We start from the raw sequence: 52,158 nt of genomic DNA, 5'->3' as shown, positions 1-52,158 counted from the left end.
AAGTGAGAATGCTGACATGAGTAGCGACAAACAGTGTGAGAAACACTGTCGCCGGAAGTCCAAGGGTTCCTGCGCAAGGTTAATCCGCGCAGGGTTAGTCGGCCCCTAAGGCGAGGGCGAAAGCCGTAGTTGATGGGAATCAGGTGAATAGTCCTGAACCTGCCAGAAGTGACGAATGTGAGATGTTGTTAGGCCTTATTGGATTGGTCTAGCTTTTTGAGCATTCCGGGAAATAGCTCTGGCGTATAGACCGTACCCGAAACCGACACAGGTGGACTGGTAGAGTATACCAAGGCGCTTGAGAGAACGATGCTGAAGGAACTAGGCAAATTGCTCGTGTAACTTCGGGATAAGCGAGACCTGTGAGTGGGCAACCATTTGCGGGTGGCACAGACCAGGGGGTAGCGACTGTTTATTAAAAACACAGGGCTCTGCGAAGTCGAAAGACGACGTATAGGGCCTGACGCCTGCCCGGTGCCGGAAGGTTAAGAGGAGGTGTGAGAGCACTGAATTGAAGCCCCGGTAAACGGCGGCCGTAACTATAACGGTCCTAAGGTAGCGAAATTCCTTGTCGGGTAAGTTCCGACCTGCACGAATGGCGTAACGACTTCCCCGCTGTCTCCAGCATCGGCTCAGCGAAATTGAATTCCCCGTGAAGATGCGGGGTACCCGCGGTCAGACGGAAAGACCCTATGAACCTTTACTGTAGCTTTGCAGTGGCATCAGGAGAAAGCTGTGTAGGATAGGTGGGAGGCTTTGAAGCGGAGGCGCCAGTTTCTGTGGAGCCAGCCTTGAAATACCACCCTGAATTTTTCTGATGTCTAACCGCATCCAGTTATCCTGGATCGGGACCCTGCATGGTGGGCAGTTTGACTGGGGCGGTCGCCTCCCAAAAAGTAACGGAGGCGCGCGATGGTGGGCTCAAGCCGGTCGGACATCGGCTGTTGAGTGCAATGGCATAAGCCCGCCTGACTGCGAGAGTGACAGCTCGAGCAGAGACGAAAGTCGGCCATAGTGATCCGGTGGTTCCACGTGGAAGGGCCATCGCTCAACGGATAAAAGGTACTCTAGGGATAACAGGCTGATCTCCCCCAAGAGTCCACATCGACGGGGAGGTTTGGCACCTCGATGTCGGCTCATCACATCCTGGGGCTGGAGCAGGTCCCAAGGGTTCGGCTGTTCGCCGATTAAAGTGGTACGTGAGCTGGGTTTAGAACGTCGTGAGACAGTTCGGTCCCTATCTGCCGTGGGTGTTGGAGATTTGAGAGGATTTGTCCTTAGTACGAGAGGACCGGGATGAACGCACCTCTGGTGCACCGGTTGTCGCGCCAGCGGCATGGCCGGGTAGCTAAGTGCGGACGGGATAATCGCTGAAAGCATCTAAGCGAGAAACCCACCTCAAAACAAGATCTCCCCATTAGGGCCGTGGTAGACCACCACGTTGATAGGCCGGGTGTGAAAGCGCAGTAATGTGTGAAGCTAACCGGTACTAATTGCCCAATTGGCTTACCCTTTATGGCCTGCTTGCAGGCCCATAATGTGCACAGAGACCATCTACACACAACCTTCTCATAATTTTATGGCCTTTCTGGCTCTCGCTTTGCTCTATCCTTAAACACCTCCATCCACCCGCACACAGTTTATCGGGTGGGCTTGATGACTTGGTGGCTATGGCGGGGAATGATCCACCCGATCCCATCCCGAACTCGGCCGTGAAATGCCCCAGCGCCTATGATACTGCGTCTTAAGACGTGGGAAAGTCGGTCGCCGCCAGGTCTTTAAGCCCACTCGACCCCCTAAGAGCTCATCAATACACCTAACGCGGGGTGGAGCAGCCCGGTAGCTCGTCAGGCTCATAACCTGAAGGTCACAGGTTCAAATCCTGTCCCCGCAACCAAATTCCATACACCACCCCCGACATCTCCCCATATCCATCATACATGACACCCCCAAGGCACCCTTACAGGGGAGTGTCTGCAGAACTGTGTTCTCACTAACCCTGAAGGTTGGCGCAGATAATAGAACACGTTGCTCCAAAGACCATATAGCAGTATAGTAAAGAGGAGAATAAAAGCTCCTAATCATCATATAAATACTAAGCCAGTCATCAGTCATCAGTCATCAGTTATCCTGGCATTCCCATCAAGGTCATCCGTAAGAAAACCGGTTCGGGTAAAATCCGTCTCTCGATCCTCGAAAAAGGGCTGGGTGTTCTCGCGCATCTACGCAACGTCATGGCCCCCTCTCTCTAAGAGGCTCGTCCTCTCTAAGAGAGAAAAAGAGCCCCAAGATAAGGGGGAGCCATGTATAGGTTTGGGTTGCTCTCCTACGTTTAAGAAAAGCGCCATTCCTTCAAAGGTCAGGCTATATTCCGCAACCCGTTCAAGGCTTCAGGTGCTTAGTTCTGTCCTCTCTCAATAGCTCTTCCATACACTCCTCCTAAGCTCTCAGACTTCGCGCATCATCTCATCAGGAAAATGGACAGTGCACAAAATAAAAAATAGTGATACCGTAATAAAAAACTCAAAAATCACTAAGACTAAATGCCCCAGGCCCTGAATTTTGTTTCAGAAAAGATCCAACCCCTCTTGAGGGAGAAAGAATCGATCAATGCAAGGCTTTTGACCATAAGCTTGACAATGATCCAAGGAAGAAAATGCTGACTAACGCTTGGTGGGAAAGAGGCTGGAATAGCCGCTCAAACACCATGCCACAGCCTTCAGCGCATAAAAAATACGCCCAAAAAATATTCACAATAAAAAACTAATTAAAAATCATAAAAAAAAGAAAAGAAAAACATCTCTCAGAAACAGAGAGAATGCTTGTCTTGTAGACAACCTTATTCTAATAAATCAAATAATAATGTTGTATAATAGTTTGGCTAGGGGGGAGAGGTCTCTCCTAAAAATGTTGGGATAGGCCTGCGAGAATAGTCCGCCTGAGCCCATATTGGGGAGCACCTACGCCTACGCCTGTTCCGTCACGGAGTTTATAGGTGTGATCAAGGATATTAATAACATCCAGGCGAATTTGTGTGTTCTTTAGGAAAGATGTGGCCAATAGGTCTTTAAAGGTCTGAACTGCTGAAAAATTAAAGCTCACATAAGCAGGTAAAGAGGAGCCATTAGGAGTGGCACCGTCTTTTCTGAGACCACTCCCATAAAGCATACTAAGAGATAAACGAGTAGGATGCCAGGTGTCGTCGAAAAGAGTATAGGCAGCTCCAGCTGAGGCCGTCCATCTCTGATCATGATCAAGATGAACCCATCGATTCTTAATATAAGAAAGGTCATCAGGGTCAAAGTTGAATTGAGCTGAGGTAATGTCCTTACCAATAGCTCGTGACCATGCTGCGTTCCCGTAAAGGGAAAGGGGACCTTTATCATAAGAAAAACTCAGTTCATAGCCATGGACTTGCCCTTTTCTGTAATTAAATCCTGAGAGAATGATAGGAGAGCCAAATTGGCCTTCATCAATGAGGTTATGAGCCAGTTTTAGATACGAGTCGAAAGCAGCACGAAGGCCAGGAAGGAAAACATGCTCAACACCAATATCAAAGTAATGATCTCTTTCGGCCTTAACCGTGGAGTTCCCACTACCAGGAGCCTGTCCGCTTGTATTTTGGTAAGTGCTCAGAGATTGATTACTGACGACCTCAAAGGGAGGGGGGGTAAAGTAACGGGAATAACCTGCATGAAAGGTCGTATTATGAATAGGTTGCCAGATCAGGTTAATACGGGGGCTGAGTTGTTTTTCATGGGTGTATTCATCAACAATATCAAATCTTGCACCGTAGTTCAGGGTAATTTGTTGGAGGGGTTTCCATTCATCCTGTAAGTAAAACCCATAAATTGCACCGGTTCTTCCGCTTCCTTCTTGCAGGGCAAGGGGAGAGTTACTATAGAGAGGCTCTTCATCGTCTCCACCAATAATAGGATAAACGTTGGAATTGGCTTTTGAAACATTCCGTTCAATATAGAAAAGATAACCCCCTCGAAGGGTATGCTCATCGTTAATGAGCCAGGATAAATCCATTTGGCTGCCAGTAGACCAAACTGAACGAGCAGATTGTTGGGCAATACCTAGGTAGGGAAGGTCCCGGAGTGGATCAGGAGAATAGCGGAGGCTACTGTAGCGTGTAAAAACAGAGGTTTGAAAATCAATATCGCCGATTTCTTTTTGCAAGGACAGAATGGCAAAGTCGGTAATCTGCTTTTGGTGTTCAGTCATATCCAAGCTGCTGAGCGGGATATCGTTCAGAAAGGGGAAGTCGGCTGTGCGGTCTCCTCTATTGGGGATTTGATACTCCGCATTAGAAATTCCCCCAATGAGGCTGAGGCTTGTTGTATTATCCACTGCATAACGCAGATGGGCTAGGCCGTCATAGCGGTTGCTTAAATCGTGAATAGCATTGAAATCGGGTAAAGGATTTTCAATACCCACCCGGTCATGAGTGAAACTTCCTGTTATAAAATAGTCCCATTTCCCGCTTTCTCCACCATATTGAAAGGATGGGAAAAAATAATCGCGTGCCCCGCCATACAGAGAGGCCTCAGCTCCCCCGTTTCGGTGGCCAGTTTTGGTTTTAATATCAATAACGCCAGCTTGAAGGAAACCATATTGGGAGGGTAAGGCCCCCGTGGTGAGAGAAACGCTATCGGCAAAGCGGGTCATGAGGCTTTGGCCGAAAACAGCAATACCTTCCGGAAGTTGAACACCATCAATTCGGTATTGGACTTCATTATGATCACCGCGGATATGGATTTGGCCAAAACTATCTTGTGCAACGCCGGGGGCTTGAAGCAGAAGTTGGTTAAAGGGGACGTTGTCACCACCGGGAATAGTTTCAATAGCTTTACGGTTAAATATATAAGTGGTGGCGCCTGTTTTTGTGTCTATTTTCGCCCGTTTTTGATCGACATGGCCAAAAACAGTAATGGATTCTGTTGGGGAGGGGGAGTCTTGCGTTTGCGTGGTGTCTTGCGTTTGTGTCGTAAAGGATGTTTGCCCATAAGTGCAGGTAGGGATGCTGTATAAAGTAAAGCTGCCAGCAATGGAAAGAAGGTATTTTTTCATAGACTTTAAGAGAGAAGAATTTTTAGACATACCATGCGTTCAGAAATTATGAGATTACATTAATAGTATGTTATATTATAACTGTTATTGTCTAGTGTTTTATTGTAAATTTGTATTTGGAATTGCTTATTGTAAATTTAAGAGGACAAGCATAAGGTATGAAAGAGCTGATTTCGAAAAGAGATTTTATTTAAGCCGTTTATTGCTGAAACCAGTAAAATACGATAAAATATCGAGAAATAAAGTGAATAAAGCGTTTAAAAAAATAGTATTGTAAATACTCTTTTAAAGATTTTATGCCTATTCAAAGAGTATTTTGTTTTTCAACTGCGGGAACATCAGCTCTGGGTTGCATAATTGAGAGGGAAATAAAAATTTTTCTTTGTTATAGAAGGCATGGAATGGCAAATTGTTTTGGTCAAGATTTGGGCTCAAAAAAGATTGCCCCTTTGCCGATTATAACTTTTGCGGTCGATCTGTCCTGAAAATTAAGGGGCAGTATTGTTTCGTTGTTGAGAGAAAAGTATTTTTATATCCGAAATACGCTCATTGTTAGAATATTTAATTTTTGGAGAAAATAATGCAGTATACTGTAGGCCGTTATTTGGCTGAACGTTTTGCCCAGATTGGTATTGAGCATCACTTTGCCGTAGCTGGAGATTATAACCTTATCCTGCTGGATGAACTGCTGGAAGGAGGTCGAACAAAACAGGTCTATTGCAGTAACGAACTAAATTGTGGCTTTGCTGCCGAAGGATATGCGCGCGCACGAGGCATTGCTGCTGCCATTGTCACTTTTAATGTGGGGGCTTTTTCAGCGTTAAATGCTATTGGCGGTGCGAATGCCGAGAATTTGCCAGTTATCCTTGTATCAGGAGCCCCTAATACCAATGATTTAGGGAGTGGTCGCATATTGCACCATACTATTGGTACGCCCGATTATTCCTATCAATTGGAAATTGCCAAATATCTAACCTGCGCAGCAGAGTCGATTATCGATCCTCAACAGGCTCCCGCTCAGATTGACCGCGTAATTCGTATGGCTGTTCTGCATAAAAAGCCGGTTTATTTGGAAATTGCCTGTAATTTATCGAATGCGCCTTGTGCAGCCCCTGGCCCAATTGAAGGGGTCATAGAAGAAGTTCCCACTAATCATAAGGCTTTGTCTGATGCTGTTGATGCTGCTGTGGCATTTCTAAAAAACAAGAAGAAGCCAACCCTTCTCATAGGAACAAGAATCCGGTCGGTTAAAGGGGAAGAAGCAGCTGTTAAACTTTCGGATTCTCTTGGATGTGCCGTAGCGACCATGGCGTCTTCAAAAAGCTACTTCCCTGAGAGTAATCCGCATTATATTGGTACCTATTGGGGTGAAGTGAGCGATCCAGGTGTACAGAAAGTTTTTGATACTTCTGATGCCATGATATGTCTGGGGACCGTTTTTAACGACTATTCTACTTCAGGCTGGACTTCAGAGCCTTATAAAAAAGAGATTATCCAGGTTCATCCTTGGCATGTTGAAGTTGGTGGAAAATCCTTTTCTGGTGTTCACTTACGGGATTTTGTATTGGCTTTGGCTGAAAAAGTTACAAAAAATAGTAAGGCCCTTGAGGAATTCAAGGCTTCGGGTGCAAAACGTCCTGAAATTAAAGCAGCCAATCCTTCTGATGCCTTAACTTGTGCAGAATTAAGTCGCCAGATTCAGGGTATGCTGAATCCACATTCAACCCTGTTTCTTGAAACGGGAGATTCCTGGTTCCATGGTGTTGCTATGACTCTACCGAAAGGGGCACGTGTTGAATCTGAAATGCAGTGGGGGCATATCGGCTGGTCTGTTCCTTCGGTGTTTGGTTATGCTGTTGGGGCAGCGCCACAAAGGCAAGTGATTGCCATGATTGGTGATGGATCCTTTCAGTTAACGGCGCAAGAAGTTGCGCAAATGATTCGTAACAACCTGCCTGTTATTATCTTCCTGTTGAATAATAATGGCTATACGATTGAAGTTAAAATTCATGATGGTCCTTATAACCGTATTAAAAACTGGGATTATGCCGGAATTATTGCGGCTTTTAATGCCCAGGATGGTGAAGGTAAGGGATTAAAGGCCGGTACGGGAAAAGAGTTGGAAGAAGCAATAAAAATTGCCGTAGCAAATAAAAAGGGCCCAACTCTTATTGAGTGCGCTCTTGATAGCGAGGATTGTGCCACTACCCTTGTTAAATGGGGTAAGTTGGTGGCCAAGGCGAATTCGCGACCAAGAAAAGCGGACTAAGTTCACTTTACTCTTTTGACGTAAAAAGCCCCCATGAGGGGGCTTTTTTATTAAAGGATCTTAGTTTTTTGTTACTGCTAATTGGTAAGCTTGTTTTATATCTTCAACGAATTTGAAATAGGCTTCTCTCTTACGGTCTTTGTTATCCTCCATTCGGAGGAGATAAGAAGGATGAACAGTAATAAGCCCTATTATTTCTGGGGAAAGGGTAAAGGGATTAGAGCGTTCTTTGAGAACGGAAACAGGCCGTTTGAGAAGGGCTTTCGCTGCTGAGCCACCCAACATCAGCACGACTTTTGGTTGGATCAAGGCTTTTTCTGCTTCTAGCCATAGCGAACAGGCATGGATTTCTTCGTCATTCGGCGTAACATGTAATCGCCGATTGGGGATTTGCTTAAACTTAAAATGTTTAACGGCATTGGTGAGATAAATATTCTCTCTTTCAAATCCAGCATGTTTAATAGCTTGTGTAAGCACTTTTCCTGCCGGTCCCACAAAGGGCCGGCCTTCTATATCCTCCTGATCACCAGGCTGTTCACCAACGAGCATTAATGGGGCTTGGGTGTTACCTTCCCCAAAGACTGTTTTCTGGGTATTGTAACATAACTGGCATCGTTGGCAGGAAAGGGCTTGTTCTTTCAGCTTTTCCCAAGTGGGATAAGGGGTGGTTACAAGCGGTTCTATTGTTTTTTTTGTTAGCGATGAACTGTGCAGTTGGGATACCGGCATAGGGAAGGGTGGATTCGCTTTGGAGAAGCTGTAAAGATTAATCGGTTGGTCGGAAACCTCTTTTTGCGTGGTGGGCAAGGAGCAAACATACGCCCACATATCAGCCAGCTCTTTGGTGGTTGGTGGTTTATTTATAAAAGTTAACGGTGGTTTAAGAACAAAAATTTCATCGTTAGTAGTATAACAGGCTGCCGAAGGTGAAAAAATTGCCCATGATGCCTGATTAAGTTGGCTGGAGAAATAGGCATGATTGGGTGGTATGATATACGAAGAAAAAGGTGACCAGCCCAGATATACTTCTTTGCTGCGATAAGCTACAGTATGAAATAATAAAGAACGACGAAGAGTAAAAGTCTCATTTTCTACGGTATTAGCTAGTTCTAAAGCCTTTTTGATAAAAGGATCATCCAGTTTTATATCAAAGAGGGTAATATGCTGGGTATGTCGCCATAATAATTCATAAAGTAACGACAGCCGACAATCCTCTGCAGATTGCATGACTGCCTGGAGAGTGTCATACAGCGAACGTGGGACTGTAAATCCTTGAGAAGGGTTTACAGAAAAGTTCGTAACATCTTCATTGGTTGGACCGATTCTCCATGTGACTTCTTCCGGAGGGATACGTCTTTCAATGAGGTTTTTTGCAAGGCTCTTCCAATACGTCCATGCGTAGGGATGGGGAATTGTAAAAACATAGGTCATATAAAGAGGGGGAACCCATTAAAAATACGTTAAAAATAAACTAATGCATTTATTGAGTTCGACAAAGCCAATTTTTTAGGGGCTTTTATTGGTAGTCATAATGGGCATCTCTATAATTCATAATTTTGTTAGGAATAGCCCTGTTTGATTAAAAAAAACTATTGATTTTTAATTAAATTGTTGGTAATTCAATAACTAGCTGATTAATAATAACTAAATATTAATCAGTATTTAAAATTTAATAGGAAAAAATAAAAAATGCGTGTACTTGCTTCTAATGAAATTGAAATGGTATCTGGTGGTATTGCCACTGGTTTTTTTGATGCTATTTGGGGTGGTGTGACTAGTACTCTTATTGGTGCAGCTGTTGGCCTTTTTGGTGGTGCTCAGAAAGGGGCTCAATACGCAGCTGCTGGTAATGGCGGTCAAGACTTCTTGTCAAATGGTCTTTCTGTTGTTGCTTCTGTTTTAGGTACAGCAGCTGGTGGTGTTTTCGGCGCCGTAGCTGGTGCTGTTGGTGGTCTTGGTATGGGCCTTCTGAACGGAACAGCTGAATCAACACTTCTTGCTAACAACCTGAACAACTACCTAAATCAGGCTACAGGTTTTGCCTGATACAATAAAGTAGCTTTTTCTTACTAAGCTATAAAAAAGCCAAGCCTGACTATATTATATTCTATGGTCATAGCTTGGCTTTTTACTATTATAATTAAGAATTCTAATGGGGGGATATTAATGGCGGATTATACAATAGATGGTACAAACATTACAATTACAAGTCACGATGGGTTAAGTGACTATCTTAATTCGGGCGGTAGCCTTTCTGGGATGACAATTGTACTGACAGCATCATCTTCTGATACAGGGAATAATGTTTATACTCTTGACGACTTGCTACCAGGGGGTACAGCTTTCACTTCGGGCACTTCAATTGTTGTTGGATCCGGTGTTGTATTAAGTGATAAGTGGGATGCCTACAATACTCTTTATAATACTACTACTGGTACTCAACCGAGTACTTATTCAGCAAATATAACATCTATTGTTTTACAGGGCAATTCATATCTCCGTTTTGGTTATCCTGTATTGTCAAGTGTGAATACTCCGAGTAATGCAGGGGAATCAGCGGCGAGAAATCACTTTGCTTTAACGGGGGGTACGACCGCTAATATTACTTATGATTCTACTGTTAACGAATCAAGTCCTGTATATTATGAATCGGTATATTACAGTAGTCCAACAGCAAATCCAGCCACAGCCAGAAATCAATTAACAGGTATTCCTGCTGTAAATTACTTTACTACGGATGGTAATGGTGATTATACTTCTGATGGTAGTAGCATTCAATTTAGAATAGTGAGTACGGCTGGTAATTTGCTCACGGAAACCTCCAACCCTACTTATACTAATGTTGTAAATAATGCTAACTTAAGGGTGCAAGCGACATCTAATTCTGGTTCTTCTGTTGTTGCTTTACAACCGTCTGGTAGACCTAATTATTCTTTTAGGCTTCCTACTGTAGGTTTTGATACGATACTGTTTGCTGCAGCTGGTTCAACGCTTAGTGACGGTCAAACTACAGCTTTTTATGGAGATAATGCTGCTGAACTAAAATGTTTTCTATCAGGGACTTTGATTGAAACAACATCGGGTTGGCGAGCTGTTGACGAGATTGAAGTTGGTGATCAAGTTATTACTTATGTTGATGGCAACACAGTTTCTCGTTCTGTAGTATGGGTTGGTTCATCTAATGTAAAAGCGTCTGCAGATAATTTTCTTATCAGAATAGTCCGTAATGCCTTAGCTGATAATGTTCCTTCATCAGATCTCTATGTAACAGAAGAGCATTGTTTATTCTTTGATGGAAATTTTGTTCCAGCCAGAATGCTGGTTAACGGAAGCAGTATCTCACGAGTTTATGATATGGATACTTTCCGGGTCTATCATATTGAGCTTGAAGAACATGCTGTTATTAATGCTCAAGGTGTGATGACAGAAAGCTATCTTCATACAGATAACCTTTATAATCTTAAATCTGTGGGGAAAGTAACAAAACTTCATGCTTCTAGACAGGTGTGGGGCGTTGATTCAGCAGCTCCTTTAAACACAGAGCGTGGTTTTGTAGAACCAATTTATAGATTCCTCGAACAACGTGCCGTTTCTCTTGGAATGGAGCAAAAAGTTGTTTCTGTGGAAACAACGTATGATCCTAGCCTGAGCTTTATTACATCATCTGGTAAAGATCTTTATTTCAGCAGAAAGAATAACTGGGTATTTGTAACTATTCCTCAGGGAGTAAATGAAGTATATGTTAAATCAAATTCAGTGAAGCTTTCAGAAATGGAAGGTCCTTTTGTTGATGATAGAAGAAATCTAGGAGTTCTTGTTGGTAAAGTATTACAAGTTACCAACGAAGAGATCGCTGATATAAATATTTTTGAATCAGGACAGGGTAATGGCTGGTATATTTGTTCTAAATCCGCTAATTGGACGAATGGTTATTCAAAAATTAGTTTAGAACTACAGGACCAATCTGTACTGGCTTTAGAGATCATTGAAACTCCTCGTTATTTTGCTAAAAATGAGCAAAATCAGACAACTATTTGCCGTAATGTAGCCTAATTTTTAGGTATATATTAAAAACAATTAAAGGACTCATGCTGTTAGCTGAGTCCTTTAATTTTGTTTCGTTGCCATATCCTTTGTTGCCATATCACACTTCTCTATCGTGACAAATTATGGATATACGAATAGCTATGCCGTTCCATTAAAGTGAATGGCATCATTTCTATGGTACATTTGCAAATAAAAGAGGTTAGGTTAGTAGCCATTATATAGATAATAATTTTTGCATTTAATGTGTTATTACGCTCAATCATATCAAAAACAAGGTTTTTCTCTTTATAACTTTGACCTCGTAAAGTTTTAATTGCTTATTTCGCTATCTGTTTTTGTTTTTCTTCTATAGATAGTTTTGTTTACTGCAAGATTATTCAAATATATTGTTACCAGTCCGATAAAAGTAGTTTCTAATTCTATAAAATCAAAACCTTTGTAGAAGGTTTTTATGGCCTTTTCCCATGAGAACTTAAGCCTGTTTAGGTCATACTGTTATTGCCGATAATTCCAATGATGGGTTTGATACGAATATTGGGATGATTATTTGAAGGCTATGTTATGGCCATAAAAATCAGCATTTCTATAGTCTTGGTGGGCATGGGGAAAGCTATTATCGTTTAGAGTCATTGAATAAGGATTTTGCAAATATTCTAATCCGTTTGGGTGGGTTTTGTTCAGTCGGGATATGACAGATGGTAAGCAGGACGATTATGGCGAGCAAATTCATCATGATATCGCCAGGGAGCATGGGCCTAATGGCGATGTCTTGAAATGCCACAGGTGGGGTGGGTAGTAGGCAGGGATATGGTTTCTCTCATATGGGAAGACCGTGAGGTGAATATAACAATTATTGCCAACCTAGCAAGGATTACAAATAAAGCTATTTTTCGGGATATTTTTGGCCGTAATCCTAAAGATGACGAAATGGACAAACTTGTGTGATTATGACTGTAAGAGATAAGTAACAGGTCTGCGTGAAGGAAGAGGGTTGGTTTTCTACACTAGAGAGGTGTGGTTATTGTGATTAAACCAAGCTCTATCATAATTTATGGAAATGAGGGGGAAAATGGTGCCGGGTGAGAGAGAGTTTTAGCTTAGTGAAATCAAGAAAGTCCTTATTTTACAGTCTTTTTTTATGTCTGCTTATCTCTTCTTACCCATGTTTTTTACCCCTATCTACACCATTTTTACACCATCCTATAAGCTAAGTTTATTACTTGAATTCTAGAAATAGGTGTAATTTTGGCATCATTTATTAAAAGAGGGTCGTCATGGAGAGCCATGATAGTAAAAAAGGGTCAGCGAGTAAATGCAACGTTTGACACTTTGCAAGAAGCTAAAGAGTGGGCCTTGTATGCAGAGTCGTCTATTTTGGCAGGGGAGAAACTTGCTCAAGAGGTAAAGCCTGTTTCTAAGAGCGAGACGCTCGCAAATTTATGCGCAAGATATGCTGTAGAAGTATCACCTCAAAAAAGAGGGCAAAGATGGGAAACGCTTAGGTTAAATGCCTATAAGAAATATATAGCATTCAATAAGCCCATTCAGGAACTACAACCTTTGGATTTAGCTCTCTGGAGAGATGAGAGATTAAAATCTGTTAGTCCTGCAACAGTGAACAGAGATTTGAATTTAATTTCTGCCGTGATTACGCATTCAATGAAAGAATGGCGTGTTCCAGTTTTAGTTAATCCTGTGAGCCTTATTCGTCGGCCTAAAGACCCGCCTGCCCGTAAGAGAAGAATCTCTCATGAAGAAAGGAGCGTTCTAGTCTCTGCTTTGGGATGGGACATGAATACCCCTCCTGTTACACAAAGGGATTATGTCGCTTTTGCTTTTCTATTGGCACTGGAAACGGCGATGAGGCGAAGTGAAATATTATCTTTAACGTGGGAAGATGTGTTTATTGAACAGCGATATGTTCATTTGAAAATGACAAAAAATGGAGAAGAAAGGGACGTACCCTTATCCTCAAATGCTTTAAAACTAATAAATATATTGTCTATCGGTAGACCATCTGAAAGGTTAGTTCCTATAGAACCTGGGTATTTAACAACAACATTTAGAAAAGTTAAAATAGAAGTTGGGTTAAAAGATTTAAGATTTCACGACTCCAGAAGAGAAGCCGCGACTGAATTATCAAAGCGGCTCTCTAATGTTTTGGAGTTGGCAGCTGTCACGGGGCATAAATCTTTGAAAATTCTTCAGGGATATTACAGACCTGATCCAACTTTTCTGGCTAAAAAGTTGGAATAGACCTGGGCCTACCCATTTTAATGGCTTTGTCGTTAGTTGTGTTTCTGTAGAATTCTTTTACAGTTTTTTCATCCCAACGAAGAAACTGTATGTTTGGGACACAGGGTGGAAGTTTTTCAGGCGTTTTGCATCTATATTTATAGATAGTTTTTTGACTGCATTTTAAAAAATCCGCTAGTTCTTTAATAGTCCACAGTGACTCACTCATTTGTTTTCTACCTTGAGTTGGTTTTGCCCCCAGAAAGCATCATCGTCCATGACTTCACCTTTGAAGACAACAATGCCTTTAACCATATGTGAGAAATCGTGTGCGCTTATAGTTTGAGAGTTAAACCGTGAGCGACGGCTAGTAATGTGAGAAACACCGATCAACTTGTTTGAGATGTTTACGGTTTTTCCGCCAATATCGTAGCATTCGTAAATTTCAGTTTTCTTATTAACTTCCATTAAATAGAAGCCGTTGTGTGAGAAGCTATTTGTGGGTAACCAGCCGATAAGATCGTCTTTATTAAGACATGGCCCATAGTTGGTATTGCCAACGCGCATATACTGGATTTTTGGGTTTTTAAAGAAGAGGTTGGGCCTTGTTTCGTTTTCTAAAGCAGAGCTGGATGTTCTTACTTTAAAATAGCCATTCACCAGTTGGCGTTGAATTTGCCATGCTTTTTCGTCAGTAAAAGATTTGACAAGCATAAGATAGCCTGTTTCTGTGAGAAGAATGCCTTTTGGAGTTCGGGGTGAGAATATACCCGTTAATGACTGACGACGAAATTCGTCGGCAGTCAGTTCAAAGTAGTCCTCGTCCATAATGAGACGGCTTCTATTCTCTCTGAAATTTCTGCCGGCAGTTCCTTTTGGCCTTTCATGAATTTGGTCGATCATCTCTAATGTGAGAACAGGTCTTTGCTTGTACTCTACAATGTTGAGTTCTTTATCTTCAACAGTAATAATGTCTTGATGTGTCATGGTTTAGTGACTCCATTTCTGGTTATCAAGAAAAGAGCTTAGGAACCGAATGTGGTAGTCCAACTCCTCATGGAGTTTTTCTGAAAAGCCAATTTGCATGAAAAATGCTACCGTATCTTTACGGTAATGCCAGTAGAAATTGCTCTGTTCGTTTTCATCACAGATTACTATTAGATCATTCCATTTTTGAAGTTTTTCGAAAATAGTCTGAATATAGAGGAAGTCTTCCCTTTGGCAGGAAAGGTACCCATTATGGTTTTTCTTAAATAAAATTCTGGATACGGCGACCAATTGTGGGTTCAGGCTTTGTATGCCCATACCCTCTACGTAAATGTCCATAGTTACTACCTTCCTATTAAATTATAAGGATATAGTAACTTGTAGTTACATAATATACAATATTAAAATGTAATCAGTAATAGCTTTTATGCTTCTATTCTGAAACCACCGATAACTAACCCTTGGATTTTTAAGTCTGGGAAAGATGTGTTCTTGTCTTGTTTTGTAAGGGTATATTCTAAAGAAAAATGTGAAAGTATGATTGGCTTTTCAAAATTGGGGTCATCGCTGCAAGAATATAAAACAATTTTACCATCTTTTTTTAATTTTAGTTTTTTTATAGAGACTTCAAATTTTCCAGTTAGGTGATCTCTTCTTATTATCGAAACATAATTGCCATTACTGGGAGCACTACTAAGATCAGCAAAGTCTACTAATACTATGATTGAGTTAATTGGATAAATTTTATTTACTGATTCATCCATTACTAATAAAGCATATCTGTTAATATTTTCGTATTTTTTAAAAAAAGGCACTGAGAATACTGTCTGTTTAGAGTCTTCATAGACATAATCTGTTTTCCAGAAACCTTCCTGAACTTCACCAATAATATGGATTTTGGATGTGTTTGTTGTTGTGGGAAGTCCAGCCAGCAACCAATCAACGCTAACTTGAAAATATTCTGCTATGGCTGAGAGAGTAGCCCGCCCAGGCGAGTTGTTCCCGTTCTCTATGGCTGTAAGAAACGGTCGCGATATGCCTAATGCTACGGCCACTTCAACTTGTGTTAGATTTCTCTCTTTTCTGAGTTGGCGGATACGGAAGCCTATGTCGTTCATTCTATTCATTTGGCAAGTTTGCAAAAAAAACAACACTAGAGGGATGTTCGTAGTAACAAAATATGATTGACTAATTATGTAATCTAAAGTTACATAAAGGTATTATGATCAGTGTTTCAGAACTTATAGAAAAAGCCGGTGGTGTCGTTACGGTTGCTCGTGCGGTAAACAGAACGCATCCGGCCATTATCAAGTGGAAAAAGGGGAAAGTCCCCAGTATCCATGTGCTGACACTCGCTAAAATGGCGGGTGTTAATCCAGAAGAAGTAAGGCCCGATGTTTTCGGGAATACGGATACGGAAGAAGAATTTAAAAAATAGGGCGTGAAGTGACTTCGAAACACCTTCACGCCCAGACTGTTAGGACAGCCAATGTATCTTGTAATACTAAACGGTTCTGCTGTCGATTGCAACTTTTTCTGTGAGGAAGGGGCATTAAATTGAGACGGGCAGATCGACAGAAAATACTCGATTTTTTTATAACCAACCGTGAATTTAAAGCGCTTTCGCCAGAGGCGGTTCTATTATGGTTCGATCTGGCTCTTTACCTGCATGAGCGTGACTTAACCGCGCTTTCAGCGCAGTTTGCCAGTGACAATGTGCTGGATACGCTGTTTTCAAGGAACAGAACATCCTCTTGTGCAAAATTTGTTGAAGAGCTGTGTTTTTTTTCTCTCATCAAGAGGGAAGAAAACGGTAGTCTGGTTTGCTGTTTTCTTGAAAGATTGCAGCAGGTTAGAGAAGCCAGGAACCAGAAGCGGAAGAACCCTATTATTGCCAGAGAAGATCAGCAATTTACCGTATCTGCGCAGGTGCATGGAGACCGACGCTCCCTAACCAGCCGTGAGAATGGCAGGAAAGGCGGAAGACCCTCCAAACAGAGAGGTGGTAATCAACCTTCTCTTTTGTTGCCGATTGCTGGCGGAAATTTACCGTCCAATAACCTAAAAAACCTAACGCATCAGGAAAATAGGTTTTTAGGTTTTGAAAAATCCCATAAGACACAGGATTTTTCACCAAAAGTAGGTTATTTAGGTTTTTCTAAAGAAAAAGAGAAAGAAAATAATATAAATTCCTCTTTTTCTTCCTCTGGCTTGGTTGATGAAAAACCTAACACAAAACCTAAACCTGTTTCTGATGAAGTAATTGCTTTTGCTAGTAGCTGTATGGAGCGGGCAGGGATACCCCAAACTCCGGCTTCTGTCAGAAAGCAGCTCTGGCAGGTGCAGCAATGGCTAGCGAGTGGCGTAAATCAGTTAACCACACTTGAAGCCATTGGCTATTTAACCGCTAAAATGCAGAAAAATAGGCAGAAGCCGGATCATTTAGGGGTGTTTGCCAAGATAGTAGAAACCTTCAGCAGGCAGGAAAACGCTGTTGAGGCTGTTATGCCAGTTATAGAGCAGGCCAAAGAGGAAGATCTTCAAGCTGAAGAAGCCTTCAGAAAGGATTTTCAGGCATGGCAGAAGCGGTATGAGTCCTCCCATGACTTTGCCGAACTTGCCAAAATGCCCCATCTTGAAAACTATCTCCCCAGAAAATCAGCCTGACTTCAGTAAAGGAACAAAACCATGGAAGAAAATTTAAAAGACGAGATTAAAGTTAAAAATATACGGGCATGTATGGAGAATTTAGGATGATGGTTTTAAAACAGATACACGTAGATTGGATTAATAATTATATTAATAAAATATTAATAAAGAAGAAAAAGTTAAGTGTTTATAGAGATGTAGTTGATTCTGATTCTTTTGTTGAATTTTATTTTTCTTCCATAGAAGACTCTTTTTTTAAGAAATGGGGAGCCCTTCCGTCAGATGAGCAGATGTATGCAATATCCTGTGTAGTTCGTTCAGCTTTTAATATAGATTTTCCTGAACCTATTATTGAGTTCAAAGGGATTTCCTTGGAGGACGTTCAATGACAACCCTCTACATTGCTGAAAAGCCCTCTGTGGCCCGTGTCCTGGCTGATGAGTTAGGTAAGGAAGTCCAGAAAGAAGGCTATATCCAATGTAAGAATAACGTGTTGATTACGTGGTGTTTTGGCCATCTTTTAGAGCAGGAAGAACCCGATGCCTATCTCCCAGAAACCGTACCGGTAGGAAGGAATGGCCGTAAGCTTTGGCGGAAAATTGACCTGCCAATTATTCCTACAACATGGAAGCTCAAACCCCGTAAGGATGCCTTCAAGCAGTTCAAGATCATTCGTGACCTGTTAAAACAGGTTAAAATTGTTGTTCATGCCGGTGATCCTGATAGGGAAGGGCAGTTGCTTGTTGATGAGGTTTTGGAGTATTGCCGTTTTAAAGGGGTAATCAAGCGCTACTGGGCCAGTGCACAGGATAAGGCATCAGTGCGTAAAGCCCTTTCTCATCTGGAAGATAACCAAGATTTTATAGGGTGGGGCCATGCCGCACTGGCGCGTTCCCGTGCTGATTGGCTCATTGGGATGAACTGCACCCGTGCTTACACTCTTTCTGCCCGTGATCAGGGGGTAAACCAGCTGTTGGTAGCAGGGCGGGTGCAAACCCCAACATTAAGCCTCGTCGTGAACAGGGACAAAGAGCGCGAGTATTTCAGGGCAAAGGCTTATTATACTCTTGCTGGTCTGTTTTATTGCCCTGATGAAGCAGGGCAGGTGACAGCCCGATGGAAGCCTCGTGATGGGCAGGAGGGATGCGATGAAGAAGGTCGTCTCATTGACAAGGCTTTAGCAGATAGGCTGTGCAAGGCGCTTTCCGGTCAGTCTGGTTGCTTAACCAGCCTTACCGAAGAGGACAAGAAGCAGGCATGTCCTAAAGGCCTTTCTGGGGCTGATATTGCCATATTGGCTTCTAAAAGATGGGGCTATACAGCCCAACAAACATTGGATGCCACTCAATCACTCTATGAGAAAAAACTGATCACTTACCCACGGACGGACTCTTCCTTTTTGCCCCAAAGCCAGTTTGGCGAGGCAGGTGAGGTGTTAGAGTGTGTCGGAAAGAATAACCCTGATGAAGTTTTGTGGAAGGAGGCAAACCCTGCTTTAAAGTCCCGTATCTGGAATGACCAGAAGGTCACAGCTCATCATGCCATTATTCCCACGCGACATAAAGGGAGTATGCCAGCATTAAAGCCAGAGGAGAGAAACATTTACCGGGCCATTTGCCAGAACTATGTGGCGCAGTTCTTTCCTGATCATCTCTACAAGCTGAAGACAGCTTTGTTTGACGTTGAGGGAGAGCAGTTTGTGGCCACTGGCCGCACTGTAACACAAATGGGTTGGAAAGTGCTCTATCAGGGTCAGCAGAACGGTGATGAGGAAGAACAGGGCAAGCCAGAAGGTAAAGATAAGGGCAGTGAAGGCAGTGAGAACGAAGGTGCTGTCTTCCCAGTCTCTCTTAGGGAAGGTATGGTGGTATTATGTTATAAGGTTACCAGTGAGGCAAAGCAGACCAATCCCCCAGAAGCCTTTACGGAAGGCAGCCTGATACAGGCAATGATCAACATCCAGAAATATGTTTCTGATATCAAGCAGAAAGCCATGCTTAAGGAAACAGATGGGATTGGCACAGCGGCTACTCGCGCAGCCATTATTGAGGAATTGGTCAGGAAGGGTTATCTGGAGCGTAAGAAGAAAACCCTGATCAGCACAGGTGTAGGCCGATTGGTTATTGCGTGTTTGGAAGGTGTGCTCACTGAACCGGCTATAACGGCCCTGTTTGAGCGCCGTCTCAAGGAGATACAGGATGGAAAAGAAGGGGAAGCCCGCTTCCTGACCAGCATTTATGATTTGATCAATAAGGAAATGGAAAAAGCTTTTAGTAAATCATTTACAGAGTCTCAAGCTTCTGTTTCAGATCGTAAGAAGGCAGGTCAGAGTCAGACTGGAAAAAATTTATCAGCTGCCACCAATGAGGTGTCTTACTCCTGCCCAGATTGTAATAAACCACTCGTGAAACGAGAAGCCAAAAGCAGCACAAAGAAAAACCCCCGTTACTGGTGGGGGTGTAGTGGCTTTCCATCCTGTAAGGCCATGTATTTTGATAAGGATAACAAGCCAGAGTTTGTTTCAAAATAGGCTGAAATCTTGAGTCAATCCACTCTTGTGAAGGGTGGATTTAAAATCCTCCAGATCGATTTTTACAAGATAGAGCATAAGCTTGATTGTGTTTATCACTTCCGTATGGTAATAAGCTTCAGGCGTTTGGTCTTCCAAGGGGTGAAGTTTTTCCACATACTCTTGAATGACATCCACGAGTAAAGGGATTTTATAGGCAATACAGCCACTTTGATAGTCAAGGTCTTCTTTTTGCATCAACGTTGAATTCTGCATGGGTCACCTATTTATAAAATGACATAATATGATATAAATATATCGTATTTAGTTAATTAATAATTAAATATTACCCATTAAAGTTGAATAATGTCCCGTAATCCCCAATTCCTGCTCCGTCTTAATGAAGACTTGAAAAAACAGCTGCATCAACAGGCGGTTGGTCGTGGAATTTCTCTCAATGCACACATAACGGAAATTCTGAAAGAGTATTTGGAAAAGGAAAAAAAGCAGAAACTCATTGCAAGAGAGCAAAAGAGTGGTTTTTCCAGAGAGCGAAATGAAGAAGATAGTGAGAATGGGATTGCTGATTATTTGAGTCTTGGGCAGGATGTTGTTAAAATATTGGAGGAACTACAAGAGCTCCATCGGCTACCAAATATAGAGGCTGCCATTGCTAGAGCTTTAGAAAGTTTTGCTACTTTGACTCACTGGGAAAAGAGTAAATTACCAGAGATTAAAGACATTCTACAAGAGCTACAACTGGAGATGAAATCAGGAAGGACTCTCTTGGATTTAATTCCCTTTCTACAGGCCAAATCTTTTGTAAAGGGAGTTAGCTATAATGGCCGCTCTCGTGAAATTACGTTCAATATGCAAGATGATTATGTTTTTGGCATCATTAATGAGAAAGGGGAAGCGAGAATAATAAAAATGTAAAATATTGAACAGTATTTATTTTATTTAAAAAAAATATTATAATTTCGCAGAATAGTTGTATTAATATTTTTTTTAAATGGAGTTTCCTTATGGCGCGTCCTTCCAAGAATCCCCCTTTGACAGAATTACTCGAAGGGATGGATCGGGTTGAGCGCAAGATGCGAGAAGCGGAAGAGGAAAAAGAGCAGCTTCGCAAGAAGCTTCTTTTGAGTGAAATTCGTAACTATGCCTTTATCGGTCGGTTATTATGGGATCATGTGAAGGATGACCTGCACCTTACTAACCTTGTCAAAACGGTTATTAAGGAAACTAAGGAGCATCGTGTTTTCAGTGGCTGGAACCCGACAGATAAACCCATGTTTTCTCTTGATGATATCATAGACTTTAGCGTTGCTGACGTGCAGTTTGGTAGCGATGAGACTGAAGAAGACGACGAAGCACCTAAAATAGATCGTAGACGCAAAGAGCATAGGTCTATTAAATAGTAAAACTAATTCCGTAATATTGAAAATATTAAATACCATTATATGGCCAATACTTGCGTATTGGCCGTTTTTATAAGCAAGCAAACAAGCCAGGGGCTGCGCCCCCCTCGCTGTCAATATCCAAGCCTACGGTGGAACAGACAAACCGTGGCTCACTGCGTTGCGCCCGCACCACTTTGTCTGTTCCAGATCGTGACAGCTTCCCCCTGCTCATTGCCGCATGGCTAGTTCCGAAAAGCATGGCGCTTTTCAGAAATACTCATCAAAGAAAGCAAGCCAAAGAACATGAAAACAGGAGAACAACAAATGAACCAGTTTGCCCTAAAGTTAGAAAGTAAAAAAAATTATTATAGGTCATTAGCAGAAAAAGCTACGAAAAAGGCTGAAGAGATAGGCTCTTTAGCGGTTCAAACTGTTACCGATGTGCTACCAGCAGGTCAACCAATTTTAGTAGGCCATCACAGTGAGAAGAAGCATCGTGCGTTGATCGAGGGTGTTAATAAAAAAATGGATCAGGCTGAACAGCTGCTAGATAAGGCCGACTATTACAATCAGAAAGCTGACAGCGTAGGTAAATATGGGGGGATTTCTTCAGATGACCCGCTTGCAATAGAGAAATTAAAAATAGAGTTGTCTAAAGCGCGTTTCTCATCAGATCGAAGCAGAATAAAAAAAGAATTTCCGACTTGGAGGCAAGAAAAACCTTTAAAAATCAAGAAGTGGAATTTGAAACATTCATCTTTAAACAGGACTGGACTATAAACCGCCTCATGTTTATTTTTAAGGGAAAACCAGATGAACAGACTAGAACCCTTTTAAAGAAAAATGCCTTTAAATGGTCCCCCTCTAAAGGGGCGTGGATCAGACAGATTACCGGCAATGCTCAAAGTGCTGCTCGTAGGATTATTAAAGAGCTAAAGGTATTATAGTTTGATCGCTATAAAGGGTCTCTCATCTGGGGCCCTTTTTTAAAAGGGGTAAATTTGTCATACCCTGCCGGAGCAGGCTATGAAATATCATGGCACGGCCAATACTTGCGTATTGGCCATTTTCATAAGTAAACAAGCCAGGGGCTGCGCCCCCCTCGCTGTCAATATCCAAGCCTACGGTGGAACAGACAAACCGTGGCTCACTACGTTGCGCCCGCACCACTTTATCTGTTCCAGATAGTGACAGCTTCCCCCGCTCATCGCCGCATGGCTAGTTCCGAAAAGCATGGCGCTTTTCAGAGATATTAATCAAAGAAAGCAAGCCAAAATAGTAACCAGCTTTTTTAAAGGAACTAAATCATGAGTTTAAATTGTGTTCAGATTATTGGCCGTATGGGTAAGGAGCCTGTTATTCGTCAGGCTTCAAACGGGAAGAGATTTGCAACATTTTCTTTAGCAACCGGCAGTAAATACGAAAAAGACGGGAAAGAACATGACACTACCCAATGGCACGAAGTTGTCGTCTGGAATGAGTTTTTCGTAAACCAGACTGAAGAGAGGGGAAAGAAAGGGGTTCTGGTTTCTCTTGAAGGGGAGCTTTCCTATTCGGATTACACAGATGAGAAGGGTGTTTCTCATAAAACCGTATCAATTGCTGTCAGACGTTTTCCGCACAGTATTTCTTTTCTTCAGGCTACTGGAAAGAAAAGCGAGAACGATAGCTCAGAAAATCCATGGTAAGGCAGAGAGTTTTTGAGAAGATAGCTATTAGATAGCTACTTAATAGCTATCAATAATGGATGAGAAGAAAGCCCGTCATGCGGGGACGGGCTTTCAGCCACTATCAGTTACGGAAGGACTGAAAATGACACTACAGGAATTTATCACACTGGACGCAGAGTTAAAACAGTTTTCCACTATGGGCCCGAGAAGCCGTTATCTGTTTGATATGACTATTTCAGAAGGAGTGAAGTATTTTGCTGATGAAACGGGCTGTTTCTGGCTGCTGGATGAAGTCACTCTCAATCAGCACAGGAATGGCATTTACAGCAAGTCCTATCAGCTCTGGAACCTGACCATAAGCCCACTAGACAGGACAAAAGCCTCATTATGCTGTTTTAACCGCAATAACCAGCTTCTTTTCAGGAAAGTCATAGAGCGGGAACTGTTCCCTTTAGAGACTATGGAACTCATTGTGCTGTCTAACACTATTATGCTGCCCACTGAATATCACTAGCCAAACGGGAAGGGTAGGGGAGGGAGAATGTTCCCTTCTTCCCCAGAAAGGAGAAAAACCATGTTCAAGGTATTTTGGGTTTTACTGTTTTTAAACATAAGGATGATTGTCTTTACACTGAAAATACTATGGATAGTGGCATTCTGTGTGTGCGTGTTTATTTCTGTGTTTATCAAGATCTTTATACGGGAAATAAGGAAAGGCAGGGATGGCGTTTCCCTGCCTTCTGATACAGCGCACTTGTAAGTGTAGTCTGATGGGGGTTAGAACCCTACAGAGAAGCCTGCTCCTACTCCTGCACCGCCGTGGCTGTCAACGGAAGCCGAGGCGCGGATGATGACGTTATCGGCCAGATGGGTTTGCAGGCCGGCAGCTCCGGCGAATTGTCCACGATAAGAGCCAAATCCCATAGCGAATGAAGAGTCATACAGTGGATTGAATGGCAAGCCCGCCATGGCCATGGCACCGGCAATACCAGCATTAAGCCTGCGGGAAGCAGAACGAACCTGTTGGTCTGTATAGGCACGGTCTGCTTGCGAATAGCTATCCATGCGGTTAGAAAGGTCACTGAACCTGTTATCTGTATAGCGGTTCGCAGAAGAGAGGGTTTTTGCATCACCATCGGCCCTCTCTTTTGCTTCATTACCCACAGAAACGTCAGTGTAGGTATTGGCGGTTTTTAAAGTCTGTTCGTCTCCTGCAATTCGTGCGGCGGCCTCTTTGGCTACAGAGACGTTAGTATAGGTATTAGAATTGCTTTCTGCCGTATTGGCATAGTTCTGGGCATTACTATTGGCTTCCTGAAGAGTTTTCTGGTCTCCAGAGATTCTGGCTTCTGCCTCCTTTCCAAGATTGACATCTGTATATTTATTGGCTGTATCAAGTGTTTTTTGATCGCCAATGATCCGGTCGGCTGTCTCTTTACCCAGATTGACATCTGAATAATGCTGGGCATTTTGCTGTGCCTGATCAGCATAACCCTGGGCATTGGTATTGGCAGTATTCAGGGTTTTTGCATCGCCAGTATCACTATACTGGTTAGCGGAAGCGAGAGTGTCCTTGTCACCCTGTTGACGTGCAGTGGCCTCTTTGGCCAGTCCGTCATCTGTATACTGATTGGCGTTCTTTTCTGCCGTGTTAGCATAATTTTGAGCATTGGTGTTTGCTGTGTTCAGGGTCTGCTGGTCTCCAGCTTCACGGGTCGCAGCCTCTTTAGCCAGTCCATCATCTGTATACTGATTGGCGTTTTTTTCTGCTGTGTTAGCATAATTTTGAGCATTGGTGTTTGCTGTGTTCAGGGTTTGCTGGTCTCCAGCTTCACGGGCCGCAGCTTCTTTGGCCAATCCGCTATCTGTATAGTCATTAGCGTTTTTCAGAGTATCAGAAGCACTGGATTTCATTTGTCCAACATTGACGGCATCGTTAGTGTCCACACCGTCTTTTACTGAAGTGATCTGTCTGTTTCCCACATCAACCTGATCAGCACGTGTTGCTGTAGAACCAGAACCGAGAGCTACCCCACCATTAGAGGCACTTGCCCCACCAATGGCTACGCTGTTAGTTCCTGTAGCGGTGTTGTTGGCCCCAAGAGCTGTCGCATTTTCTCCATTGACCTTATTATTATAACCCAGTGTCGAGGCATTATCTCCACTAAGGGTATTGGCATTACCGGCTACGAACGAGTTGTTGGCAGAACTGACTACGTTCCCATTGCCTGCCACACCAGCATTCTCTGATTTATTGTCAATGGTATTGGCTGATCCTGAAACGTTGTTTCCGAAACTCTCCACCGAGTTGGAATAGCCTGCTACAGTGGAGAGGGCAGTGTTGGTGGCACTGTTAAAACTGCCATTAATGGTCACAGTCGAATTGGTAACAGTATTTTTAGTCCCGTTAATTGTAGCAATGCCACCGTCAATCGTATTGCCATTGCCCGTAACATTGGGGGCATAGGCATTGTGCAGGATGTTGTCGTTCCCGTTGATGGTTCCATGGTCACCCACATGGGCTTTGTTTTCTGGTTTATCATACGGTGAATAGTCGGGGCTGGCCTCTGTTCCATCAAAAGTGGTTGTGTTGTTATCCCCTGTTACAGAGATATTGGGTTGGGCCGTCGAGATGGAATTTTCTGCATGAGCACCGCTGCCCAATGCAAGGAAGCCGAGAAAGGCGGCTCCCATGAGAAGGGTATTTTTTTAGTCATTTTATACCTATAAATAAAAAATATTAATAACAAAAATAAATTACTAAATAAAATTTATTATTACAACATATTTTTTATATGAGGATAAAAAAACCGCATCTCCTGTGACGAAAAAGGCGGCAGGTTTATGCGATTAAACTAACTGGATGTAAGAAAGAAAGTCAGTAACCACGGTGGTGATTACAGAGTTGAGGATAAATCTCCATAGAATAACTGTCAATAATTATTTTATATAAAATAGAAAAAATATCAAAGTTATCTAAACAATAAAAATGAAAATATAATTGAAAAAACAATATTCATAAATAGGATAAACCATACGGTGAGTTTGATGTTCAGTAAATCCTTGTTCTGGGCAGAGAATTGCTGATGGATACCAAAAAGAGAGGCGGCGATTTCCCTGTCTATTTTCCTTTTCTCTTCATTGTTATGAATAGTGGTGGCATTCAGATTGCGACTGGCCTGTCGTATGGTCTCGGTAAGGCTCTTTGCACTGGCAACAGCTTCTATGGCTTTATCTGTAACTTCTTCACTCTTGCTGATAATTTCCCTACCCTGATCAAAGAGAAGGAACCAGTCTATTTTCCGGTCAAATGAAGGTTGGTTCATAATCTTTCCTCCAGAACGGAATAGGCGGCATCAAGTTTTCTGTTGAACGCTTTAGCCATACTTTGCCACCGGTAAAGGCGTGCCAGGGATTTTCTCTCTTCTAGGTTGGTAGCCTGTCGAGCGCGTTCTTTAAGGTCTTCTTCTGCAAGAAGCTGTTCAAAAGAAAGTTTTTCACCAGCAAGGAAAGTGAATATGTCACTCCGGTAGAGCATACAGTCTTCATCAAGCCATGCTTTTTTTTCTTTTTTTACGTAAGCATATATTTGAGGGATTTCCTCTAATGGATCCTCTTCAATCATATTGGGGACGATCAGGATTTTTCTGGCAGGTATCCTCATGCGAGATAGAACATCAACAATGTTGATAGTTTCTATAACGGATTTTTGGTTTGGAGTTACGGGCACAATGAAGAGGTCAAAAAGCTCTGATGCATCTTCGTACTCTGTCCATTTGGCAAGGAAGGACTCAATGTTGGAGGCTCCGACATCAACAATGGCGTTGTCTTCGATCATCAGGTTTTCGAAAACCTGTCCGAATTGGTTTCCCTTGAGTTGTTCGGCGGCGTTCACACCAAGATCGCTCGCACCCTGATTGATACTCTCAATAGAGAAATAAGGGGTGTTATCGGGCATGCGAGGTTTTAGTAGATATGTTGCAATGGTGGTTTTTCCAGCATTGCCATTATAGTTCAAGATAGCAATTTTCATGATGGTGTTCCTTGGATTTTAAAATTTCTTGTATTCGCTTAGGTCTCTGTTTCGGACTTGTTGGCCTATTTTCCTGATATCATTTGGGTTAAGAGGCTTTTCCGATGGGGACGGGGACGGGGTCGTTGTCTTGGAAAAGACATCGCTATTTCGTGAGGCGGGGGGAGAAGTTGGTTCCGGCGCATCTCTTTCGAAAACAGGATTTCTCGACTTTCTTGGTTTTAGTCCGTTTTCACGACAAATTTTGTAGTAGGTTTGCCAAAAAGCAGACTGGGTATTCAGATCATATAGATTTTTAAAATGTCCCCAGATGGCCTCCTTTTTTACCTTTTGTGTGTAGAGAGTTCTGATTTCCTCAAAGTGCCGTTCTATAACTCCTATCAGGCTAATTTGATTTTGAAGTGGTTTTTCTCCTGTCATCGCAATAATCACTTTTTCTAAGTGTAGAATAAACAGATTGAATATATTTTGTTTTCAATTGAATACATTTTATAAACATATTATATAAAAAATAATATAGAATATAAAAATAACAAAACTCAATGAATACAGTTTGTATACGTATCATATAAAAAATAAAAATAAAATACGCTATTTTAACAAAGTTATAATTTTTATATTGATTTCAAGCTAAAAAAGTCCCTTAATCTGATGAGGAAGTTACTACACACCATACGCAACGAAAATCGTTGTTTTACAATGGTTTAATTTTGCACCGGTTAAACATATGGTTTTACTTTGTGTTGTAACATCATGCAAATAAAGGACTTTTTTAGAAAAAAGGTTAAACGCAGTGTTAAACAAAAAAATAAATTTAGTAAGTGTTGGATTTAAGTGCAGTCTTTCTCAAAAAGAAGAGCTTATTTCTCGTTCTCAAGGAAATTTATCAGAATATTTAAGAGGGATTATTTTTGAAAAAACATTTTCCAAAAACAGCAGCCTGCTTTCTACTCTGGAAAGAATAGAGGAGAGTATTTCAACTCTGGCAGCCTCACAGGAAGGGGGGAAAGGAGAGGATGGTGGTGAGCAGAACCTGTTTCCTCTTCTTGCAGAAATGCTTCTGTTTATGCGGAAGGCTACCAGCCCAGAAAGGGCAGATGACGTGGCACGGGATATGAGACGCTATGGCATTAAGAGGAAGGAGTTCGTGTAATGGAGAAGGAAGATAAAGGTAAGCTTATCCTTGCCATGCTGGTGTTATTCCCATTGCTCGGCTGGCTGATTGGGGCAAGGGCGATTTATCATATGGACAAAACGAATGCTCTTGCCGTGATTATGGCAACGCCAGATCTGAAAGCGTTGTGGTTGACATCAGGGTTGGGGCTGTTTCTTGCTATTGGGTTGTCTGTTTGTGTTATCCGTATGAAGAAGCCTTTCAGAGGGGCCAGATTTGATCGCTATTTCCGTGGCACACAGGTGGTGAGTGCAAAAACACTGGCCACAAAAACAGGAGAACGGGGAAAAGCGCAGGTGACCATTGCCGATGTGCCGGTGCCGATAGAAGCGGAAACGACCCATTTTTCGATAGGAGGGGCAACAGGCACGGGCAAGTCTACCATATTCAAAGAGATGATGGTTGGCTGTATCAGGCGGGGTGACAGGATGGTCATTCTCGATCCGGATGGAGAGTTTGTTAAAACCTTCTATCGTCCAGAAACAGATCATATCCTCAATCCCTATGACAGTCGAACGGAAGGCTGGTCATTTTTCAATGAAGTGCGGGATGACTACGACTTTAAAAGACTGGCCCATTCTATTGTTCAGCAATCATCCAGTAGTGATGCGGAAGAGTGGAATGGCTATGGCCGTATGCTCTTTGCAGCCGTAGCCCGTAAAGTCAGGGAAGAGAACCTGTCCAGACGCAGTATGCGGGATGTCTATAAATGGACAAACGAAGCAGAGGCAGAGGAGCTCATGGAATTTGTGCAGGGCACCGATGCAGCGGGCATTTTTACTGGTGCAGACAGGGCTTCAGCCAGTGTCCGTTTTGTGCTTTCGGATAAGTTAAGTCCTCACCTGACCATGAAGCAGGGAGAGTTTTCCTTACGGGACTGGCTGGCCAATCCCAGGGGAGGCAATCTCTATATTACATGGAGTGAGAGCATGCGTTCTTCACTCAAACCGCTTATCTCGTGTTGGACAGATATTATTTTCTCATCAGTATTGGCAGAAGAGTCTGATCTTAAACGTCGTATCTGGGTTTTTCTGGATGAACTGGAGAGCCTTTCAAAGCTTTCGACACTTGGGGATGCCCTCACGAAGGGGCGTAAAAAAGGGTTGTGTATTGTTACCGGTTATCAGTCCTATACCCAGATAGAAGAGGTCTATGGAGAAAAGGCTGCCGAAACCATGTTGGCCAACCACAGGACATCAGTTGTGCTGGCAGGTGGCCGTATGGGGCAGAAGACGGTTGAGAAGATGGCGCACTCCATTGGCCAGCATGAGATTATGCGCAAGAAGAAGGGCAAAAGTGCCAGAGCGGGTTTTGGTTCTGGGGTCAGTGCCAGTGAGAACGAGGATATAAGAACGGAGCTGGTTGTGCTTCCTTCTGAAATCATGGCTTTACCTAACCTGCACGGCTATCTGGCCTTTCCGGGGAGTTTTCCTGTTGGAAAGTTTAAACTCACCCCAGTAACCTACATCAGAATGCAGCCAGTCCCCGGTATCCTCAAGAAAAAAGAGGAGGAAGTGGTATGAGTAAGTCAAAGATTGAATGGACAGGTTCAACATGGAACCCTGTTGTTGGCTGTTCATTAGCCAGTCGAGGCTGCACCAATTGCTATGCCATGAAAATGGCATCCCGTCTGGAAGCCATGGGTGTTGGCAAGTATCAGAATCTTGTCCACAAAACGGGTAAAAATATAGTCTGGAATGGAGTAGTGCGAGAAGACTGGGAAGCAGCAAATACTCGTTTTCCCAAGAAAGGCAACCATCGGGTTTTTTTTTGTCAACTCCATGGGTGACCTATTCCATGAAGAGGTTTCAGAACGTTTCATTGCCCATATCTGGCAGACCATGGCAAATTATCCTCATATCGTCTTTCAGATTTTAACGAAACGGGCAGAACGTCTATCAGCATTAAGTCATAACCTCCCTTTGTTATCTAATGTCTGGCTTGGGGTCAGTGTTGAAGACCAGAAGAGTTTGTACAGGATTGCGCATTTAAGGCGAGCTTCTGCTGCTCTACGGTTTTTAAGCATTGAACCCTTGCTGGAGGATTTGGGAGAGGTTGATCTGTCCGATATGGACTGGGTGATTGTTGGTGGGGAAAGTGGATATAAAGCCCGCCCTCTTCATGCGGATTGGGTTAGGGCGTTACGTAACCAGTGTCAGGAAAAGGAAGTAGCGTTCTTTTTCAAGCAGTGGGGCGGTGTCAATAAGAAGCAATCAGGCCACCTTCTGGATGGCAGGGTTTGGGAAGATTATCCAAAACGCAGGGAGCCTGTCTGATGGTCGCCAATGTGACGGTTTTAACCCGGAGTGGTGATGGCGACCAGAAGCTGGCCCATTACTATGCCAATGGGGTGGATGATTACTACGCATCAGAAGGGCTTGCCATGGAATGGCAGGGCAGAGGCGCTGAAGCTCTTGGTCTTTCAGGAGAGGTGGACAGCAGGCGTTTTCGGGAACTACTGAACGGTCGGGTTGATAAAGATAACCTCATAGAGCGCAAGAGAACAGAGAAGGAACGGCTGGGGGTGGATGTGACCTTCTCTGCTCCCAAGGGTGTGACCTTGCAGGCTCTGGTGTATGGTGACAGGGACATTATCGCAGCTCATGACAGGGCCGTTCAGGTGGCGATGGAAGAAGCTGAAACACTGGCTCAGGCCAGAAGACCATAGCCCGTAAGACTGGAATAGAAGATACGGGGAACCTGACCATTGCCAAATTCCGCCATGAAACAAGCCGGGCCCAGGAACCACAGCTTCATACTCACGCTGTTATTGTGAACATGACCCAGAGGCAGGATGGGCAATGGCGGGCACTGCATAATGAGGCGATTGTCAAATCCCAAGCCTATCTGGGCAATGTCTACAAGTCGGTTCTGGCTCGTGAATTGGAGAAGATGGGGTATAGCCTGCGTTATGATGGCAAGACGGGCACTTTTGATATGGCCCATTTTAGCCGCGAACAGATCGAAGCCTTTTCCAGCCGTAGTGAGCAGATTGTAAACCACCTCAGGGAGCAGGGGCTGGACCGGGAGACAGCCAGTAGTGCAGAGAAAGACAGGGCTGCTCTTATGACGCGTGAGCGCAAGGAAAAGATCGATCGTGATGTTTTGTTCGATAAATGGCAAATCGCAGCAAAGGAAGCAGGGCTTGACCAGAGTTTTGTCAAAGGCAAACAGGCAGGAGAGGGTTCCATTTTACAGGCCTTTAAACTAGAGACCATGAAGAGCCATCATGCGGATGAAGCGGTTAAACATGCTGTAGAGAGTTTAACAGAGCGTCAGGCCATTATCCGTAAGGGGCAGGTAATTGATGCTGCCCTAAGGTTCAGCTTTGGCAAGCTGACCGTAGGCGATATCACCGAGGCCTATAAGCGCGCTTCTGGCAGTGGGGGCTATATTGTCACGGGTGCTTATCGGTATAAGGCGATCAATACAGAAGATGCGGTGCAGAAGACAAGGCAGGACTGGCTGGTTTTTCTCAAGGATCATGGCAAGGGAGAGGAAGAAGCCAGGAAATTATTCGAGAATGGTATAAAAGAAGGCAGGCTTCGTCTGGCTGATGTGCAGATTACCACAAGGCAGGCTGTTGCATGGGAGAAGGACATTCTCACCCGTGAGAAATCATCACGTGGGGCGGTAAAAACAGGGATTACTACGCAGGCAATAGACAAATTTCTGCAAACAAAAACCCTGTCTGATGAACAGGCCCATGCAGTAAAGGCCATTGCTCAACAGGAAAACCGTTTTATTGGGGTTCATGGTTATGCAGGTGTGGGGAAGTCCTATATGACCGTATCGGCCAAGGAGCTGTTAGAAAGTCAGGGCTACCATGTGACCAGCCTTGCGCCCTATGGTTCCCAGAAGAAGGCCTTGGAGGCAGAAGGGATTAAGGCCCGCACTGTGGCAAGTTTTCTGGCAGCCAAGGACAGGCGCATTGGTGAAAAGTCCGTTGTCTTTATCGATGAGGCAGGGGTTATCCCCGCGCGTCAGATGCAGCAGGTGATGGAAGTCATCGAAGCCCATGGGGCAAAGGCCGTGTTTTTAGGAGATACTGCCCAGACCAAAGCGGTTGAAGCGGGCAGGCCTTTTGATCAGCTGATTGCGGCAGGGATGCAGACCACCTATGTGTCCAAAATCCAGAGGCAGAAGGATGAAGTCCTTTTGCAGGCGGTGCAATATTCCGCAGAAGGCAAGACGAAAGAAAGCCTTGCGACTATAGAAAAGGATATTCACGAGATCAAAAATAACAGTGAACGCTATAGCCGGATTGTTAAGGACTATGCTGCCCTTTCCAAGGAGGAAAGAGATCAGACCCTGATTGTGACCGGCACCAATGAGAGCCGCCATGCTATTAACGGTCAGGTCAGGGAAGAGCTGGGGCTGGCTGGTAAAGGGGAAAAGCTGGTGACCCTCAACAGGCTGGATACCACACAGGCCGAACGGCGGTGGAGCCAGTTCTATAGTGTTGGTTCTATCATTCAGCAGGAGGTGGGTGACTCCAGAACGGGCCTAAGAAAAGGAGAGGCCTATGAGGTCGTTAATAATGGGGATGGTAAAAACCAGTTGAGGGTTAAACATATCCATACAGGTGAAGAGGTGACCTTCTCACCAGCACGAGCAAGGCAGCTTTCTGTTTATGAGAAAAGGGAAGTAGAGCTTTCGGTTGGCGACAGGGTCAGGATCACCCGCAACGAGCATGAGCAGAACATGGCCAATGGCGACATCTTCCGTGTGACTTCACTAGGAAAGGGCAGGATTGAACTCGAAGAGGTTGGCAATATCAGAAAGAGGGTCGTCCTTGCCAGCACACAGCCACTCTTTGTTTCTCATGCCTATGCCACCACCATTCATAGCAGTCAGGGGCTGACCTCGGAGCGTGTGCTGGTTAATATCGAGACCCAGTCCCGCACAACAACCAAAGAGGTCTATTATGTGGGTATTTCACGGGCAAGGCACAAAGCCAGCATCTACACCAACGACCGCCAGAAACTCCCCGAAGCCATCGCCCGTTCCACCTATAAAACCGCAGCCATGGAGTTGAAGAAAGAAGACCGAGGTAAGGAAAAGCCGCAAAGGAGAGTAGAGAGAAAAAGAGAACTTTAAAAAGAAAAACTATAAATCTTATAAGTTTCTTTACTGGATAATAAGATAAGGTGAGGAAGCAAAAGCGTTACTAATTCGTCCTTCATGGTAACCTAAATTGGAGAAGTGTACTAGTGGCCATATGGTGTAATATGTGTCATTATTTATATCAGGGTATTTTTTTTTGTAAAAAAGCTCATCGTATCCTTCTAATATTAATCTCTTGTCTTTAAAGAAACAGACTAAGAAGTTTGATAAAGGTTTAGGCATTTTTACTTTCTTTATGTTTGTATAGCAGGAGAGCTTGTTTTCATTATGGCCAAATATTTTCTCTATATTACATCCAAGTTGATGCATTTTTACAATAAAATCACGCAGGTATAACATTCCTGTATTTCTGTATTGGTTTTTATAGTCTTCTTCCGAATGAAAAAAATCTGAGATCAAGTGCGAGCCAATTCCTGTATAGTTTTTTAGGTTTTCTAAGTCACTTATATTAACAAAAGGAGCAAGTTTTTCAGAAGAAAATTTTTTTAGATCAGAAAAATTTGGTCGATTATGTAGGTGTATATACATAAAATTAGTAAATATGAGTTTCCTATCATAGATGGTTTGGGGCTCATGATAGCCGTTATCTAAATTAACAATTGTATTTGGCCTGAAAAAAGATTTTCTAATAATTTGTGGTTTAAAAAAACCAGTATGGGTAGGATCGTTTAGAAGAATACGGTGTAATAAAAACGTTCCATCATAATTGAGTAGATATTGAAATTGGTTAATAATATCCTCCTTTTCAAGGAGGATATTATTTCCAAAGAATGCAAGAAATTCGTCACAGTCTAAAGGAATGGCAAAATCATAATGATCATTATTTTTATCCCATTCCTGAATGATGTTTTTAACAATCTTTCCTTTATCGATAAAATCTTGTTTTGTTGTGAAGGTTCGTAGAATGCAGCAACCTTTTTTTTCATAGTAGTCTAGTAAGGTATGAATTTCTGGACATGTTGATCCGTTGTCAATAATAGTTAGATTTTCAAACCCAAATAAGGAGCTATGGTAAAGTATCCAAGGCTCGAGTAAGGTCAGTTCATTCTTTTCCATCATAATACATCGGATAGTAAGCATAGAAATCATGAGTCCATTAGTAAAAAAACATTATTTTGGTTAATAATATTAATATTTGATCTATCTTTAAGCGTAAGGATACTGGTCGCTGTCTTGATAAGTGTATCATTATTGACGTGGCTAATTTGTAGTTGGCTTTGAGTAGAAATACCAGTTAGTTGTAGGGTAGAGTTGCCAGATGAAAAATTTGAAAGAGTAGTATTGTTTGATAGGCTCATATTTATTAAGATAGAGTTAGAGTTATTTCCTAAAAAAGCAGTTAAATTCCCATTGGAAACATTAATATTTGTTATTTCTGCGCCACCCCAATAAGTACTAGTTCCACCTTGTAAGTTAATATTTTGTGTTCCATTTTTTACTGTTGTTTCTTGTGAGGCAACAATAAGAAAGTTTTTGTTTCCAGTCCATATTTCTTGTTGAGTGGTACCGCCATAGACTGTATTAACAATGTCTTCAGAACTGTTGCCTCCAATAATAATTTGTGATCCGGCTGAAGAAGTTCCAAAGAAAGTCGTGTTACCATTATTGAGAAACGTTGTTTCTTTACCAGCTCCAGCAACGACATCTAGATTACCGCTAGTTGAGTTGGAAATAATAGTTACGGTATCATTAGTATTTGTTATTTTTGTTTTACCAGAGTGATAATATATGTTTGTTATTTTATCAGAAGAAGTGGCTGTATAAATTTCTTCTGTACCACCGGTAATGTTTACATTTGTTATTCTGATATCGGTAGTGGGAATTAGATTAATTCTTCCTGTGCCATTATTTATATCTATATTAGGATTTGATATATTGTAATTGTAGTTGTTGCCGTTATTTATAGTGAGTTTAAAAAATCCTGTCGCAGAAAAAGCTACTGTGTTGTTTAGAGTGATATTGCCAGAGGCAATAGTTCCAGAAATACTACTAGAGGAGTTATTCGTTGTAAGGTTTAAACCATCAAAATTACCTTGTGTGATGATAGGTGCGTTTCCTTGTATAGATACATTTAAAGGAGATTTACTGTATTGAGACTTTACATTAAGTATCTTTCCGTAAGCATTGATGTTTATTGTTGTTGCAAAAGTATCTTTATTACCACCAATGAAAACTGTATCATTTCCGTAGCTGTTAATTGTTTGCAGATGTGTTGCTCCTGAAAGAAGAGTAACGAGACTCTCAACTTTAATTGTATTAGTACTATTTTTAATGGTATTTAACTCATCATAATTATCTATGTATGTGTATTTTCCATCGTCTATATCTTCAATTTTTGAAGGATGAGTAGTGTCGAATAATGATTGAGAGTCATATAGGAAAGTTGGGTTTTTTATATCTACCGATAAAACGGATTCACCATTGAAGTTTGTCTCTATTCCACCATAGTAATTTCCTAAGCTCCAATTTTTTAAATTGGAATAGTCTTCCTTGTGGGAAGGATCAACTTTTATAAATTGTTGAACAGCTTGTAAAAGTGCGGCATTGAGATTTATCTTAATATTATGTAGCTGTTCATCAGAGTTTGATAATTGAAGATTGACTACAGATGCATCTGAGTAAATTTTATTTGTCTTATCTATAGTAATAGACGAGTTGTTGAATAGTTTTCCTTCAAACGGCAGAGAGGTTATTTCAGTATAACCAAAATCTTCTCCTCTACTGTCAAAAGTTGGGATTTGTAGAAAAAACCCAAAAGATGTCAAATTGGGATTGTAATTAGGATTTTTAGCAAAGTTAAAATGTAAGCTAAAACTGTTAAACACTACATAACCGCCTCCGAAATTATTACCTTGGGAAGTAATTCTCTCTTGCATGTTTAATTCAATAGGATGGTCAAAAGTATAAATTTTTCCTTTAATTCTATCAGCATCAAACGTTTGTAGGAAAATGTCGTGTAAATAGCCTCCCCCTGCACTAAGCTGATAAGTGTAATCTCCTTTTTGACCATAAACTGAAAGTCTACTGATAATAGGGTTCATATTACTTTGAGGAACATTTGTTGCCCATGTGTATCTGGGAATACCCAGCACAGGAGAGGTGTAATTGATGTCATTGATAGTTGGTGTTGCTGGATTAAAGATACTCGCGGCAGGAACATGCCAGGCAGTTAGATTCCAGTCTGTATCTAGTGTGCCGTCAACATCTGGAAGAACCTTGTTAAATTCTTCGGAACCGTTAACTATATTGCCAGTATTGAACTGAATTTTAGGGCCTGTTTTACTAATATCCGTAAAAATTTGTTCCATATATTTACGTCCTATAAAATAACATTATTGTTGTTCAGAAGTGATAATATTAATGTAACAATGTAGTCGTATATTGCCTATCGTAAAGTAAAAAACCGGGTATCTAGATAATTTATTGATGTAATATTCTCATCAATAATTTTCCCCTATTCCATCTATTTTGCCAGTGAGTGAGGTAGTTTTTTGCGAGTTGTGGGGAATGGGAGATGACGAGGGCGTTCTCGCTGTTACGCCTTTCGGCAGACTGGGTGTAATTGAATGAGCCAGTCTCAACAGTTTCTTCATCGGCAATGATGACCTTGTCGTGCTGGATGGCAAAATCGCTATCCGTGCGGATCAGAATGCCTGCTTCTTTGAGTGCGGTAAGAGCTCTCATGCTGTAGAGAGCCCTGTTACCCTTTTCATCAACAACCATCCTGACATCAACTCCGCGCGCTTTGGCATTGATCAGGGCAGTGGTGATGTTGGGTGCGGTAAAGGAATAGGCCATAATCCGCAATGAGGACTGGGCATTGTTGATGACAGAAAGTACAAGGGCTTCAGCACTGCCTTCAGGCGAGAAGCCCGCCTGTAGGGTAGGGGCAGGAAGGACAGAGGAGTTTGCAGATGAAGGAGGATGAGGAGAGGAGGAGGCAGCCTGATCCTGCATAAGGGCAATGGGGGCAGGGGTAGTCTCAAAGGCTTGCCTGATCTGGGGAAGATAAGGGTAAAATCCCACCACCAGTATAAAGCCTATCAGGGTTCCATAAACTGTATTCCTGTTCCAGTTCATGACGTTATGCCCCTCTTGCCTTTGGGGTCATAGAGAATTTCTTTGACTTCCCAGTTTTTCATGAAGACGACCACATCAAGGGTCTGCTCTATCTTCCTGCGAATGGTCTCAAATTCCATACCCTGGCCCACCTCACTCTGCTTGACCAGATCAGCAATACGGGAGGAGGTTGTCAAGGCACTGTCGGCATGGGTGGAGAAGATACCGCCCGGATGGCCAGTATTAGCCCCGGCCAGATAATCCCATGCCGCTTCATCGCGAAGTTCGGCCATGATGATCCGATCAGGGGTAAGCCGTGTGCAGGCGCGCAAGGCTTCAGTGACCGTAATCCGGCCCACATCCCCCTTTTGTCCATACATCAGGAAGCCTGCTTCTCCCGCATTGGGGGCGGTGATCTCATGGACGTCTTCGAGGATGATAAGACGCTCATGGGAAGGGACTTCCAAAAGCAGGGAACGGGTGAGGGTGGACTTGCCAGAGCCGGTAGAGCCAGCTACGGCAATATTCTGGTGGTTTTGAACGGCCAGAGTAAAGAAGGCAGGCAAATCCCCTTTATCCAGCAGTTTAAGCATCTCCGTTTCAAAGGGGAAAAGCTCGCCTTTCTGGTTTTGCCTTTTGTGGCTGAAGCCTGCAAAGCGCTTTTCCTGTTCAAGCTGGGCCAGAGTTTTGGTCACGGGCAAATGCTTGCGAAAGGAGAGAAGCACAGTGCCCGGTAGCGTTGCCGGAGGCCAGCAGATGATCCCTCGGGTGCCGTCAGGCAACAGCACATCATTAATGGGCTTTCTGCCCTTGCCATTAAAGGCCAGAAGGGCGTTGGTCAAAGTGTGCAGCATGGGTTCTGTTATGGCAGGATCAGGAAAGAATTTCTTGCCTGTGGTGGTGTCACAGACCACTTCGCCAAAGCGGTTGATCCTGATCTCAAAGATGTCTGGATCACCAAGATAGCGATCCAGAGGGGAGAGCACCTGTCTTGCAGCATAATCGCGTTGTGGTGTCTGGCTCATGGGGCACTTCCATAAGCCAGTGAGTAAACCGATGAGAAGTCGAGGTCACGGGCAACATAGATGGAGACCACATCACCTTGCTGGTCATAAAGGGTGGGGGGAATATTGACCGTGTTCTGCAATACAGTGTTGCCCATCTGGCTGGTTTGCTGTTGGGTATTGGAGGTGGAGATATTGGCCGTGTTATGTTTTTGTGTGAGATTTGACAGCGTGCCAATAGTAGACTGGCTCAGGTCAGAGAACAGGCTGATCATCATTGCATCGCCAAAGCGGTCGAAGAAGTGGGTATCGACCTGCCCCTCAATACCAGCACTGCCAAGCCGGTTGGTGCCGGGGCTGTCAAGATTGACCACCACACCATCAGGATTGCGCAGACGTGTCCACAAAACAAAGATACGTTCCTGTCCGTGGGAGAGACCAGAAGAGACCTCTCCATCCACCACAGCCCCTTTGTCAATCAGACGGACTGTGCCATCAGCTGAAAACACATCCCGGCTGACACGGCACGAGACCAGCCCTGCTACAGTGGTATCGAGCTCTGTTAATGTCCCACAGGTGATCATTGTTCCCTTGGGCACCATGAAGCGGGGATGGGCCATGATGGAAGCAGGAGCTGGGGCACGATGATCGCCTGAAAGCCTTCTGCTCAAGGCAGAGCTTTCTTCAGACCTGCGTTCAGGCATTGGCTTTTTTTCACCCCCTGCTTCAGGGCCAGAACCTATGGAACCTCCAAACCCACTTTCCAGCCTGCGCTGCAAGGCCAGCTCTTCAGGAGTGGGACTATGCTTTTTAGGGCCTGACTGTGCAGCCAGAGGAGAGGCATTTGATGTTATCCCATGGGTTGCGTCAGGAGGTGGAAGCACCGTGAGAGCCTGTTTTTTGGGCTCTGGTCTGGGAGTTGTGGCTAACGTAAACTGGTGTTTGGGGACAGGAGCAGGAACAGGCCTGTTCTTTTGACTGTTCTCATGGGAGGAGATCCAGTTCTCATAGCCCAGATAGCCGAAAAACCCAAGGCAGCTCACGCCAGATAAAAAGAACAGGGCTTTTAGTCCTACGGCCCTTTTCTTGCGATCTGGTGTAAGAGGCAGTCTTGAGTCAATGGGCTCGTCATTCTGTCTGGTGCTGCCTTCAGGAGAGGGGCTGGAAGAGGGGGACTGGTAGAATGTATCGGTGTCAATGGTTTTAGGCATTTACTTATCCTCCTGTGCAGGGTTGGCGATACGCCGGACATAGGGGCTGGTTGTACCTGTGGGACGGCCAGCAAAAATAGCCCTTGGGTTGTAGGCGGTATTCCTGATGCCTATAACCTTATCCCCGGAGCGGATCACCCATTTTTCAGCCACCATCTGGGCCACTATGATGTTGTGGTTTTCTCCACTTACAGAGCTGTTGACCACACTTTCCTTACCGTCCTGTCCCATGACAAACAGGGTGGGCAGGTCTATTTTTTCAGGGAATTTGAAGTAGGTCAATTCTCCATTATCCCATACATTGACTGGCTTGATACTGTCTGCATCATCGCCTATCGCCATGGTGTAATTCAGGTTTTTGCGCCCAGAGATATAAGGGTTGGCAAAGGCACTCTGGATGGAGTGTTCCTGTACTTCTCTGGCTTCCTGCTTCTCGTCATCATCAGGATATTTGTAGGTCAGCTCTAATGTGGCCTGCCTGAGTTGCCATGGGCTTCTGATAAAGCCTTTTTTACCATCTTTACCTTCACTCTTTGAGGAAAGTTCCCCGATGTAGTGCAGCATGATGTGGTAGGTGTGTTTATCGGTAATAATGGTGAGATTGGTATCGGCATTTTCAGCAACGGGTTTGACAAAAAAGTGGTTTTTGACATGGGCAAAATCCCAGGCTTTTGAATCCCCAAAGGCATGGGCCAGATAGGTTTCCTGTGGAGAGACGGTAATATGGGTGGTCACTCCCACCACACTATCAATCACCACCGTATCCTGCGGGTTATACAGGGCTGACTTGATCCGGTAATCGTAAGGGGAAACCTGTTTGCGTTCCAGCCCATGGCTGGGGATGGAATAAAGAGAGAACAGGAAGGAAGAGGTCAGGGCAGCAGTCCATAAGAGGAGATACTGGTTTTCTCCGCTACGGCCCTCTCTGCCTTTACCAATTTTGTTCCTTGAAGAATGGGAAAAGGGTTTCATGATCATTCTCCTGCATTGGCAGCTTCTGGCTGCGCTTTAAAGGAGGTCACCTGAAAGCCAAGAGGGTTCAGGAAACGCTGTGAGGCTGTAAGCACCGTCTTCTGGTAGGAATAGGCTACTGTGGCGATCCAGTGCTTTTTCTCTTCAGGGATAGAACGGTTGGCGTATTTGTCCTGTGTGGTATAGCGGACAGTAGCGATCTGGTTCTCACGATCCAGAATGACAGAGACCAGATGAACCGTGCGGATCATGCTGTCCTGTAATTTCCTGTCCATGGCCTCATTACCGGAAAAGAGTTTGGCATAGTCACCAGCCACAACAGGCGAAGACATGACAGAGACAGCGTCATAATCCTGTTGAAGGGTATAATAGTCGTAGCCTTCATGATGGAGCACATATTGGCCCACCCAATATTGATCAATGACCTCGCCATAGGTTTTCTGCTCGGTCAGCAGGGAGACAGTGTTGATCTCTCCTGTATCCATGTTAATGGTCAGGATATGTTCAGGGATGGGCTGGGCGTAGCGGTGAATGGTATAGCCCAGTCCTGCCACACAGAACAGGCCAAGACAGAGTGAGAGGGTGGAGACCCTGCGTGAGAAATTGCGGCTGGAGATCAGTTCGGCCAAGAGGTCACGTTCCAGTCCAAGGGCTTTACTCTGATGGGCTGCAAGAGCCGTTTTAGTTAAGAATTTCATGAATGTCTTCTCCAGAAAAATTCAGGGTGAGAGGGGGTGTAAGGGATGCTGACACTGCGGGTGCTGGTATTTTGTTCTCTACTGCCTGCTTGATCAGAACTTCAGTGTTGGAAGGGGAAGTCTCCTGTCTGACAACAACCGAGGGCTGTTCAGAGGGCTGAACAGGTTTTGGGATTAAAGCCTGTGCTGTTTGGTCAGGGGCAGGAAGGGGAGTAGAAATAACAGTATTTATTTCAGGATTATTATTCCTGTTATTATTAAAATTATTTCTATTGGAAACAGCAGATATTTTCTTATGTTTACGCTCAATTTTCCTGTGTTCAACAGGGGGAGCTAAAACAATGGGATTGCCCGCATGGATTTGTGGCATATAAGGGCTGATCTCATCGGGAACAGTCCTGTTGACAGCTACATCACCGTCAAAGTCTGGCTCTGGAGGCAGTGTTTTGCCACAGGCCGCAAGAGTAATCAGTAAGGGAAGGGCCCAGGGGAAGGTATAGAAATATTTAGGGCAGAAAAAGGGGTTCATGGTTATCTCCGCAACAATAACAATGAACCATTATTAATATAAAAAATGATAAAAAACAAAAACTATTTAACAAACAAATTATAAAATAAAACAAAAAATATAAAAATAATAATGATGATATTGGAATTAGGCTGTTTACGGGGTTCTTATTTTATAAACTATGTGATGGCTTTTACGGTTTATTCTGAGAAACAAGTAATAATAAGGATGTAATCCAGAGTGTGAACGGGTGATGATTACTAAGATTCAAATAATTATCTTTTCTTATGATTTCTTTATAGTTTAACCTTTCAGGTGCCTCCTGCCTTCAAGTTGAGAGATAAATAGCGTTTTAAGCTGAAGAGAAGAAGGCTTCATTTTAAAATTGAATGGAGGCAATCAGCATGAATTTTCTAAAAAATATAGGGAGAAAACAATGAAAAACGAAGCACAGATAGCTGAAGAGGTTGGCTTAAAACTATGGCAAGCTGTAAACAATAGTTTAAATGGTAAGGTAGGTGCAGAATTAAAACCTTATGATTTTCAGAAAATCAGAGATGATATTGCTAAAAAGTACCATTATAATTATGATCAAATGGAGAGAGGTTTAATTTGGTGCATCCAAAAGGAGTGCTTAGGTCAGAGCAGTGACGGAATTTGGGGTGTTGTTTTGACGAAGGCATATTTTTGATAAGGGCTTTTCCAGCAAAGAGAAGATGGGCTTTTAACCCATCTTCTGATGTTGCTTTCTACCTGTTCATCATTTTGCAGACCCTCTTGCATAGCCTTTAATGGCGTTTGTAGCGGCTTTGGCAGCCCCTGCACCACCACTGGCAGCAGCTGTTGCGGCATCAGCGACCTTACTGCCAAGCCCAGAACCCGCGCCAGAAGAAGGAGCCGAAAGGGCTTTACCACTTCCTCCGCCACCACTATTCAGGGCACGGGTAATGTCTGGAATATGTCCTGCTACCCCATTGCCCAGATGAGAGGCCATGTCGGGGATTTTCATGAAGATAAAAATAGACGAAGCTGCAACCATGCTTAGGGTAAGCGTGGCACTGATGGCATTACTGTTACCTTCTGTTAGCTGTTCGACACCTTGTAATCCGTTTCTTAAGAATGTCCAGATAATGCCAAAGGCAACTGAACAGATTACTGTGACCAGAGAGTAGTTAAGGACGTGGCCGATCCATTTGTTAAAGAGTCCAGAAGTTGGCTTGAACAACAGGCAAAAAATGAAGGCAGGGCCAAGACAGAGTGTGATGGCAAGCAGAAACTTGGACATCAGGATAATGCCAGCCATAAGCGCACAAAGCACAAGGGTAATAATCAAAACATCAATGGCACAAATGGCTAAAACAATACCACCACCATAAAAGAAACTACTATGGTTCCACATTTCCCAAGTTGATGTGACGGCCATATTAAGACATTCGTCGATCTGGTTGGCTACATTACCTGATGAGGAGGAACTCCCTGTAACCAGCAGATGGGAAACATCATCAGGAAGTCCGAGGGCTGCATGAACAAGGGTGGTTTGATAAAGCCCACCTGCTCCAGCAATTCCTACAATGAGAGCCGTTCTGATGTAGCGTTGAAAAAACTGTCCCAAAGAGCCACCACCGTCGGCAAAAAGCAGTTGCATTCCTTCCATGAGAAACATCATGGTCAGCGCAATACCGACAATAGGCGTTGCCATTTGGGTAACGATGGCTACTTTGGCAGAGGTGTATTCAAGGATTTTGCTGTCAATTACCTGAAAGAGCTGTGTTGTAACTTGAATGGTCATTTATCGGGCTCCTTATCTTTGTTTGTATTTTCCTTTTTGGGAAGATTGAAGCCTTTTGTAATATCGATAGACTGTCCGGTATCACCTTTTTTTCCAAAGGCCATAATGTCCACGTTGGCTTCGAAGGCGTTGCGACAGTCAAGGGTAATCATTTTTTCTGCATCTGTTTTGCAATCCTCTATTCGAGCTAGACGCTCTTCTTTATGGTTTGTATACCATTCCTTGGTCTGTGCCTTTTTCTCGCAGGCGGAGAGGAGGAGGGGGATTGTAAAGAGGGAGAGGGCGCATGTTCTGGTGATTTTCTTCATGATCAGAATCCTTGTGTAATATCGGGTGAGGTGATGGGATCGTCCTTATTGCCAATCGCCATTCTCAATACTGCCCGGTTTCGCTCCATTTCCAAAACATCAAGTTGAGCCTTCTGTAACATTGCCATGAGCTGTATCTTGGCGGTCTCACCCTGTATTGTGCCCTGCATGGCGTTAATGCGTGTCTGAAGATCAAGAACCTCTTTGGGAGTAGAGGCAAACTGCAACTGTTCTGCCAAATCCTGTATATTATTCAGTTCGGCCATGTGGTTGTTATACGCCTTGAGGGCGACTGCCCGGTCATAGGCCCCTTTTTCGTCAAGTTCCTTCTGGATGGTATCAAGAGCCTGCATGGGAGAGAGGCTGTTAATCCGCTCCTGCATGGTCTGCATCATGTCATTGACCGTGCCGGAATAGTCCGAACTGCCATTGAAGGCATCAAGATAAACCTTGCGCCAGTCTTCTGGCAGGTTCGCCTCGATCTTTTCGGCAGCCTGAGGCAGCAGGGTTGAGAAGACCGTATTGCCATTCAGTGATTTATACATGTTCATTGTGGTTTCCAGCTGCTGCTGCATGTTGGTGAGCTGGCTTTTGGCGGTAGAGACCTGCTGGAGCAGCTGTTCAATGGATGAGGGGTCTTTGACCACCACCTGTGCAGTTGCAGGAGAGGTTACAGCCCCATAGCCGAGTACGGAAATGGTTGTCAGTGAGAGAGCGAGAAGGTTTTTACGCATGGCATGTCCTGTAAGAATGGAAAGAAGATGGGTCATTGGAGAAACTCCTGAACAATAAGGGCGATGCTGCCCAAAAAGAGCAGCTCAAGCAGGAAAGTAGAGAGGAGAACGAGGCCTATTCTCCTCTTTTTTCTCCACTTGCAGGCTGGTCTTGGTAGAGGATTTGGAATGGACGGAGCGGGGGCTTTCATGGGCGTTTCTCCTCAAGTCTGTTCCAGAAGAGGGGCAGCCAGACTTTGGGGTCTGCACTCCCACACTGTTCAATCAGGGTGCGGATGATCTCGGCATTGTCTGGTGTGCCAGACAGAATGGCGATGTCATCGTCCATATCCTCAAGACGCATGGAGGCCATGGCCGTCTCATCACCCTGCTTGATCAGGAACTGGCGGGACTGTGGGCTGATCTGCACCAGCTCTTCATATTCTGAAGGGGTCAGTTTCAGGCCGTCAATATAGTCTTCTGGCGCAGCACCCCGGTTGGAAAGCAGGATTTTGGTGGCCACTGACTGGACAATGGTCTTGCCAATCCGGCTTTCAAGCGCATCGTTCGGCTCTTGTGTAGCAAAAACATAGAGGCAGTCCTTCTTGCGGTCTGTTTTTAATCCCCGCTTGATCTCATAGTCGATGGTGGGGTCATCCAGATACTGGGCGAACTCGTCGAGCACGATCATCGCATGCCTCTTGCCATCTATGCTGGAGCGTATACGGTAAAGCAGATAGAAGAGCAGGGGTGTTCTGGCTGTTGGGGCTTCAACGTCTTTGGGCGTAATGAAGTCGGAGAGGTCAAAGCCGTAAATATCATTCCGGGAGAGGTCGATACTGTCTGTATCATTGTCAAACAGCCAGCCATGCTGCCCCTCCCTGCACCATGGGGCCAACAGCTCATGCAGGCTGCTGCTTCCCTCTTCAACGGCCAGAAGCTGGACAAAATGGGTCAGGGTGCGCCCCTCTTGGGGGAAGATGCTCTCTTTACCCATCATGGCCTCTACGGCCTGACCAATCACCTCTTCCTGTCTATGGCTGATCTCATTTTTTAATGATATTTCAGCCAGTAGTCTGATCAGGCGTTTGACAAAGGCCTTATTGGCGGTCGTGCCGTCCATCTGTAAAGGTTGCCAGCCTGTCGGCACGCCATCTTTCAGTTCCAGATAATGGCCTCCAAGGGCAAGGATAAGAGGGGCAAGTCCCTGATCCTTGTCATAAATGAACATGCGGGGAGAAAACTTGGTGGCATTGGCGAGCAGGGCTGATAGAAGGGTGGATTTGCCTGTGCCCGTCTCGCCCAGTATCAGGGTATGGCCTGCCGGCCTCTTGCCTTTGGCGTTCTCTTCTTCGGGGGTGGGGTGGAAGTTGAAATAATACGGACTGCCAATCCGTGTTCTGAACATCATCACCGCATCACCCCACGGGTTCCCGGAAGCCTTGCCTCTCGCATAAGAATGGAAGCTGTTAAAATCAAGGAAGTTCAGGGAGTTGATGGGAGCCGGGCGTGGGCGGTAAGTGGAATTGCCGGGCAGGGTGGCAAAGAAGGCCGCCTCACTGGCCTGGGCCACAGGCTGGGCAATGACCCCGCAGCTGTTAAGAAGCACACGGGCGGTGCGGGCTAAATCCTGTGCCTGTTTCTGGGTTTTGGCAAACACATGCAGCGTAAAATGATGTTGGCCAAGCAGGATACGCCGAGAAGCCACCGCATCTTCTCCCTCCCTGATCCCATTGATCTGGGAGAGTGCAGGATCGTTCGTGTCTTCCAGTTTGCGTCGTTGCAGGCTTAACAGCCATTTCGCAGATGGCAGGGAAAGGGTGGAAAAGCTTTGCGTTGTCAGAAACTCAAAATCGGCTTCCAGTAGCAGGTTAAACTGGCCTGCTTCTGTGTGTTCCTCATATTCCCTGATCTCAAGACCGGAAGAGAAAATGCTCTCATTTTCGAGCCTGATCTGGAACGCATCGCCCCACAGGCTGAAGACAGGCCGTGTATGGCAGAGATAATCACGGATTGCCCCTTGCACAACAGGAACCGGAGCCCAGTCATGATTGACAAGAAAGGAGAGGAACTCAAGACCAGAAGAGAAAGCCAATCCTGTTTCTTCAGGGGTGATAGGATGCTCAATGATATGATTATCCAAAAGGTCGTTATCCATAACATCCTTTTGCTCTTCATCAAGAGTATCGGTCTCATCTTCTTCTACAAGATCATGGTTGGAAAGATTGATATGCTTGCCTGCCCTGTCCCGATAGTAGATACCGAGCTGTTCAATCCCATAGGGTTTCATATGGCCCATGATCTGGCTTGAAATATCTTCCAAAGCCTTGATCGCCTCTTCCTGAAGATGGGCGATTTCTTCCTGTGTTTTCTTCTCAAACAGGCCAAGGCGTTTTTGCACCCGGTCAGCAATCGGATCGTAAATCAGGGTCAGGTAGAAACTGTTACCCCATAATTTACGGTTGAGAAAACCTTTCTGGTAGTTATGGTCAAAATGGCGGGGAAAGAAGCCCTCCAGCCTTTCTTCAGGCGTATAATCAATCTCGTAATGGTGGTGATGGGTATAAAACTCCAGATGATCAGAGCCGATGCTTTTCAGGAGCTGGTTAAGGTCTTCTGTCCAGCCGCCCAAAGTGGCATCAGACTGGCATTCAGGTGACCTGCCAGTGAGTTTGAAAATGGTCAGGAAGCGGCCCTGATCGGTGCTGATAATGGTATCTGTGACATGATGGAGATAGGGAATATAGGAAGAGACAACAGGCTCTTTGGTAAAGAGCCTGTCTGCTGCTGTCTCCCTTTTTGTTCTGTAAAAGGACAGTGTCATGAGGATGACTCTCCTGTTTTTGTTTTTCTGTAGGGAAGATAAGGGCTGCCATAAGGGGCAGGGGCATAGCTTGTTCCACGCCATAGTCTGTGGAACGGGTTTTTCCAGCTATTAAAGAGCTTTGTTTTAAGGAATAAAAACAGAACCCTGAATATCCGGTCATCATGTTTGGACAGGGCATAGGCGGTGCCAAAAAGCACAGCAAAAATCACCAGAGCCCATATATGGATCAGCATGAACAGGCAGGCTGATACCATCAGAATGCCGATGGCTATATCCCTTGGCACTCCGAAGAAAGTGGGGAGCCGTGTAATGCCTTTAAGCAGCATATGGGAATGGGGCATGGAGATTCTCCTTATGCACCAAGGCCAAAGAGGCCCGCAATATAAGACGCTGCTCCGATAATGATGAGGCCTACAGCAGGCTTGACGATGGAAGAGTAAGACAGAAAGCTGAACAGAACTCCTACACCAAGGCAGATAATACCAATCACCGCAGCAATCGGAGCGATAGTGAGCAACCATGACTGGATAGAGGTTAAAGCCGAGGTACCATTGCTTAGGCCGCCAGCTGCAAAGCACAGGTCTGGCAGGTGTAGCAGGCCGATCACCAGAAAGGCAGCAAAGAAGAACTGCATAAAAAGAGAGGAAGAACAAAAAAAGAACAAGGATTTAGGGAAGGGTTTCATAAAGAAGAGTTCCTTTAAGAGAGATGGAGAAGGAGGAAAGGGAGAGATGTTCAGCAAGCCAATGAAGGGCCCTGTGGGCTGATCGCCAAGACTTGGGTTTGCTGATATTCTGCCTGCGACAGATGACGAGATAGCGGGTACTGTCCGTGCTGTTATTGTCCAGAAAGACAGGGACAAACACGCCATGGGTTTTCAATAGGGAAACCAGTCTGATATTTCTGGTGTGAAAATCCCGTAGCAGACGAACTTCATCGACAAGAACAGCATGGATAGGTTCAGAAGGCAGAAGAGGAGAAGACAGTAAATCAGTCATGATCTTTTCCCTCTTCTTTGGCTGAAGGGGAGGCTATCTGCTTGACTGATGCAGGCGGTGTAACGACCTTTGAGGTAAACGCGTCATTATCATCGCTACTGGCAAAAACATCATGTCCCCCCTTTTGGGCTGACCTGTCCTGATGATCTGTCGTAACAGAGACTGTATCACCGTCACGCTCGGGAACACCGTCTGTATCATGGCGGGGTGAGGCGAGTAAGGCAGGAACCATAAGGGTTGAACTGGAGACATTGGCAGCAGCCAGTTGCACCAGTTTGCCCACATAGCCATTGGTAAAGCCCTTGCTGGTATTGCCTGTATTATAACAGGAGAGGGCCTTGCGAAGCGCCTTTTGACCCACAGAGCCAGTCTCTGAAACCGCGCGGTTGTAACATTGGGCCAGAATTTTTGTCCCCCCACGGATATTCTCGCAGGATTTAAAGACAGAAGTCCGGTCTAATCCAAGGCTGCGAAAGTTTGCTGAATTAACCTGCATATAGCCCGCATCAAAATTCAGCCTGTGAGTGGAAAGCCAGTCAAAGGTGGACTGGGCTTCCTGCATGTTCTGGGGCTGGCGTGGCAGTTTATAACGGCCATTGACGTGCACGGCATACTGGTTATCCCCGGACTCAGCCTTGATCAGATAGGCCGTAGTCAAGGGATGCACACCCACACTACAGTTCCTGGCTTTTTGTAAGACATTTAAAGAGATGATCTCGCGGGAATGGGCTTTGCTTCCTGATGCAGGGAATAAAAGCCCGATAATGGCCAGCATCGACAGGGTCAGTGTCGGAAGCCTCATGCCGTTTATAGGTATTTTTGTCATGGGAGTTATCCTGAGTGATAAAAGAAAATTGTTTTTTCAGGATTAATTCTATAATAATAAATTTTATTTTGTCAAAAATAAAATGAATTTATTAATCATGGAAAATACAAAAAATGAGAAACTTATATATCCATCTCTATACAGTCGCTCTTTCAGTCTTCCTTGTTGGGGTGATGTTTATCTTTACCTCTCAGGCCCATTCTGAAGACCCCTGTGCGGCCTTTCTCTGTATGGCTGGTAAAGCACAGGGCAGCCCATCAGGCGGGTGCCAGATGCCAGAAGAAAGCTTTTATAATATAAGGATATATACGGCATCTGGCTTTAATCATCATCTCACGGCGGAGGCCAGAAGGCGGTATCTTTTATCCTGTCATGGGGTGGGAATTAATCAGGCCATTCTGGACGAAATTATCGAGAAGTTTGGCTATGATTACGATTAATTAAAAAATATATTTATTTATTCAGAAAAATAAATTATATAACAAATATTGTTTATTAAAACAAATAAGCATAAATACATATCATGTATATAAAGGTTATATGCATGACAAAAAACTTTCATTTATAGAAATTTATATGAGGATATGATTATGACAGATATTCGTTACCTTGATGGCAATTCTGGTGAGCTGGTTATCCGTTCAGGGGGAACTTCCTTTGAAGAATATGATGGGACAGCCGGCAACAGGGTTTCTCTGGATTTCAGGGTTTCATCTGCACCGAATGTTACTGTGTCAGGACTGGGTTCTGACTCATTTATCATGGCTGCCAATAACGGCAACTACAATGTAACAGGTCTTTCCATTGATAATCGCATACCAGTCTTTGTTGATAATTCTGTTCAGAATGCTATCTTCACTCTTCAGGATGCTTTACTGGTCATGAATGGGGAGGGTGGGCGTGCCAATGCTACTGTCTATGATCGGGGAAATAGCCAGATTTGGGCTGGGAGTGGCACCATCAACCACACATTACAAAGCACAGCCACAGGTTCACAGCTATTTGCAGGGAAAGAAACAGGCACGTTTAACCTTTCTGGTAGTGGACAGGCACCAGTCGATGTGATCCTGAATGCTGTCAAATCTGAAAGTGACAATTACACGGTCAATGTCAACAACAGTGCAGGGGCTACCCTGTTTGCATCTACTGGTCAGTTCTCTTTTACTGGCAGGAATACGGATCTGGTGCTCAATGACAACTCTGTTCAGCAGGGTGCATCTTCACAGTTAAATCTTTTGGGTGATGATACGCTTTGGTCTGGATCAGGAATTGTGTCAGCACTTTTATCTGGTAAGAATAACACCATTGCTGTGAGTGGATCGGGAGCCATCAGCCTGACTGGTAATGGGGCTTCTGATGGGACGGTTTCGATCTTTACAGCTTCAGATGCTGGAACAGGCAAGGTCAGTTATGTGCAGGGGATAGAGCAGGCCAGTATTGATCTGAAGAACGCTTTTGATATTACCCTTGGGACAGGCAATGCTGTTATCAGTGACTTTATCGGAAGCAGCAGTTTACAGAGTCTGCATCTGGCAGAAGGGCAGAGTGTAACAGGAGTTACTCATGCCAATGGCAATAGTGTGTTCAGTCTTTCAACTGGGAACACAGTTACCTTCCTCAACAATGCCACAGTCGATCAGAATATCTTTGCTGTTGCCTAATTCTCCAACTTAAACCTACAAGCAGGGAAAGGCCGCATACCATGCGGCCTTTCTTGTGTGTTACGTGTAGACTTTATCTTCTGTGTCCCGTCTTCAGAATAAGGATGCAGAGCTTTTTGTCCTGAATATCAGCAATGATACGAAAGTCTCCCACTCTGTAAGACCAAAGTTCACCTAAATGGCCGCGAAGAGCTTTACCAAGGTTACGAGGGTCTTCTAAAGTGACAACGCGTTCTTCCAAAAAGTTCATAAGCCTTTTGGCCACTGGTTTATCCAGCTTACTGAATTCTTTACTAGCTGTTTCAGAAAATCTTATTTCCCACATAATGACACTTATAGATCAAGAGTCTTTTTAAGGTCTGAAGAGGAAATGGTTTTTTCTTTTCCTTTTCGGATTTTTTCCAGAACATCGGCAGCGAGATAATAATCTTCCAGCTCATCCAAACCGTTTTCAATTAGTTGGGCAATATAATAGGTTTTGGTTCGGCCTGTCTGTTTTGCCAGAAAGTCAAGCCGCTCTTCAATATTTTGGTTAAGGCGAACTGTGGTTGTCATGATGCTTTCTTTCAGAGAAGAATATCTTAATATATTACATGTAATACATATAATCAATTGTTAAAGAATGTGGATTTCTCAAATGAGAACCCCACAACAAAGCTTCTATGGATTTGATGGATTTTTACAGAGTAAAACTCCACAGCCTCCACAACTCCACAGACCACAACAGCCTGATTTTTTATTTGTTTTTTTAAGAGAAGAAAAAAGCATATCTATTAAAATAGAACGGTAACGTAATTGTGATTACACCAAATTACACCAAACTATCTCATAAACCATTGAAAAATAAGGATAAATGGTGCCGGGTGAGGGATTTGAACCCCCGACCTTCGGTTTACAAAACCGCTGCACTACCACTGTGCTAACCCGGCAGAGTCAGTACACCATAAAATTTACTGGGGACTGAAAACTTCTGGTATTCTATATACAGATTTGTAAAATTTTTTCTAGCCTTTCAGAGGAAGAAAAAGCGTTTTTTTACTTGAGGGACTCTATTTTTTATTTTTTTGGATAAAGTGCAAACTCTCTACACAGGCCGCCGCTGCCTCGCGCCCCTTATTATGTTCATCCTTGCGGGAGCGCACAAGGGCCTGGGCATCGTTATAGGTGGTGAGGATCCCGAAACTTATGGGGATTTCTGTAGAAAGAGAGGCTTGCATAATTCCAATAGTTGCCCCTAGGCTAATGAATTCAAAGTGGGCAGTATCCCCTTTAATGACACAGCCTAGGCATATAATGCCATCATAAAGGCCTGACTTGGCGAGTGTTTGTGCCAGCAAAGGCAGTTCAAAAGCGCCAGGTGCTTCCATAATGTTTTCGGCAGGGACACTAATATTATGTTCTTTTA

At 43.9% G+C, this 52,158-nt stretch carries 54 protein-coding genes, 2 tRNA genes and 2 rRNA genes (2 of these 58 running past the window's edge); 27 read left to right on the top strand and 31 right to left on the bottom strand.

Features of this window, described 5'->3' with window-relative positions; all coding sequences use genetic code 11:
• From JGUZn3_RS01705 to JGUZn3_RS01695, 3 genes are all read left to right on the top strand, one after another.
• Positions 1-1,514: ribosomal RNA gene (locus JGUZn3_RS01705) — 23S ribosomal RNA — on the top strand; it begins 1,231 nt to the left of the window's first position.
• A gap of 146 nt (positions 1,515-1,660) precedes the next feature.
• Positions 1,661-1,776 (top strand): 5S ribosomal RNA (gene rrf / locus JGUZn3_RS01700).
• A gap of 44 nt (positions 1,777-1,820) precedes the next feature.
• Positions 1,821-1,897, top strand: a tRNA-Met gene (locus tag JGUZn3_RS01695).
• A 1,004-nt stretch (positions 1,898-2,901) separates the two neighbouring features.
• On the opposite strand, the gene JGUZn3_RS01690 is transcribed toward JGUZn3_RS01695, so the two are convergent.
• Complete coding sequence (locus JGUZn3_RS01690; RefSeq protein WP_203414043.1) at positions 2,902-5,106, bottom strand: TonB-dependent receptor; 2,205 nt, start codon at positions 5,104-5,106, stop codon at positions 2,902-2,904.
• A 550-nt stretch (positions 5,107-5,656) separates the two neighbouring features.
• On the opposite strand from JGUZn3_RS01690, the gene JGUZn3_RS01685 reads away from it, so the two are divergent.
• Positions 5,657-7,345, top strand: coding sequence for an alpha-keto acid decarboxylase family protein (locus tag JGUZn3_RS01685; protein WP_203414042.1), 1,689 nt, complete (start codon positions 5,657-5,659; stop codon positions 7,343-7,345).
• Between the two features lie 60 nt (positions 7,346-7,405).
• Here JGUZn3_RS01685 and JGUZn3_RS01680 read toward each other — a convergent pair whose 3' ends face one another.
• Positions 7,406-8,776, bottom strand: a complete 1,371-nt coding sequence (locus tag JGUZn3_RS01680) for a UdgX family uracil-DNA binding protein (protein WP_203414041.1) — start codon at positions 8,774-8,776, stop codon at positions 7,406-7,408.
• A gap of 258 nt (positions 8,777-9,034) precedes the next feature.
• On the opposite strand from JGUZn3_RS01680, the gene JGUZn3_RS01675 reads away from it, so the two are divergent.
• From JGUZn3_RS01675 to JGUZn3_RS01660, 4 genes are all read left to right on the top strand, one after another.
• Positions 9,035-9,391 (top strand): hypothetical protein, encoded by a 357-nt coding sequence (locus tag JGUZn3_RS01675; protein ID WP_203414040.1) that lies wholly within the window; start codon positions 9,035-9,037, stop codon positions 9,389-9,391.
• Positions 9,392-9,511: 120 nt separating this feature from the next.
• A complete protein-coding gene (locus JGUZn3_RS01670; protein WP_203414039.1) occupies positions 9,512-11,398 on the top strand; it encodes a Hint domain-containing protein in 1,887 nt (628 codons plus the stop codon).
• Positions 11,399-12,199: 801 nt separating this feature from the next.
• The gene (locus JGUZn3_RS01665; RefSeq protein WP_203414038.1) at positions 12,200-12,337 is read left to right on the top strand and encodes a hypothetical protein; all 138 of its coding nucleotides are present in this window, start codon (positions 12,200-12,202) and stop codon (positions 12,335-12,337) included.
• A gap of 339 nt (positions 12,338-12,676) precedes the next feature.
• Complete coding sequence (locus JGUZn3_RS01660; protein ID WP_238996856.1) at positions 12,677-13,648, top strand: tyrosine-type recombinase/integrase; 972 nt, start codon at positions 12,677-12,679, stop codon at positions 13,646-13,648.
• A gap of 204 nt (positions 13,649-13,852) precedes the next feature.
• On the opposite strand, the gene JGUZn3_RS01655 is transcribed toward JGUZn3_RS01660, so the two are convergent.
• The 3 genes from JGUZn3_RS01655 to JGUZn3_RS01645 all read right to left on the bottom strand — a co-directional run bounded on the left by JGUZn3_RS01655 (position 13,853) and on the right by JGUZn3_RS01645 (position 15,732).
• The gene (locus tag JGUZn3_RS01655) at positions 13,853-14,614 is read right to left on the bottom strand and encodes an ORF6N domain-containing protein (RefSeq protein ID WP_203414036.1); all 762 of its coding nucleotides are present in this window, start codon (positions 14,612-14,614) and stop codon (positions 13,853-13,855) included.
• A 3-nt stretch (positions 14,615-14,617) separates the two neighbouring features.
• Positions 14,618-14,953: a hypothetical protein gene (locus tag JGUZn3_RS01650; protein ID WP_203414035.1), complete on the bottom strand. Its 336-nt coding sequence runs from the start codon at positions 14,951-14,953 to the stop codon at positions 14,618-14,620.
• 86 nt (positions 14,954-15,039) lie between these two features.
• On the bottom strand, positions 15,040-15,732 hold the full coding sequence (locus JGUZn3_RS01645; RefSeq protein WP_203414034.1) for a helix-turn-helix domain-containing protein: 693 nt from the start codon (positions 15,730-15,732) through the stop codon (positions 15,040-15,042).
• Positions 15,733-15,836: 104 nt separating this feature from the next.
• On the opposite strand from JGUZn3_RS01645, the gene JGUZn3_RS01640 reads away from it, so the two are divergent.
• The 4 genes from JGUZn3_RS01640 (at position 15,837) to JGUZn3_RS01625 (ending at position 19,793) form a co-directional block, all read left to right on the top strand.
• Positions 15,837-16,052 carry a YdaS family helix-turn-helix protein gene (locus JGUZn3_RS01640; protein WP_203414033.1) on the top strand — a complete coding sequence of 72 codons (216 nt, stop codon included), beginning with the start codon at positions 15,837-15,839 and terminating at the stop codon, positions 16,050-16,052.
• Between the two features lie 119 nt (positions 16,053-16,171).
• A complete protein-coding gene (locus tag JGUZn3_RS01635; RefSeq protein WP_203414032.1) occupies positions 16,172-17,281 on the top strand; it encodes a hypothetical protein in 1,110 nt (369 codons plus the stop codon).
• An 86-nt stretch (positions 17,282-17,367) separates the two neighbouring features.
• Positions 17,368-17,652: a hypothetical protein gene (locus JGUZn3_RS01630; protein WP_203414031.1), complete on the top strand. Its 285-nt coding sequence runs from the start codon at positions 17,368-17,370 to the stop codon at positions 17,650-17,652.
• Complete coding sequence (locus JGUZn3_RS01625) at positions 17,649-19,793, top strand: DNA topoisomerase 3 (protein WP_203414030.1); 2,145 nt, start codon at positions 17,649-17,651, stop codon at positions 19,791-19,793. Before JGUZn3_RS01630 ends, JGUZn3_RS01625 begins: the two co-directional genes overlap by 4 nt.
• Here the strand turns inward: JGUZn3_RS01625 and JGUZn3_RS01620 are convergent.
• Positions 19,785-20,048: a hypothetical protein gene (locus tag JGUZn3_RS01620; RefSeq protein ID WP_203414029.1), complete on the bottom strand. Its 264-nt coding sequence runs from the start codon at positions 20,046-20,048 to the stop codon at positions 19,785-19,787. The genes JGUZn3_RS01625 and JGUZn3_RS01620 overlap by 9 nt on opposite strands.
• Positions 20,049-20,138: 90 nt before the next feature.
• Between JGUZn3_RS01620 and JGUZn3_RS01615 the strand changes: the two genes are divergently transcribed.
• The 3 genes from JGUZn3_RS01615 to JGUZn3_RS01605 all read left to right on the top strand — a co-directional run bounded on the left by JGUZn3_RS01615 (position 20,139) and on the right by JGUZn3_RS01605 (position 21,955).
• Complete coding sequence (locus tag JGUZn3_RS01615; RefSeq protein WP_203414028.1) at positions 20,139-20,708, top strand: toxin-antitoxin system HicB family antitoxin; 570 nt, start codon at positions 20,139-20,141, stop codon at positions 20,706-20,708.
• A gap of 89 nt (positions 20,709-20,797) precedes the next feature.
• The gene (locus tag JGUZn3_RS01610; RefSeq protein ID WP_203414027.1) at positions 20,798-21,193 is read left to right on the top strand and encodes a hypothetical protein; all 396 of its coding nucleotides are present in this window, start codon (positions 20,798-20,800) and stop codon (positions 21,191-21,193) included.
• A gap of 285 nt (positions 21,194-21,478) precedes the next feature.
• Positions 21,479-21,955, top strand: coding sequence for a DUF3560 domain-containing protein (locus JGUZn3_RS01605; protein ID WP_203414026.1), 477 nt, complete (start codon positions 21,479-21,481; stop codon positions 21,953-21,955).
• 189 nt (positions 21,956-22,144) lie between these two features.
• Here JGUZn3_RS01605 and JGUZn3_RS01600 read toward each other — a convergent pair whose 3' ends face one another.
• Positions 22,145-22,345 carry a hypothetical protein gene (locus JGUZn3_RS01600; RefSeq protein WP_203414025.1) on the bottom strand — a complete coding sequence of 67 codons (201 nt, stop codon included), beginning with the start codon at positions 22,343-22,345 and terminating at the stop codon, positions 22,145-22,147.
• Between the two features lie 137 nt (positions 22,346-22,482).
• Between JGUZn3_RS01600 and JGUZn3_RS01595 the strand changes: the two genes are divergently transcribed.
• Positions 22,483-22,863 carry a single-stranded DNA-binding protein gene (locus JGUZn3_RS01595; RefSeq protein WP_203412703.1) on the top strand — a complete coding sequence of 127 codons (381 nt, stop codon included), beginning with the start codon at positions 22,483-22,485 and terminating at the stop codon, positions 22,861-22,863.
• A 55-nt stretch (positions 22,864-22,918) separates the two neighbouring features.
• Complete coding sequence (locus tag JGUZn3_RS01590; protein ID WP_203412704.1) at positions 22,919-23,359, top strand: DUF6876 family protein; 441 nt, start codon at positions 22,919-22,921, stop codon at positions 23,357-23,359.
• Between the two features lie 263 nt (positions 23,360-23,622).
• On the opposite strand, the gene JGUZn3_RS01585 is transcribed toward JGUZn3_RS01590, so the two are convergent.
• The 4 genes from JGUZn3_RS01585 to JGUZn3_RS01570 form a co-directional block, all read right to left on the bottom strand.
• Positions 23,623-25,539 (bottom strand): YadA-like family protein, encoded by a 1,917-nt coding sequence (locus JGUZn3_RS01585; RefSeq protein ID WP_203412705.1) that lies wholly within the window; start codon positions 25,537-25,539, stop codon positions 23,623-23,625.
• Positions 25,540-25,817: 278 nt separating this feature from the next.
• Entirely contained in the window at positions 25,818-26,171 is a 354-nt protein-coding gene (locus tag JGUZn3_RS01580; RefSeq protein ID WP_203412706.1) for a hypothetical protein, read from the bottom strand.
• Positions 26,168-26,878 (bottom strand): StbB family protein, encoded by a 711-nt coding sequence (stbB, locus tag JGUZn3_RS01575; RefSeq protein WP_203412707.1) that lies wholly within the window; start codon positions 26,876-26,878, stop codon positions 26,168-26,170. Before stbB ends, JGUZn3_RS01580 begins: the two co-directional genes overlap by 4 nt.
• An 18-nt stretch (positions 26,879-26,896) precedes the next feature.
• Complete coding sequence (locus JGUZn3_RS01570; protein WP_203412708.1) at positions 26,897-27,298, bottom strand: hypothetical protein; 402 nt, start codon at positions 27,296-27,298, stop codon at positions 26,897-26,899.
• A gap of 373 nt (positions 27,299-27,671) precedes the next feature.
• On the opposite strand from JGUZn3_RS01570, the gene JGUZn3_RS01565 reads away from it, so the two are divergent.
• Genes JGUZn3_RS01565 through mobF (JGUZn3_RS01540) form a run of 6 tightly spaced genes read left to right on the top strand, consistent with a single transcriptional unit; the run spans position 27,672 to position 33,152 of the window.
• Positions 27,672-28,031: a hypothetical protein gene (locus JGUZn3_RS01565; RefSeq protein ID WP_203412709.1), complete on the top strand. Its 360-nt coding sequence runs from the start codon at positions 27,672-27,674 to the stop codon at positions 28,029-28,031.
• Positions 28,031-29,575 (top strand): type IV secretion system DNA-binding domain-containing protein, encoded by a 1,545-nt coding sequence (locus tag JGUZn3_RS01560; RefSeq protein WP_203414024.1) that lies wholly within the window; start codon positions 28,031-28,033, stop codon positions 29,573-29,575. The genes JGUZn3_RS01565 and JGUZn3_RS01560 overlap by 1 nt, the downstream gene beginning before the upstream one ends.
• Positions 29,572-29,841, top strand: a complete 270-nt coding sequence (locus JGUZn3_RS01555) for a DUF5131 family protein (RefSeq protein ID WP_203414023.1) — start codon at positions 29,572-29,574, stop codon at positions 29,839-29,841. The genes JGUZn3_RS01560 and JGUZn3_RS01555 overlap by 4 nt, the downstream gene beginning before the upstream one ends.
• Positions 29,834-30,328 carry a DUF5131 family protein gene (locus JGUZn3_RS01550; protein ID WP_203414022.1) on the top strand — a complete coding sequence of 165 codons (495 nt, stop codon included), beginning with the start codon at positions 29,834-29,836 and terminating at the stop codon, positions 30,326-30,328. The genes JGUZn3_RS01555 and JGUZn3_RS01550 overlap by 8 nt, the downstream gene beginning before the upstream one ends.
• A complete protein-coding gene (gene mobF, locus JGUZn3_RS12550) occupies positions 30,328-30,720 on the top strand; it encodes a MobF family relaxase (RefSeq protein WP_203414021.1) in 393 nt (130 codons plus the stop codon). The genes JGUZn3_RS01550 and mobF (JGUZn3_RS12550) overlap by 1 nt, the downstream gene beginning before the upstream one ends.
• On the top strand, positions 30,717-33,152 hold the full coding sequence (gene mobF, locus JGUZn3_RS01540) for a MobF family relaxase (protein WP_338030794.1): 2,436 nt from the start codon (positions 30,717-30,719) through the stop codon (positions 33,150-33,152). The genes mobF (JGUZn3_RS12550) and mobF (JGUZn3_RS01540) overlap by 4 nt, the downstream gene beginning before the upstream one ends.
• 30 nt (positions 33,153-33,182) lie before the next feature.
• Here mobF (JGUZn3_RS01540) and JGUZn3_RS01535 read toward each other — a convergent pair whose 3' ends face one another.
• The 8 genes from JGUZn3_RS01535 to JGUZn3_RS01500 all read right to left on the bottom strand — a co-directional run bounded on the left by JGUZn3_RS01535 (position 33,183) and on the right by JGUZn3_RS01500 (position 41,652).
• A complete protein-coding gene (locus tag JGUZn3_RS01535; protein ID WP_203414019.1) occupies positions 33,183-34,268 on the bottom strand; it encodes a glycosyltransferase family 2 protein in 1,086 nt (361 codons plus the stop codon).
• Entirely contained in the window at positions 34,265-36,487 is a 2,223-nt protein-coding gene (locus JGUZn3_RS01530; protein WP_203414018.1) for an autotransporter outer membrane beta-barrel domain-containing protein, read from the bottom strand. Before JGUZn3_RS01530 ends, JGUZn3_RS01535 begins: the two co-directional genes overlap by 4 nt.
• A gap of 112 nt (positions 36,488-36,599) precedes the next feature.
• A complete protein-coding gene (locus tag JGUZn3_RS01525) occupies positions 36,600-37,259 on the bottom strand; it encodes a phospholipase D family nuclease (protein WP_238996855.1) in 660 nt (219 codons plus the stop codon).
• On the bottom strand, positions 37,256-38,263 hold the full coding sequence (locus JGUZn3_RS01520) for an ATPase, T2SS/T4P/T4SS family (protein ID WP_203414017.1): 1,008 nt from the start codon (positions 38,261-38,263) through the stop codon (positions 37,256-37,258). The genes JGUZn3_RS01525 and JGUZn3_RS01520 overlap by 4 nt, the downstream gene beginning before the upstream one ends.
• Positions 38,260-39,453 carry a type IV secretion system protein VirB10 gene (virB10, locus tag JGUZn3_RS01515; RefSeq protein WP_203414016.1) on the bottom strand — a complete coding sequence of 398 codons (1,194 nt, stop codon included), beginning with the start codon at positions 39,451-39,453 and terminating at the stop codon, positions 38,260-38,262. The genes JGUZn3_RS01520 and virB10 overlap by 4 nt, the downstream gene beginning before the upstream one ends.
• Positions 39,454-40,425 carry a TrbG/VirB9 family P-type conjugative transfer protein gene (locus JGUZn3_RS01510; protein WP_203412725.1) on the bottom strand — a complete coding sequence of 324 codons (972 nt, stop codon included), beginning with the start codon at positions 40,423-40,425 and terminating at the stop codon, positions 39,454-39,456.
• A gap of 2 nt (positions 40,426-40,427) precedes the next feature.
• Positions 40,428-41,123 (bottom strand): virB8 family protein, encoded by a 696-nt coding sequence (locus tag JGUZn3_RS01505; protein ID WP_203412726.1) that lies wholly within the window; start codon positions 41,121-41,123, stop codon positions 40,428-40,430.
• Positions 41,107-41,652 carry a hypothetical protein gene (locus JGUZn3_RS01500; protein ID WP_203412727.1) on the bottom strand — a complete coding sequence of 182 codons (546 nt, stop codon included), beginning with the start codon at positions 41,650-41,652 and terminating at the stop codon, positions 41,107-41,109. Before JGUZn3_RS01500 ends, JGUZn3_RS01505 begins: the two co-directional genes overlap by 17 nt.
• Before the next feature lie 415 nt (positions 41,653-42,067).
• Here JGUZn3_RS01500 and JGUZn3_RS01495 point away from each other — a divergent pair, with 415 nt between their 5' ends.
• Complete coding sequence (locus tag JGUZn3_RS01495; RefSeq protein WP_203414015.1) at positions 42,068-42,322, top strand: hypothetical protein; 255 nt, start codon at positions 42,068-42,070, stop codon at positions 42,320-42,322.
• Positions 42,323-42,391: 69 nt separating this feature from the next.
• Here JGUZn3_RS01495 and JGUZn3_RS01490 read toward each other — a convergent pair whose 3' ends face one another.
• Genes JGUZn3_RS01490 through JGUZn3_RS01480 form a run of 3 tightly spaced genes read right to left on the bottom strand, consistent with a single transcriptional unit; the run spans position 42,392 to position 44,498 of the window.
• Positions 42,392-43,420 (bottom strand): type IV secretion system protein, encoded by a 1,029-nt coding sequence (locus JGUZn3_RS01490; protein WP_203414014.1) that lies wholly within the window; start codon positions 43,418-43,420, stop codon positions 42,392-42,394.
• Complete coding sequence (locus tag JGUZn3_RS01485; RefSeq protein WP_203414013.1) at positions 43,417-43,728, bottom strand: EexN family lipoprotein; 312 nt, start codon at positions 43,726-43,728, stop codon at positions 43,417-43,419. The genes JGUZn3_RS01490 and JGUZn3_RS01485 overlap by 4 nt, the downstream gene beginning before the upstream one ends.
• A 2-nt stretch (positions 43,729-43,730) precedes the next feature.
• The gene (locus JGUZn3_RS01480; protein ID WP_203412733.1) at positions 43,731-44,498 is read right to left on the bottom strand and encodes a type IV secretion system protein; all 768 of its coding nucleotides are present in this window, start codon (positions 44,496-44,498) and stop codon (positions 43,731-43,733) included.
• Here JGUZn3_RS01480 and JGUZn3_RS12545 point away from each other — a divergent pair.
• The gene (locus JGUZn3_RS12545) at positions 44,498-44,620 is read left to right on the top strand and encodes a hypothetical protein (protein WP_275402847.1); all 123 of its coding nucleotides are present in this window, start codon (positions 44,498-44,500) and stop codon (positions 44,618-44,620) included. The genes JGUZn3_RS01480 and JGUZn3_RS12545 overlap by 1 nt on opposite strands.
• Positions 44,621-44,649: 29 nt before the next feature.
• Here the strand turns inward: JGUZn3_RS12545 and JGUZn3_RS01475 are convergent, their stop codons facing one another.
• From JGUZn3_RS01475 to JGUZn3_RS01455, 5 genes are read right to left on the bottom strand one after another with little or no spacing between them, the layout of a single operon-like run.
• Positions 44,650-47,265, bottom strand: a complete 2,616-nt coding sequence (locus tag JGUZn3_RS01475; protein ID WP_203414012.1) for a VirB4 family type IV secretion/conjugal transfer ATPase — start codon at positions 47,263-47,265, stop codon at positions 44,650-44,652.
• Positions 47,262-47,609 carry a type IV secretion system protein VirB3 gene (locus JGUZn3_RS01470; protein ID WP_203412736.1) on the bottom strand — a complete coding sequence of 116 codons (348 nt, stop codon included), beginning with the start codon at positions 47,607-47,609 and terminating at the stop codon, positions 47,262-47,264. The genes JGUZn3_RS01475 and JGUZn3_RS01470 overlap by 4 nt, the downstream gene beginning before the upstream one ends.
• Before the next feature lie 11 nt (positions 47,610-47,620).
• Positions 47,621-47,953 (bottom strand): TrbC/VirB2 family protein, encoded by a 333-nt coding sequence (locus JGUZn3_RS01465; protein ID WP_203412737.1) that lies wholly within the window; start codon positions 47,951-47,953, stop codon positions 47,621-47,623.
• Positions 47,937-48,266 carry a hypothetical protein gene (locus tag JGUZn3_RS01460; RefSeq protein ID WP_203412738.1) on the bottom strand — a complete coding sequence of 110 codons (330 nt, stop codon included), beginning with the start codon at positions 48,264-48,266 and terminating at the stop codon, positions 47,937-47,939. The genes JGUZn3_RS01465 and JGUZn3_RS01460 overlap by 17 nt, the downstream gene beginning before the upstream one ends.
• The gene (locus tag JGUZn3_RS01455; RefSeq protein WP_203412739.1) at positions 48,259-49,092 is read right to left on the bottom strand and encodes a lytic transglycosylase domain-containing protein; all 834 of its coding nucleotides are present in this window, start codon (positions 49,090-49,092) and stop codon (positions 48,259-48,261) included. Before JGUZn3_RS01455 ends, JGUZn3_RS01460 begins: the two co-directional genes overlap by 8 nt.
• Before the next feature lie 113 nt (positions 49,093-49,205).
• Here JGUZn3_RS01455 and JGUZn3_RS01450 point away from each other — a divergent pair, with 113 nt between their 5' ends.
• Both JGUZn3_RS01450 and JGUZn3_RS01445 read left to right on the top strand, forming a co-directional pair.
• A complete protein-coding gene (locus tag JGUZn3_RS01450; RefSeq protein ID WP_203412740.1) occupies positions 49,206-49,532 on the top strand; it encodes a hypothetical protein in 327 nt (108 codons plus the stop codon).
• Between the two features lie 150 nt (positions 49,533-49,682).
• The gene (locus tag JGUZn3_RS01445) at positions 49,683-50,753 is read left to right on the top strand and encodes a hypothetical protein (protein ID WP_203412741.1); all 1,071 of its coding nucleotides are present in this window, start codon (positions 49,683-49,685) and stop codon (positions 50,751-50,753) included.
• Between the two features lie 73 nt (positions 50,754-50,826).
• Here the strand turns inward: JGUZn3_RS01445 and JGUZn3_RS01440 are convergent, their stop codons facing one another.
• The 4 genes from JGUZn3_RS01440 to ribH all read right to left on the bottom strand — a co-directional run.
• The gene (locus tag JGUZn3_RS01440; protein WP_238996768.1) at positions 50,827-51,078 is read right to left on the bottom strand and encodes a type II toxin-antitoxin system RelE family toxin; all 252 of its coding nucleotides are present in this window, start codon (positions 51,076-51,078) and stop codon (positions 50,827-50,829) included.
• A gap of 8 nt (positions 51,079-51,086) precedes the next feature.
• Complete coding sequence (relB, locus tag JGUZn3_RS01435; protein ID WP_203412742.1) at positions 51,087-51,308, bottom strand: type II toxin-antitoxin system RelB family antitoxin; 222 nt, start codon at positions 51,306-51,308, stop codon at positions 51,087-51,089.
• Positions 51,309-51,607: 299 nt separating this feature from the next.
• Positions 51,608-51,682, bottom strand: a tRNA-Thr gene (locus JGUZn3_RS01430).
• Between the two features lie 120 nt (positions 51,683-51,802).
• Positions 51,803-52,158, bottom strand: partial view of a 6,7-dimethyl-8-ribityllumazine synthase gene (gene ribH / locus JGUZn3_RS01425; RefSeq protein ID WP_203414011.1) — the 3' portion only. 127 nt of this gene lie beyond the right edge of the window; the window shows 356 of its 483 coding nt (coding positions 128-483); its start codon lies off the right edge, out of view — the gene reads right to left on this strand; its stop codon occupies positions 51,803-51,805.

It is taken from the genome of Entomobacter blattae (assembly GCF_014672835.1).
Lineage (GTDB): Bacteria > Pseudomonadota > Alphaproteobacteria > Acetobacterales > Acetobacteraceae > Entomobacter > Entomobacter blattae.
Note: the sequence above shows the minus strand (reverse complement) of the source record. Positions and strands in the feature narration are given on the sequence as shown.

What these genes read in the sequence shown, in the direction of transcription:
- mobF (WP_203414021.1), top strand. Translation starts at nt 30,328, where the DNA reads ATGGTCGCCAATGTGACGGTTTTAACCCGGAGTGGTGATGGCGACCAG.
- JGUZn3_RS01665 (WP_203414038.1), top strand. Translation starts at nt 12,200, where the DNA reads ATGGTTTCTCTCATATGGGAAGACCGTGAGGTGAATATAACAATTATT.
- JGUZn3_RS01625 (WP_203414030.1), top strand. Translation starts at nt 17,649, where the DNA reads ATGACAACCCTCTACATTGCTGAAAAGCCCTCTGTGGCCCGTGTCCTG.
- JGUZn3_RS01455 (WP_203412739.1), bottom strand. Translation starts at nt 49,092, where the DNA reads ATGACAAAAATACCTATAAACGGCATGAGGCTTCCGACACTGACCCTG.
- JGUZn3_RS01520 (WP_203414017.1), bottom strand. Translation starts at nt 38,263, where the DNA reads ATGAGCCAGACACCACAACGCGATTATGCTGCAAGACAGGTGCTCTCC.
- JGUZn3_RS01645 (WP_203414034.1), bottom strand. Translation starts at nt 15,732, where the DNA reads ATGAACGACATAGGCTTCCGTATCCGCCAACTCAGAAAAGAGAGAAAT.
- JGUZn3_RS01500 (WP_203412727.1), bottom strand. Translation starts at nt 41,652, where the DNA reads ATGAACCCCTTTTTCTGCCCTAAATATTTCTATACCTTCCCCTGGGCC.
- JGUZn3_RS01585 (WP_203412705.1), bottom strand. Translation starts at nt 25,539, where the DNA reads ATGGGAGCCGCCTTTCTCGGCTTCCTTGCATTGGGCAGCGGTGCTCAT.
- JGUZn3_RS01690 (WP_203414043.1), bottom strand. Translation starts at nt 5,106, where the DNA reads ATGTCTAAAAATTCTTCTCTCTTAAAGTCTATGAAAAAATACCTTCTT.
- JGUZn3_RS01460 (WP_203412738.1), bottom strand. Translation starts at nt 48,266, where the DNA reads ATGACTGATTTACTGTCTTCTCCTCTTCTGCCTTCTGAACCTATCCAT.
- JGUZn3_RS01445 (WP_203412741.1), top strand. Translation starts at nt 49,683, where the DNA reads ATGACAGATATTCGTTACCTTGATGGCAATTCTGGTGAGCTGGTTATC.
- JGUZn3_RS01615 (WP_203414028.1), top strand. Translation starts at nt 20,139, where the DNA reads ATGTCCCGTAATCCCCAATTCCTGCTCCGTCTTAATGAAGACTTGAAA.
- JGUZn3_RS01525 (WP_238996855.1), bottom strand. Translation starts at nt 37,259, where the DNA reads ATGAACTGGAACAGGAATACAGTTTATGGAACCCTGATAGGCTTTATA.
- JGUZn3_RS01680 (WP_203414041.1), bottom strand. Translation starts at nt 8,776, where the DNA reads ATGACCTATGTTTTTACAATTCCCCATCCCTACGCATGGACGTATTGG.
- JGUZn3_RS01480 (WP_203412733.1), bottom strand. Translation starts at nt 44,498, where the DNA reads ATGACCCATCTTCTTTCCATTCTTACAGGACATGCCATGCGTAAAAAC.
- JGUZn3_RS01685 (WP_203414042.1), top strand. Translation starts at nt 5,657, where the DNA reads ATGCAGTATACTGTAGGCCGTTATTTGGCTGAACGTTTTGCCCAGATT.
- JGUZn3_RS01490 (WP_203414014.1), bottom strand. Translation starts at nt 43,420, where the DNA reads ATGACCATTCAAGTTACAACACAGCTCTTTCAGGTAATTGACAGCAAA.
- JGUZn3_RS01535 (WP_203414019.1), bottom strand. Translation starts at nt 34,268, where the DNA reads ATGATTTCTATGCTTACTATCCGATGTATTATGATGGAAAAGAATGAA.
- JGUZn3_RS01555 (WP_203414023.1), top strand. Translation starts at nt 29,572, where the DNA reads ATGAGTAAGTCAAAGATTGAATGGACAGGTTCAACATGGAACCCTGTT.
- JGUZn3_RS01670 (WP_203414039.1), top strand. Translation starts at nt 9,512, where the DNA reads ATGGCGGATTATACAATAGATGGTACAAACATTACAATTACAAGTCAC.
- JGUZn3_RS01550 (WP_203414022.1), top strand. Translation starts at nt 29,834, where the DNA reads ATGGGTGACCTATTCCATGAAGAGGTTTCAGAACGTTTCATTGCCCAT.
- JGUZn3_RS01655 (WP_203414036.1), bottom strand. Translation starts at nt 14,614, where the DNA reads ATGACACATCAAGACATTATTACTGTTGAAGATAAAGAACTCAACATT.
- JGUZn3_RS01640 (WP_203414033.1), top strand. Translation starts at nt 15,837, where the DNA reads ATGATCAGTGTTTCAGAACTTATAGAAAAAGCCGGTGGTGTCGTTACG.
- JGUZn3_RS01570 (WP_203412708.1), bottom strand. Translation starts at nt 27,298, where the DNA reads ATGACAGGAGAAAAACCACTTCAAAATCAAATTAGCCTGATAGGAGTT.
- JGUZn3_RS01590 (WP_203412704.1), top strand. Translation starts at nt 22,919, where the DNA reads ATGGATGAGAAGAAAGCCCGTCATGCGGGGACGGGCTTTCAGCCACTA.
- JGUZn3_RS01470 (WP_203412736.1), bottom strand. Translation starts at nt 47,609, where the DNA reads ATGCCCCATTCCCATATGCTGCTTAAAGGCATTACACGGCTCCCCACT.
- JGUZn3_RS01610 (WP_203414027.1), top strand. Translation starts at nt 20,798, where the DNA reads ATGGCGCGTCCTTCCAAGAATCCCCCTTTGACAGAATTACTCGAAGGG.
- JGUZn3_RS01650 (WP_203414035.1), bottom strand. Translation starts at nt 14,953, where the DNA reads ATGGACATTTACGTAGAGGGTATGGGCATACAAAGCCTGAACCCACAA.
- JGUZn3_RS01560 (WP_203414024.1), top strand. Translation starts at nt 28,031, where the DNA reads ATGGAGAAGGAAGATAAAGGTAAGCTTATCCTTGCCATGCTGGTGTTA.
- JGUZn3_RS01510 (WP_203412725.1), bottom strand. Translation starts at nt 40,425, where the DNA reads ATGAAACCCTTTTCCCATTCTTCAAGGAACAAAATTGGTAAAGGCAGA.
- JGUZn3_RS01675 (WP_203414040.1), top strand. Translation starts at nt 9,035, where the DNA reads ATGCGTGTACTTGCTTCTAATGAAATTGAAATGGTATCTGGTGGTATT.
- JGUZn3_RS01450 (WP_203412740.1), top strand. Translation starts at nt 49,206, where the DNA reads ATGAGAAACTTATATATCCATCTCTATACAGTCGCTCTTTCAGTCTTC.
- JGUZn3_RS01465 (WP_203412737.1), bottom strand. Translation starts at nt 47,953, where the DNA reads ATGAAACCCTTCCCTAAATCCTTGTTCTTTTTTTGTTCTTCCTCTCTT.
- JGUZn3_RS01595 (WP_203412703.1), top strand. Translation starts at nt 22,483, where the DNA reads ATGAGTTTAAATTGTGTTCAGATTATTGGCCGTATGGGTAAGGAGCCT.
- stbB (WP_203412707.1), bottom strand. Translation starts at nt 26,878, where the DNA reads ATGAAAATTGCTATCTTGAACTATAATGGCAATGCTGGAAAAACCACC.
- JGUZn3_RS01505 (WP_203412726.1), bottom strand. Translation starts at nt 41,123, where the DNA reads ATGAAATTCTTAACTAAAACGGCTCTTGCAGCCCATCAGAGTAAAGCC.
- JGUZn3_RS01580 (WP_203412706.1), bottom strand. Translation starts at nt 26,171, where the DNA reads ATGAACCAACCTTCATTTGACCGGAAAATAGACTGGTTCCTTCTCTTT.
- JGUZn3_RS01660 (WP_238996856.1), top strand. Translation starts at nt 12,677, where the DNA reads ATGATAGTAAAAAAGGGTCAGCGAGTAAATGCAACGTTTGACACTTTG.
- JGUZn3_RS01630 (WP_203414031.1), top strand. Translation starts at nt 17,368, where the DNA reads ATGATGGTTTTAAAACAGATACACGTAGATTGGATTAATAATTATATT.
- JGUZn3_RS01440 (WP_238996768.1), bottom strand. Translation starts at nt 51,078, where the DNA reads ATGTGGGAAATAAGATTTTCTGAAACAGCTAGTAAAGAATTCAGTAAG.
- relB (WP_203412742.1), bottom strand. Translation starts at nt 51,308, where the DNA reads ATGACAACCACAGTTCGCCTTAACCAAAATATTGAAGAGCGGCTTGAC.
- JGUZn3_RS01495 (WP_203414015.1), top strand. Translation starts at nt 42,068, where the DNA reads ATGAAAAACGAAGCACAGATAGCTGAAGAGGTTGGCTTAAAACTATGG.
- JGUZn3_RS01475 (WP_203414012.1), bottom strand. Translation starts at nt 47,265, where the DNA reads ATGACACTGTCCTTTTACAGAACAAAAAGGGAGACAGCAGCAGACAGG.
- JGUZn3_RS01485 (WP_203414013.1), bottom strand. Translation starts at nt 43,728, where the DNA reads ATGAAGAAAATCACCAGAACATGCGCCCTCTCCCTCTTTACAATCCCC.
- JGUZn3_RS01620 (WP_203414029.1), bottom strand. Translation starts at nt 20,048, where the DNA reads ATGCAGAATTCAACGTTGATGCAAAAAGAAGACCTTGACTATCAAAGT.
- JGUZn3_RS01605 (WP_203414026.1), top strand. Translation starts at nt 21,479, where the DNA reads ATGAAAACAGGAGAACAACAAATGAACCAGTTTGCCCTAAAGTTAGAA.
- virB10 (WP_203414016.1), bottom strand. Translation starts at nt 39,453, where the DNA reads ATGCCTAAAACCATTGACACCGATACATTCTACCAGTCCCCCTCTTCC.
- JGUZn3_RS01530 (WP_203414018.1), bottom strand. Translation starts at nt 36,487, where the DNA reads ATGGAACAAATTTTTACGGATATTAGTAAAACAGGCCCTAAAATTCAG.